General features: G+C 64.0%; 62 protein-coding genes, 1 tRNA gene and 1 pseudogene (2 of these 64 only partly in view). 32 read left to right on the forward strand and 32 right to left on the reverse strand.

What is annotated here, in order from left to right; translation table 11 throughout:
• On the reverse strand, positions 1-240 hold the 5' portion of the coding sequence (locus AC1RNN_RS17410) for an FMN-binding glutamate synthase family protein (protein ID WP_493090571.1). Its footprint begins 1,389 nt before the window's first position; the window shows 240 of its 1,629 coding nt (coding positions 1-240); the start codon lies at positions 238-240; the stop codon falls past the left edge of the window.
• A 55-nt stretch (positions 241-295) separates the two neighbouring features.
• Between AC1RNN_RS17410 and AC1RNN_RS17415 the strand changes: the two genes are divergently transcribed.
• A complete protein-coding gene (locus AC1RNN_RS17415) occupies positions 296-1,105 on the forward strand; it encodes a UPF0149 family protein (protein WP_493090572.1) in 810 nt (269 codons plus the stop codon).
• A 59-nt stretch (positions 1,106-1,164) separates the two neighbouring features.
• Here AC1RNN_RS17415 and AC1RNN_RS17420 read toward each other — a convergent pair whose 3' ends face one another.
• Positions 1,165-1,722, reverse strand: a complete 558-nt coding sequence (locus AC1RNN_RS17420; protein WP_493090573.1) for an outer membrane protein — start codon at positions 1,720-1,722, stop codon at positions 1,165-1,167.
• A 121-nt stretch (positions 1,723-1,843) separates the two neighbouring features.
• Here AC1RNN_RS17420 and AC1RNN_RS17425 point away from each other — a divergent pair, with 121 nt between their 5' ends.
• From AC1RNN_RS17425 to AC1RNN_RS17435, 3 genes are all read left to right on the forward strand, one after another.
• Entirely contained in the window at positions 1,844-2,194 is a 351-nt protein-coding gene (locus AC1RNN_RS17425; RefSeq protein WP_493090574.1) for a hypothetical protein, read from the forward strand.
• Between the two features lie 216 nt (positions 2,195-2,410).
• Entirely contained in the window at positions 2,411-2,941 is a 531-nt protein-coding gene (locus AC1RNN_RS17430; RefSeq protein WP_493090575.1) for an Rrf2 family transcriptional regulator, read from the forward strand.
• 99 nt (positions 2,942-3,040) lie between these two features.
• On the forward strand, positions 3,041-4,015 hold the full coding sequence (locus AC1RNN_RS17435) for a chemotaxis protein (protein WP_493090576.1): 975 nt from the start codon (positions 3,041-3,043) through the stop codon (positions 4,013-4,015).
• 59 nt (positions 4,016-4,074) lie between these two features.
• On the opposite strand, the gene AC1RNN_RS17440 is transcribed toward AC1RNN_RS17435, so the two are convergent.
• Positions 4,075-4,150: transfer RNA gene (locus AC1RNN_RS17440), tRNA-Gly, on the reverse strand.
• Positions 4,151-4,275: 125 nt separating this feature from the next.
• On the opposite strand from AC1RNN_RS17440, the gene AC1RNN_RS17445 reads away from it, so the two are divergent.
• From AC1RNN_RS17445 to AC1RNN_RS17485, 9 genes are all read left to right on the forward strand, one after another.
• Complete coding sequence (locus AC1RNN_RS17445; protein ID WP_493090577.1) at positions 4,276-5,064, forward strand: ParB N-terminal domain-containing protein; 789 nt, start codon at positions 4,276-4,278, stop codon at positions 5,062-5,064.
• A 238-nt stretch (positions 5,065-5,302) separates the two neighbouring features.
• Positions 5,303-6,475 (forward strand): ABC transporter substrate-binding protein, encoded by a 1,173-nt coding sequence (locus AC1RNN_RS17450; RefSeq protein WP_493090578.1) that lies wholly within the window; start codon positions 5,303-5,305, stop codon positions 6,473-6,475.
• 123 nt (positions 6,476-6,598) lie between these two features.
• Positions 6,599-7,474, forward strand: a complete 876-nt coding sequence (locus AC1RNN_RS17455; RefSeq protein ID WP_493090579.1) for a branched-chain amino acid ABC transporter permease — start codon at positions 6,599-6,601, stop codon at positions 7,472-7,474.
• A complete protein-coding gene (locus tag AC1RNN_RS17460) occupies positions 7,471-8,454 on the forward strand; it encodes a branched-chain amino acid ABC transporter permease (protein ID WP_493090581.1) in 984 nt (327 codons plus the stop codon). The genes AC1RNN_RS17455 and AC1RNN_RS17460 overlap by 4 nt, the downstream gene beginning before the upstream one ends.
• Positions 8,451-9,233, forward strand: a complete 783-nt coding sequence (locus AC1RNN_RS17465) for an ABC transporter ATP-binding protein (RefSeq protein WP_493090582.1) — start codon at positions 8,451-8,453, stop codon at positions 9,231-9,233. The genes AC1RNN_RS17460 and AC1RNN_RS17465 overlap by 4 nt, the downstream gene beginning before the upstream one ends.
• Positions 9,230-9,955, forward strand: a complete 726-nt coding sequence (locus AC1RNN_RS17470) for an ABC transporter ATP-binding protein (RefSeq protein ID WP_493090583.1) — start codon at positions 9,230-9,232, stop codon at positions 9,953-9,955. Before AC1RNN_RS17465 ends, AC1RNN_RS17470 begins: the two co-directional genes overlap by 4 nt.
• A gap of 69 nt (positions 9,956-10,024) precedes the next feature.
• A complete protein-coding gene (locus tag AC1RNN_RS17475; protein ID WP_493090684.1) occupies positions 10,025-10,996 on the forward strand; it encodes a Bug family tripartite tricarboxylate transporter substrate binding protein in 972 nt (323 codons plus the stop codon).
• A gap of 12 nt (positions 10,997-11,008) precedes the next feature.
• Positions 11,009-11,902: an NAD(P)-dependent oxidoreductase gene (locus AC1RNN_RS17480; protein WP_493090584.1), complete on the forward strand. Its 894-nt coding sequence runs from the start codon at positions 11,009-11,011 to the stop codon at positions 11,900-11,902.
• Positions 11,903-11,943: 41 nt separating this feature from the next.
• The gene (locus AC1RNN_RS17485) at positions 11,944-12,891 is read left to right on the forward strand and encodes an AEC family transporter (protein ID WP_493090586.1); all 948 of its coding nucleotides are present in this window, start codon (positions 11,944-11,946) and stop codon (positions 12,889-12,891) included.
• 117 nt (positions 12,892-13,008) lie between these two features.
• On the opposite strand, the gene AC1RNN_RS17490 is transcribed toward AC1RNN_RS17485, so the two are convergent.
• From AC1RNN_RS17490 to msuE, 3 genes are read right to left on the reverse strand one after another with little or no spacing between them, the layout of a single operon-like run.
• Positions 13,009-14,034 (reverse strand): methionine synthase, encoded by a 1,026-nt coding sequence (locus AC1RNN_RS17490; protein ID WP_493090587.1) that lies wholly within the window; start codon positions 14,032-14,034, stop codon positions 13,009-13,011.
• 40 nt (positions 14,035-14,074) lie between these two features.
• Positions 14,075-15,058, reverse strand: coding sequence for a DUF1852 domain-containing protein (locus tag AC1RNN_RS17495; protein ID WP_493090588.1), 984 nt, complete (start codon positions 15,056-15,058; stop codon positions 14,075-14,077).
• A gap of 42 nt (positions 15,059-15,100) precedes the next feature.
• Positions 15,101-15,682, reverse strand: a complete 582-nt coding sequence (gene msuE, locus AC1RNN_RS17500; RefSeq protein WP_493090589.1) for an FMN reductase — start codon at positions 15,680-15,682, stop codon at positions 15,101-15,103.
• A gap of 109 nt (positions 15,683-15,791) precedes the next feature.
• Between msuE and AC1RNN_RS17505 the strand changes: the two genes are divergently transcribed.
• On the forward strand, positions 15,792-16,676 hold the full coding sequence (locus AC1RNN_RS17505; RefSeq protein ID WP_493090590.1) for a LysR family transcriptional regulator: 885 nt from the start codon (positions 15,792-15,794) through the stop codon (positions 16,674-16,676).
• A gap of 21 nt (positions 16,677-16,697) precedes the next feature.
• Here AC1RNN_RS17505 and AC1RNN_RS17510 read toward each other — a convergent pair whose 3' ends face one another.
• From AC1RNN_RS17510 to AC1RNN_RS17520, 3 genes are all read right to left on the reverse strand, one after another.
• Positions 16,698-17,201 carry a DUF7482 domain-containing protein gene (locus AC1RNN_RS17510; protein WP_493090591.1) on the reverse strand — a complete coding sequence of 168 codons (504 nt, stop codon included), beginning with the start codon at positions 17,199-17,201 and terminating at the stop codon, positions 16,698-16,700.
• 22 nt (positions 17,202-17,223) lie between these two features.
• Positions 17,224-18,222 carry a tripartite tricarboxylate transporter substrate binding protein gene (locus AC1RNN_RS17515; RefSeq protein ID WP_493090592.1) on the reverse strand — a complete coding sequence of 333 codons (999 nt, stop codon included), beginning with the start codon at positions 18,220-18,222 and terminating at the stop codon, positions 17,224-17,226.
• Positions 18,223-18,327: 105 nt separating this feature from the next.
• A complete protein-coding gene (locus AC1RNN_RS17520) occupies positions 18,328-19,245 on the reverse strand; it encodes a LysR family transcriptional regulator (RefSeq protein WP_493090593.1) in 918 nt (305 codons plus the stop codon).
• A 124-nt stretch (positions 19,246-19,369) separates the two neighbouring features.
• Here AC1RNN_RS17520 and AC1RNN_RS17525 point away from each other — a divergent pair, with 124 nt between their 5' ends.
• From AC1RNN_RS17525 to AC1RNN_RS17565, 9 genes are all read left to right on the forward strand, one after another.
• The gene (locus AC1RNN_RS17525; RefSeq protein ID WP_493090594.1) at positions 19,370-20,077 is read left to right on the forward strand and encodes a substrate-binding domain-containing protein; all 708 of its coding nucleotides are present in this window, start codon (positions 19,370-19,372) and stop codon (positions 20,075-20,077) included.
• A gap of 47 nt (positions 20,078-20,124) precedes the next feature.
• Complete coding sequence (locus tag AC1RNN_RS17530) at positions 20,125-21,153, forward strand: amidohydrolase family protein (protein WP_493090685.1); 1,029 nt, start codon at positions 20,125-20,127, stop codon at positions 21,151-21,153.
• A gap of 279 nt (positions 21,154-21,432) precedes the next feature.
• Positions 21,433-22,116 (forward strand): 4-carboxy-4-hydroxy-2-oxoadipate aldolase/oxaloacetate decarboxylase, encoded by a 684-nt coding sequence (gene ligK, locus AC1RNN_RS17535; protein ID WP_493090595.1) that lies wholly within the window; start codon positions 21,433-21,435, stop codon positions 22,114-22,116.
• A 17-nt stretch (positions 22,117-22,133) separates the two neighbouring features.
• A complete protein-coding gene (locus tag AC1RNN_RS17540) occupies positions 22,134-23,387 on the forward strand; it encodes an ABC transporter substrate-binding protein (RefSeq protein ID WP_493090687.1) in 1,254 nt (417 codons plus the stop codon).
• Between the two features lie 4 nt (positions 23,388-23,391).
• Complete coding sequence (locus AC1RNN_RS17545) at positions 23,392-24,312, forward strand: amidohydrolase family protein (RefSeq protein ID WP_493090597.1); 921 nt, start codon at positions 23,392-23,394, stop codon at positions 24,310-24,312.
• Position 24,313: 1 nt separating this feature from the next.
• Entirely contained in the window at positions 24,314-24,757 is a 444-nt protein-coding gene (gene ligA / locus AC1RNN_RS17550) for a protocatechuate 4,5-dioxygenase subunit alpha (protein ID WP_493090599.1), read from the forward strand.
• A 1-nt stretch (position 24,758) separates the two neighbouring features.
• Positions 24,759-25,652, forward strand: a complete 894-nt coding sequence (locus tag AC1RNN_RS17555; protein ID WP_493090601.1) for a class III extradiol dioxygenase subunit beta — start codon at positions 24,759-24,761, stop codon at positions 25,650-25,652.
• Positions 25,652-26,614, forward strand: coding sequence for a Gfo/Idh/MocA family oxidoreductase (locus tag AC1RNN_RS17560; RefSeq protein ID WP_493090603.1), 963 nt, complete (start codon positions 25,652-25,654; stop codon positions 26,612-26,614). Before AC1RNN_RS17555 ends, AC1RNN_RS17560 begins: the two co-directional genes overlap by 1 nt.
• Positions 26,615-26,684: 70 nt before the next feature.
• Positions 26,685-27,134, forward strand: a complete 450-nt coding sequence (locus tag AC1RNN_RS17565) for a DUF2721 domain-containing protein (protein ID WP_493090604.1) — start codon at positions 26,685-26,687, stop codon at positions 27,132-27,134.
• Positions 27,135-27,143: 9 nt separating this feature from the next.
• On the opposite strand, the gene AC1RNN_RS17570 is transcribed toward AC1RNN_RS17565, so the two are convergent.
• The 8 genes from AC1RNN_RS17570 to AC1RNN_RS17605 form a co-directional block, all read right to left on the reverse strand.
• Entirely contained in the window at positions 27,144-27,590 is a 447-nt protein-coding gene (locus AC1RNN_RS17570) for a CinA family protein (protein ID WP_493090605.1), read from the reverse strand.
• A 68-nt stretch (positions 27,591-27,658) separates the two neighbouring features.
• On the reverse strand, positions 27,659-28,240 hold the full coding sequence (locus AC1RNN_RS17575) for a phosphatidylglycerophosphatase A family protein (RefSeq protein ID WP_493090607.1): 582 nt from the start codon (positions 28,238-28,240) through the stop codon (positions 27,659-27,661).
• A gap of 50 nt (positions 28,241-28,290) precedes the next feature.
• Positions 28,291-29,055: an amino acid ABC transporter ATP-binding protein gene (locus AC1RNN_RS17580; RefSeq protein WP_493090609.1), complete on the reverse strand. Its 765-nt coding sequence runs from the start codon at positions 29,053-29,055 to the stop codon at positions 28,291-28,293.
• On the reverse strand, positions 29,042-29,692 hold the full coding sequence (locus AC1RNN_RS17585; protein WP_493090611.1) for an amino acid ABC transporter permease: 651 nt from the start codon (positions 29,690-29,692) through the stop codon (positions 29,042-29,044). Before AC1RNN_RS17585 ends, AC1RNN_RS17580 begins: the two co-directional genes overlap by 14 nt.
• Positions 29,693-29,695: 3 nt before the next feature.
• Positions 29,696-30,379 carry an amino acid ABC transporter permease gene (locus tag AC1RNN_RS17590; protein WP_493090613.1) on the reverse strand — a complete coding sequence of 228 codons (684 nt, stop codon included), beginning with the start codon at positions 30,377-30,379 and terminating at the stop codon, positions 29,696-29,698.
• A gap of 28 nt (positions 30,380-30,407) precedes the next feature.
• Positions 30,408-31,205 carry a transporter substrate-binding domain-containing protein gene (locus tag AC1RNN_RS17595; RefSeq protein WP_493090615.1) on the reverse strand — a complete coding sequence of 266 codons (798 nt, stop codon included), beginning with the start codon at positions 31,203-31,205 and terminating at the stop codon, positions 30,408-30,410.
• Complete coding sequence (locus tag AC1RNN_RS17600) at positions 31,202-31,978, reverse strand: GntR family transcriptional regulator (RefSeq protein ID WP_493090617.1); 777 nt, start codon at positions 31,976-31,978, stop codon at positions 31,202-31,204. The genes AC1RNN_RS17595 and AC1RNN_RS17600 overlap by 4 nt, the downstream gene beginning before the upstream one ends.
• 87 nt (positions 31,979-32,065) lie before the next feature.
• A complete protein-coding gene (locus AC1RNN_RS17605; RefSeq protein ID WP_493090619.1) occupies positions 32,066-32,977 on the reverse strand; it encodes a LysR family transcriptional regulator in 912 nt (303 codons plus the stop codon).
• A 126-nt stretch (positions 32,978-33,103) separates the two neighbouring features.
• Here AC1RNN_RS17605 and AC1RNN_RS17610 point away from each other — a divergent pair, with 126 nt between their 5' ends.
• The 6 genes from AC1RNN_RS17610 to AC1RNN_RS17635 all read left to right on the forward strand — a co-directional run bounded on the left by AC1RNN_RS17610 (position 33,104) and on the right by AC1RNN_RS17635 (position 36,473).
• Positions 33,104-33,313, forward strand: coding sequence for a hypothetical protein (locus AC1RNN_RS17610; protein ID WP_493090620.1), 210 nt, complete (start codon positions 33,104-33,106; stop codon positions 33,311-33,313).
• A gap of 2 nt (positions 33,314-33,315) precedes the next feature.
• A complete protein-coding gene (locus AC1RNN_RS17615) occupies positions 33,316-33,720 on the forward strand; it encodes a tautomerase family protein (RefSeq protein WP_493090622.1) in 405 nt (134 codons plus the stop codon).
• Positions 33,721-33,783: 63 nt separating this feature from the next.
• Positions 33,784-34,161, forward strand: coding sequence for a VOC family protein (locus AC1RNN_RS17620; protein ID WP_493090624.1), 378 nt, complete (start codon positions 33,784-33,786; stop codon positions 34,159-34,161).
• Positions 34,162-34,165: 4 nt separating this feature from the next.
• On the forward strand, positions 34,166-34,663 hold the full coding sequence (locus AC1RNN_RS17625; protein ID WP_493090626.1) for an EVE domain-containing protein: 498 nt from the start codon (positions 34,166-34,168) through the stop codon (positions 34,661-34,663).
• A gap of 52 nt (positions 34,664-34,715) precedes the next feature.
• Positions 34,716-35,438 (forward strand): helix-turn-helix transcriptional regulator, encoded by a 723-nt coding sequence (locus tag AC1RNN_RS17630; protein ID WP_493090628.1) that lies wholly within the window; start codon positions 34,716-34,718, stop codon positions 35,436-35,438.
• Positions 35,439-35,564: 126 nt separating this feature from the next.
• Entirely contained in the window at positions 35,565-36,473 is a 909-nt protein-coding gene (locus AC1RNN_RS17635) for an EAL domain-containing protein (RefSeq protein WP_493090630.1), read from the forward strand.
• Positions 36,474-36,509: 36 nt separating this feature from the next.
• Here AC1RNN_RS17635 and AC1RNN_RS17640 read toward each other — a convergent pair whose 3' ends face one another.
• From AC1RNN_RS17640 to AC1RNN_RS17660, 5 genes are all read right to left on the reverse strand, one after another.
• Positions 36,510-36,944: a VOC family protein gene (locus tag AC1RNN_RS17640; protein ID WP_493090632.1), complete on the reverse strand. Its 435-nt coding sequence runs from the start codon at positions 36,942-36,944 to the stop codon at positions 36,510-36,512.
• A 15-nt stretch (positions 36,945-36,959) separates the two neighbouring features.
• Positions 36,960-37,463, reverse strand: coding sequence for an SRPBCC family protein (locus AC1RNN_RS17645; RefSeq protein ID WP_493090633.1), 504 nt, complete (start codon positions 37,461-37,463; stop codon positions 36,960-36,962).
• A complete protein-coding gene (locus AC1RNN_RS17650; protein WP_493090635.1) occupies positions 37,460-37,801 on the reverse strand; it encodes an ArsR/SmtB family transcription factor in 342 nt (113 codons plus the stop codon). The genes AC1RNN_RS17645 and AC1RNN_RS17650 overlap by 4 nt, the downstream gene beginning before the upstream one ends.
• Before the next feature lie 102 nt (positions 37,802-37,903).
• A complete protein-coding gene (locus tag AC1RNN_RS17655) occupies positions 37,904-38,941 on the reverse strand; it encodes a DMT family transporter (protein WP_493090637.1) in 1,038 nt (345 codons plus the stop codon).
• A 7-nt stretch (positions 38,942-38,948) separates the two neighbouring features.
• Positions 38,949-39,182 carry an HNH endonuclease gene (locus AC1RNN_RS17660; RefSeq protein ID WP_493090639.1) on the reverse strand — a complete coding sequence of 78 codons (234 nt, stop codon included), beginning with the start codon at positions 39,180-39,182 and terminating at the stop codon, positions 38,949-38,951.
• A gap of 105 nt (positions 39,183-39,287) precedes the next feature.
• On the opposite strand from AC1RNN_RS17660, the gene AC1RNN_RS17665 reads away from it, so the two are divergent.
• Positions 39,288-40,109, forward strand: coding sequence for an EAL domain-containing protein (locus AC1RNN_RS17665; protein ID WP_493090640.1), 822 nt, complete (start codon positions 39,288-39,290; stop codon positions 40,107-40,109).
• Positions 40,110-40,122: 13 nt separating this feature from the next.
• Here AC1RNN_RS17665 and AC1RNN_RS17670 read toward each other — a convergent pair whose 3' ends face one another.
• On the reverse strand, positions 40,123-42,192 hold the full coding sequence (locus AC1RNN_RS17670) for a molybdopterin-containing oxidoreductase family protein (RefSeq protein ID WP_493090641.1): 2,070 nt from the start codon (positions 42,190-42,192) through the stop codon (positions 40,123-40,125).
• Between the two features lie 77 nt (positions 42,193-42,269).
• Between AC1RNN_RS17670 and AC1RNN_RS17675 the strand changes: the two genes are divergently transcribed.
• Positions 42,270-43,463: a M20 aminoacylase family protein gene (locus AC1RNN_RS17675; RefSeq protein ID WP_493090642.1), complete on the forward strand. Its 1,194-nt coding sequence runs from the start codon at positions 42,270-42,272 to the stop codon at positions 43,461-43,463.
• Positions 43,464-43,502: 39 nt separating this feature from the next.
• Positions 43,503-44,111 (forward strand): hypothetical protein, encoded by a 609-nt coding sequence (locus AC1RNN_RS17680; protein ID WP_493090643.1) that lies wholly within the window; start codon positions 43,503-43,505, stop codon positions 44,109-44,111.
• A gap of 11 nt (positions 44,112-44,122) precedes the next feature.
• Here the strand turns inward: AC1RNN_RS17680 and AC1RNN_RS17685 are convergent, their stop codons facing one another.
• From AC1RNN_RS17685 to AC1RNN_RS17725, 9 genes and pseudogenes are all read right to left on the reverse strand, one after another.
• Entirely contained in the window at positions 44,123-44,902 is a 780-nt protein-coding gene (locus AC1RNN_RS17685; protein WP_493090644.1) for a type III pantothenate kinase, read from the reverse strand.
• A 54-nt stretch (positions 44,903-44,956) separates the two neighbouring features.
• Positions 44,957-45,406, reverse strand: a complete 450-nt coding sequence (locus AC1RNN_RS17690; RefSeq protein WP_493090689.1) for a rhodanese-like domain-containing protein — start codon at positions 45,404-45,406, stop codon at positions 44,957-44,959.
• Between the two features lie 162 nt (positions 45,407-45,568).
• Positions 45,569-46,069: pseudogene (locus AC1RNN_RS17695) on the reverse strand (MBL fold metallo-hydrolase); the annotation flags it as partial.
• A gap of 87 nt (positions 46,070-46,156) precedes the next feature.
• Complete coding sequence (locus AC1RNN_RS17700; RefSeq protein WP_493090645.1) at positions 46,157-47,341, reverse strand: Gfo/Idh/MocA family protein; 1,185 nt, start codon at positions 47,339-47,341, stop codon at positions 46,157-46,159.
• Positions 47,338-48,351 carry a sugar phosphate isomerase/epimerase family protein gene (locus tag AC1RNN_RS17705; RefSeq protein WP_493090647.1) on the reverse strand — a complete coding sequence of 338 codons (1,014 nt, stop codon included), beginning with the start codon at positions 48,349-48,351 and terminating at the stop codon, positions 47,338-47,340. The genes AC1RNN_RS17700 and AC1RNN_RS17705 overlap by 4 nt, the downstream gene beginning before the upstream one ends.
• Before the next feature lie 117 nt (positions 48,352-48,468).
• Complete coding sequence (locus AC1RNN_RS17710; protein WP_493090649.1) at positions 48,469-49,431, reverse strand: substrate-binding domain-containing protein; 963 nt, start codon at positions 49,429-49,431, stop codon at positions 48,469-48,471.
• 146 nt (positions 49,432-49,577) lie between these two features.
• Complete coding sequence (locus tag AC1RNN_RS17715; RefSeq protein WP_493090651.1) at positions 49,578-50,567, reverse strand: ABC transporter permease; 990 nt, start codon at positions 50,565-50,567, stop codon at positions 49,578-49,580.
• Entirely contained in the window at positions 50,548-52,044 is a 1,497-nt protein-coding gene (locus AC1RNN_RS17720) for a sugar ABC transporter ATP-binding protein (RefSeq protein ID WP_493090652.1), read from the reverse strand. Before AC1RNN_RS17720 ends, AC1RNN_RS17715 begins: the two co-directional genes overlap by 20 nt.
• Positions 52,041-53,193, reverse strand: partial view of an ROK family protein gene (locus AC1RNN_RS17725; RefSeq protein ID WP_493090654.1) — the 3' portion only. 50 nt of this gene lie beyond the right edge of the window; only the last 1,153 of its 1,203 coding nucleotides appear in the window; its start codon lies off the right edge, out of view; the stop codon is at positions 52,041-52,043. Before AC1RNN_RS17725 ends, AC1RNN_RS17720 begins: the two co-directional genes overlap by 4 nt.

Here is a 53,193-nt window from a genome sequence, read left to right on the forward strand (position 1 = left end):
TGGGCGCACAAACTCCAGCATGAAACGCATGTGACCGATGATGGGGTAGTTGCGCAGAATGGAGCGCTTGCTCTGGCGCAGGTCGTACACGCCAATGCCCACGAGAAGGGCGCACAGCACAAAAGGACCACCGCCTACGCCTAGCGCTACCAGGCTGAAGACGCTGAGCAACAGGCCGAATACGCACACGCCCATGACGGTGTAGCGCACGGGGAAGATGGAATTGAGCGTATGGAGCATGAAAGTCCTTTCTGAGCGGAGACAATAGCGCTCTGCCCTCTTCTTCGCACAGCTTATGCCAAACCCCAGCTCCCCAGCCACCGACGGCGCCCCGGTAGATACCCTGAGCCCGGAGGATTTTGACGCTCTGGACACGATTCTGGACGCGCTGCGCGCGCGCCACGACGAGGTGCCCCAGTGGGAGTTCTGTGAAGGCTTCATGGCCGCGCTGGCGGTGTGCCGCCGCCCCATCCCGCCGGCAGAATACTTCCCGGCCCTGCTGGATTTCGAGGTGCCCGCGCCCGGCGAAGTGGGCGGTTTTGACAGTGTCGAGCAGGCCCAGCAGTTCCTGGCGCTGTGGACGCGACGCTGGAACGATGTGGTGCGCAGTCTGAGCACCGAGGTCAAGAGCCTGGACGAAGACCTGGCCTACCACCCCGAGGTGATGGACGTGCGCGGCGCCGTGGCGGCCCTGCCCGAGGAGGACCGAGCCGCCATGGAGGGGCAGGACCTGCCCTCCTTTGCCCAAGTCTGGGCGCTGGGCTTTATGTTTGCCGTGGAAACCTGGCCCGAGGAATGGGCCGCTCCGCGCGACCGCGAGGCCGAGAAATGGCTGGACGCCGCCCTGCAGTCCATCGTCGCCCTGACCGAGGACGACGAGGGCGAGCCCACCGTCTCCGTGTTTGACGACGACGGCCCGGCCAGCGTCAGCGAGCAGCGCATCAACGACTTTGCCGACGCCGTTTGGGCCGTTTACGACCTGCGCGAACTATGGGCCAATTTTGGTCCCCGGGTGGAGACTGTGCGCAAGGAAGCTGAACCCGGCCGCAACGACCCCTGCCCTTGCGGAAGCGGCAAGAAATACAAGAAATGCCACGGGGCCTGAGCCGCGTGGGGACGTAAAAAAGGCCTAGTCAGAGGCCTTTTTCTTGGACGGAGCGAAGCTTAGAACTTGTACCCGATGCCTAGGGATAGTACACCGGTCTGATTCTTGGCGGTAATGGCAGGCGTCAGCTTCTTGTCGTCGTACTTGTTGAATACGTATTCCGTCTGGACGTACACATTCTTGCTAGTAAAGAAGCGTGCGCCAAATCCGTATCCGATACCTGACAAATCGGCACCACCAACGGTGGTGTCAAGTTTGGCGGAAACGGCGGCAATCTTTCCGTAGAGCAGCACGTTGTTGCTGATGGCAACGCCCGGAGCGACATAGAAGCTCGCCACATTCTTCAGTGTGGCATCGCTGGCGACAGTGATGTCGCTGAGTCCAAGACTGGCGCCGAAGCCCAGGACAAAAGACTCGCCGAGTGCCAAGTCGTAACCTGCTTGGACACCGACATTGGTTTCTGTCCGGTCGACAACCGTCGTACCTTCCACTTTGTTGTTATTGATATTGGCGGAAGCAGACAGGCTGAAACCTTCAAAGTTTTTGGCTTGTGCGAAAGCGTTTGGGGCAATAAAAGAAGAAGCGGCGATGGCCGATGCAATCAGTAGTTTTTTCATGTGTGACTAGTCGTTGAGGTTGAAGCCCAGTTCCTCCCGAAAAAGGGCTCGCTCATTCTAAGGGGGCTGGAAATACCCTACTGCTCGTCTTGGATGTAGCGTATGGGGCGGAGCGTCTAGAATGACACGCGTGACCAGAAGTCTCCACGCATTCATCCTCCTGACAGTCCTCCTTTGGCAGTCTTGGGTTACTGTGGGGGTGGTCAGTGTGGGTGTGCACGCGGATGCACCTGTACTGGCGGCGATTCTGGTTGATGATTCGAATGCTGCCGTGGATCTGACTTTGCACATGGATGCCGACGAGGCGCCGGTGCAGCATGTGGATGGCGGCGTGGGTGGCAATGAGTTGTTGTCTGCCCCCTGGCCCAGGTTCTTCCTGGCTCGCTCCATGAATATCCCGGAATTTGTCGCCAGACATTGGCACTCTGTTCCAGCCGAAGGCCTGCTGCGCCCACCTCGGCTTGCTGGCTGACGCCGGTCCACGGTCTTTTGGCCCGTCAAATCCGGTTCTGAGTTGTTCCTCCGGCGTTCGCCAGAGCTTGAACAGCAAGGCACCTGTGCGAAGCCTGATTCCGCTGACCCTACCGACAACGGCCAGGGCATCTTCCTGAACTTCAAAACGGGCCTACGCCCTGCGCCGAAATAGCACCCGCTGCAGTCCTGTGCAGCCATATTTCGAGGAGTTTCCATGCGCTTGAGTACACGCGGCAGATTTGCCATCACAGCATTGATTGATCTGGCCCTGCGAGAAAACAATACCCCTGTTCCTTTGGCAGACCTCGCGCTGCGACACAGCATTTCCCTGTCCTACCTGGAGCAGGTGTTTGCGAAGCTGCGCCGTGGCGGACTGGTGGAAAGCACCCGGGGCCCTGGCGGTGGCTACACATTGGGGTTTCGCGGAGACCAGATCTCTGTGGCCGACATATTCACGGCCATTGAAGAAAACGGCACTGACGAATCCGATTCCCAGGACCAGGGCAGTGCGTACGAGCTTACGCAAGACCTCTGGAGGAGTCTGCATTCCGCCCTGCTGGTGCATATGAAGACGATTACCTTGCGCAGTCTGGCGCAAGAGCAAAAGGCCAAAGGGTTCAGCGCAGCAGAAAAGAAAGTTCCCAAGAAAAAGGGTGTCGCAGCGCAGGTCTTGCATCGGCCCATTGAGACGAATGCGCCCAACTCCGTATTCACTTGGAATGGTGTGCTGCCCGCGAGCCATTGACGGAGTACAACGATGGACGGTTCGGGCGGGAGTTCTCGGGCGTGGTTTCAGGCGCAATAATGGACGGTCCGTCCCTTACCGCCCCATGCAGGAGTTGTCATGACCACATCCTTTGCCCCCAGTACGGCGCAAGCGTCTCATACAGGCGGCAGTGACCGTCTGGAGCTATTGCTGTTCCGCCTGGGAAGGACCAGGAACTCCGGTCACAGCGAGTTGTTTGGTATCAATGTTTTTAAGGTGCGCGAAATTGTGGTGGCGCCGCACATCACAACCATTGTCAATGCGCCCATGCATGCCCTGGGGCTGGCCAATGTGCGCGGGCAACTGATTCCCGTGGTGGACCTGCCAAGCATGGCAGGTTGCGAAAGGCAGACCAACGCGAACATCGTGCTGGTAACTGAGTTTGCCCGGAGCACGCAGGCGTTTCTGGTGGATGAGGTGGTAGAGATCGTCCACCTGGAATGGAAGCACCTGTTGGCAGCTGACAGTGGCGGGTCGCTTTTGCTGTCGGGTGTTGCCCGCATAGATGGGGATGCTCCGGATTCCCGACTGGCCCAGGTGCTGGATGTAGAGCAGATCCTGCGCGATGTGCTGCCTGCCGCACACGGAGCCACCGACAAGCACGTTGGTTTGGAGCGGCTGCACTTGCCGCCGGGTTCCGTGGTGTTGGTGGCTGAGGATTCGGCGGTCGCCCGTCTTCTGGTGGAAGAGAGTCTCAAGGCCATGGGCGTGCAGTACGTGGCGATGAAGAATGGCCGCGAGGTGTGGGATCGTCTGGCCGCACTGCACCGCGAGGCTACTGCGCAGGGGCAGCGCGCACGCGACAAGGTCGCGTTAGTGCTGACGGACCTGGAAATGCCTGAAATGGATGGTTTCACCCTCACGCGTAGCATAAAGCAGGATGCTCGCTTCACCGGAATTCCGGTGGTGGTGTATTCGTCGCTTACGGGAACTGCGAGCGAGAAACACGCAAGCAGCGTGGGCGCAGATGCCTATGTGGCAAAGTTTGAGCCGCGCGAGCTTGGGGACTCGATTGCCAATGTGCTGATGGAGCGCAAGGCCATGGCTTCCTGAGCTCGGAAGTCGCCGACCCCAAAAGAAAATGGCCCGCTAGGGGCCATTTGTCTGAAATGTGGAGCGGGAAAAGAGTCTCGAACTCTCGACCTCAACCTTGGCAAGGTTGCGCTCTACCAACTGAGCTATTCCCGCATTTCTGAGAGCCGAATTATAGCCTGACTTGAATGGGTTTTGGACGAGGCGTGGAAAAAATGCGTTTGTCCCCATGCACAGAAGTGCGCTCTCTACAATGCGGCCCTTTGCCTGTGCCTGCCGCCATGGACATTGTTGTCAACGAAGCCCTCAAAGCCTATATCGATCCTCTCACCCCAGAGGAATACGCCGCACTGGAGCGCAGTCTGCTGGCCGAGGGCTGCCGCGATGCACTGGTGCTTTGGGGCGATGTGCTGGTCGATGGCCACAACCGCTATGGCATTTGCCAGAAGCACGGCCTGCCGTTCCGCACGCTGCAGAGCACCCTGTTCCAGTCCATGGACGATGTGCACCTCTGGATGATTGAGCAGCATCTGGGGCGACGCAGTGTTTCGGATTTTCAGCGGGGTGTGCTAGCGCTGCGCAAGCGCGAAATCCTGGCCCAGCGCCGGGCGCAGCCCGATTCACCGGCAGCCGGAGTGGATGCCTCGCCTGCTCCTGAGGCCTCGCCCCCACCGCTACCCAACAGGGAAGAGCTTGCAAAGGCCGCCCGCCTGAGCAGCAATCAGGTAGGCATGATCGAGAAGATCCAGAAGCAGGCGGCCCCGGAGCTGGTTGCGGCCGTCAAGTCGGGTGCCATCTCCATCAATGCGGCGGCAGCCGTGGCCACCTTGCCTGCGCAGGAGCAGGTGGAGGCGGCCACGGGCGGAACGGACCAGCTCAAGCAAGCTGCCAAGCGGGTCCGCGAAGCCAAACGCGCGGCCCGCGAGGCCATGGCGAGTCAGTCGGTGGCGCCTGAGGTCGTGGAGCCCGGGGCTACCAACCCGCTGGACGCCTTGCAGCAGCGGGTGCGGGAGCTGGAGGCTGAAAACGCCGAATTGCGCCGGCAACTGGCGCAGTTGCAGCCAGTCTAAAGTGGGGCACCTGCCGGCTCGCCAGGGGCAGGGCCGGGGCGTTGCTAAAGCGGTTTTGCGTTATGCGCTTTGTGTGCAGTGAGCCAGCGCCTACCGAGAAAGTTGCAAAAGATTAGGGTTTTACGCCTCGGATATCTCAAATTGATATATCAAAGTGAGCGGTTTCGCGATTGCACGCAGACGGGTTCCGGGCGATATTCGCGCAGTGTGATGTAAAACACCCTACAGGAGATAACACATGAACAAGCGGATTTTCGTGCGCGCCACCGTGTTGGCGGCTCTGGCTGCCGCAGGCGGCGCGGTACTGGCCCAGGACAATGTTTTCAAGATCGGCCTTGTGCTGCCGATGACCGGCCAGCAAGCCACCACCGGCCGCCAGATTGAAGCCGCCGCCAAGCTGTACATGGCGCAAAACGGTGACACTGTTGCCGGCAAGAAGATCCAGCTCATCATCAAGGATGACACCAGCATTCCCGACGTGACCAAGCGCATGGCCCAGGAACTGATCGTCAATGACAAGGTCAACGTGCTGGCCGGCATGGGCATCACGCCTTCTGCCCTGGCGACTGCACCCCTGGCCACCCAGTCCAAGACCCCGCTGGTGGTGATGGCGGCTGCAACCTCCAGCATCACCGAAGCATCCCCCTACATCGTGCGCACCAGCTTCACGCTGCCCCAGGCGGCTGTGGCAATCGCCGACTGGGCGCCCAAGAACGGCATCAAGAAGGTCGTGACCCTGGTGTCCGACTATGGCCCCGGTATCGACGCCGAGAAGTACTTCAAGGACCGTTTGACCTTCAACGGCGGCACCATCGTCGAATCCTTGCGGGTGCCCATGCGCAACCCCGATTTCGCGCCCTTCCTGCAGAAAGTGCGTGACCTCAAGCCCGACGCGTTGTTCGTGTTCGTGCCCTCTGGCGCTGGTGCAGCCGTCATGAAGCAGTTCCTCGAGCGTGGCATGGACAAGGCCGGCATCAAGCTCATCGGCCCTGGTGACATCACTGACGACGACCAGTTGAACGACATGGGCGACGGCGCCCTGGGCGTGGTGACCTCGCACCACTACTCGGCGGCCCACCCCTCGGCCCTGAACAAGAAGTTTGTGGAAGCCTTCCAGAAGGCCAACAACAAGCTGCGCCCCAACTTCATGGCCGTGGGCGGCTATGACGGCATGCGCGTGATCTACGAAGCGCTCAAGGCCACCAAGGGCCAGGGCGGCGGCGACGCACTGCTGGGCGCGATGAAAGGGCAGATCTTCGAGAGCCCGCGTGGCCCCATCTTCATTGATGCGCAGACCCGCGACATCGTGCAGAACATCTACCTGCGCAAGGTCGAGAAGAAAGACGGCCAGCTCTACAACATCGAGTTTGATGTGATCAAGGATGTGAAGGACCCCGGCAAGAACCGCTAACCCGGAACTTGACCGCAGACCCTGGCGGTATGCAAAGCAGGCAAAAAAGCGATGGCGAGTCCCTCGCTTTTTTGTTGCCCAAAATAGCGCCCCGAGACTGCAAAACCCTGTGATTGGCGAATTATGTTGACCATACTTTTTGACGGTGTTGCCTACGGCATGCTGCTCTTCATCCTGGCCGTAGGCTTGGCCGTGACCATGGGCTTGATGAACTTCATCAACCTCGCGCACGGCGCCTTTGCCATGGTGGGCGGCTACATCACGGTGCTGCTCATGCAGCGTCTGGGCGTGCCCTTTCTGCTGTGTTTGCCAGCAGCCTTTATTGGTGCGGCGCTGCTGGGCGGTGTGTTGGAGCGCACGCTCTATCGCCCGCTGTACCACAAGCCCCACCTGGACCAAGTGCTGTTCTCCATCGGCCTGACCTTCATGGCCGTGGCTGCGGTGGACTACTTTGTGGGTTCCACCCAGCAGATCATGCAGTTGCCCGAATGGCTCAAAGGCCGCACCGAGATCGGTGACGGCGCCTGGATGCTGGGCATGGGCCACTACCGCCTGTTCATCATTGCCGTCTGCGCCGCACTCACGGTGGGCCTGCAGTTCATCCTCACCAAAACCCGCTTCGGCAGCCGTCTGCGTGCCTCGGTGGACGATCAGCGTGTGGCCGCCGGCCTGGGCATCAATGTGAACGCCGTGTTCCTCTCCACCTTCGCCGTGGGCTCCGGCCTAGCCGGTCTGGGTGGCGCACTGGGGGCGGATGTGCTGGGCATGGACCCGACCTTTCCCCTCAAGTTCATGATTTACTTTCTGATCGTGGTTGCCGTGGGCGGCACGGCCAGCATCACCGGCCCGCTCTTGGCGGCCCTGCTGCTGGGCATTGCCGACGTGGCCGGCAAGTACTACATCCCCAAGCTGGGCGCCTTCATCGTCTACAGCCTGATGATCCTGATTCTGGTCTGGCGCCCGCAAGGCCTGTTTGTGCGCAAGGGAGGCAAGGCATGAGCGCCACCAATACCGATTCCAAGACCAACATCCTGCTGGCCGCACGCCGCTGGCACTGGTGGGAGCTGGTGCTGTGGGCCCTGGCCCTGGCCTCGCCCTGGGCGCTGTCCAGCCATGCGCTCATCATCAACGAGATCGCCATCGTCGCGCTGTTTGCGCTCTCGCTGGACCTGATCCTGGGCTACACCGGCATCGTCTCGCTGGGCCATGCCGCCTTCTTCGGCATGGGCGCCTACACGGCGGCCCTGTTTGCCAAGCATGTCATGCCCGATCCCCTGGTCGGTCTGGTCGTGGGCATTGCCACTTCCACCGTGCTGGGCGCCATCTGCAGCGTGACCATCCAGCGCGGTACCGACCTGACTCGCCTCATGGTGACCCTGGGCGTGGGCCTGATTCTCATGGAGCTGGCCAACAAGCTCGACTGGCTGACCGGCGGTGCAGACGGTTTGCAGGGCGTGATGATGGGGCCGGTGCTGGGCCGCTTCGAGTTTGACCTGTATGGCCAGGTGGCCGCGTGGTACTCCATCTGCGTGCTGCTGGTGATGTTTGTGCTGGCGCGCCGCTTTGTGGGGTCGCCCTTTGGCGCCACGCTCAAGGCCATTCGGGACAACCGCCTGCGTGCCATGGCCATCGGCATTCCGGTCTCCAGCCGCCTGGCGGTGGCCTATACGGTGGCAGCCGGTGCAGCCGGTGCGGCCGGCGCACTGTTGGCGCAGACCACGGGCTTTGCCTCGCTGGATGTGTTCGAGTTCCACCGCTCGGCCGACGTGATGCTGATGCTGGTCATCGGCGGTGTGGGCTGGCTCTACGGCGGTGTGGCCGGCGCGCTGGTTTTCAAGCTGATGCAGGATTTCATTTCCAGCGTCACCCCCCAATACTGGACCTTCTGGATTGGCCTCTTCCTCGTGGTGCTGGTGCTGGTCGGGCGTGAGCGCCTGGTCCGCCCCTGGACCTGGTTCAAGCGTGGAGGCCGGGCATGAGCAACCCTATGCAAGACAACACTGTTCTGTCGGCCCAGGGCCTGGTGATGAAGTTCGGCGGCATCACTGCCACCAACAACGTCACCCTGAACCTGCAAAAGGGCGCGCGCCATGCGCTCATCGGACCCAACGGCGCGGGCAAGACCACGCTGATCAACCTGCTGACCGGCGTGCTGCAGCCCACCGAAGGCCGCATCGTGCTCGAAGGCCAGGACATTACCCACCTGGCGCCGCACCAGCGCGTGCGCCGCGGCATGGTGCGTACCTTCCAGATCAACCAGCTGTTTGACACCCTGAGCCCGATGGAGACATTGGCCATGGTGGTGAGCCAGCACCAGGGCCTGGGTGCCAAGTGGTGGCAGGCGCTGGGCGCCAACCGCCGCGTGACCGAGCGCTGCGAGCAGCTGCTGGAGCAGTTCCACCTGACTGAGGTGAGCGCGCAGGAAACCCGTGTGCTGGCCTATGGCAAGCGCCGCCTGCTGGAGATTGCCATTGCGCTGGCCTGCGAGCCGCGCGTGCTGCTGCTTGACGAACCCGTGGCCGGCGTGCCGGCGGGTGAGCGCGAGGAGCTGTTGCAAACCGTGGCGGCCCTGCCGGCAGATGTGTCCATCCTTTTGATTGAACATGACATGGATCTGGTCTTCAGCTTTGCAAACCGAATGACGGTGCTAGTCAACGGCACCATGCTGACCGAGGGCAACCCCAAGGAAATCGCCAACGACCCGCAGGTCAAGGCGGTCTACCTGGGCCATGCTGAAGGCGAGGAGGCCCACGCATGACCGAGCTGCTCAAGGTTGAGAACCTGTCCGCCGGTTACGGCGAGGCCGTGGTGCTGCATGGTGTGTCCGTCAGCATCAACGAAGGCGAGACGCTGGCGCTGCTGGGCCGCAATGGCACCGGCAAGACCACCTTCATGAACACCCTGGCCGGTGCCACGCGCCAGCACGGTGGAACGATTTCCCTGGGCGGCGCGGCCTTGCACAAGCTGCCACAGCACGAACGCGCGGCCGCCGGCATTGGCTGGGTGCCGCAGGAACGCAACATCTTCAAGTCGCTCACGGTGGACGAGAACCTGACCGCCGTGGCCCGCCCCGCACGCGCTGGGCGCAAGGCAGCGATGTGGACGCCCGCACGCGTGTACGAGCTGTTCCCGCGCCTGGCCGAGCGCAAGACCAATCTGGGCACCCAGCTCTCCGGTGGCGAACAACAGATGCTGGCCGTGGGCCGTGCGCTGGTGCTCAACCCTACTATTCTGCTGCTGGACGAGCCCTGCGAAGGGCTGGCGCCCATCATCGTGCAGGAGCTGCTGCGCGCCATCCGCCGCATCACACGCGAAGAGGGCCTCAGCGCCATCATCGTGGAGCAGCATCCGCAGGCCATCTTGGCCATCAGCGATACGGCCGCCGTGCTGGACCGCGGCACGGTGGTGCACAGCGGTACGGCGCAAAGCCTGCGTGAGCAGCCTGCCTTGCTGGACAAGTTGCTCGGTGTGGCACGGTAATTTGCTATTGGTTTGGTAGCTGCTCGCGCACACTCTGCGCGGTCTTTAGGAATATTTCTCATGAAACATCTGAATCGTCGTAGCGTGACGCTGGCCCTAGGTATCGTGGCCAGCTCGGTACTGGCTCTGCCGGCGTGGGCCGACGGCTTCCCGTCCAAACCCATCCGCATCGTCGTGCCCTTCGGGGCTGGCGGCGTGGCCGACCTGACCGCGCGCACCGTGGCGCAGAAGATGTCTGAATCGCTGGGCCAGCCCATCGTGATTGACAACAAGCCCGGTGCCGGCGGCGTGGGCGCCGGCGAGGCGGTGGCCAAGGCCGAACCCGATGGCTACACCCTGCTGCTCATGTCCAACGGCACGGCGGTGAGCGCCAGCCTGTTCAAGAGCCTGCCTTTTGACGCGCAGCGCGATTTCGCGCCGGTGTCGACCCTAGGCTACTTCGACCTGGCCGTGCTGGCCGCCCCCAACGCGCCCTACAAGACCATGGCCGACCTGCTGGCCTACGCCAAGGCCAACCCCGGCAAGCTCAATGTGGGCACGGTCAATATCGGCAGCACGCAAAATCTGGCGGCCGAGCTGCTCAAGACGCGTGCTGGCGTGGACTTCCTCATCGTCCCCTTCAACGGCACACCGGCTGTCACCACTGCGTTGCGCGGCGGCCAGATTGACGTGGCCGTGGAAATCCTCGGACCCATGATGGGCCAAGTCACTTCCAAGGCGGTGCGCCCGCTGGCCGTGCTGAGCGACACCCGTGCCAGCCAGATCCCGGACGTGCCCACGCTCATGCAAAGCGGTGTGAAGGACTTCGATGTGTCCTCGTGGAACGCCCTCGCGGCCCCGGCCAAGACGCCCAAGGACGTGATCGCCCGGCTGAACAAGGAAGTGCAGGCCGCGCTCAACCATCCCGACGTAAAGAAGAAGCTCTACGAGCTGAACGTGGAGGCCCGCGCTTCCACCCCCGAAAAACTGGCCGAGCTGCTGGCCACCGAAACCAAGCGCTGGGCCGAGGTGATTGCCAAGGCCGGCGTCCCCAAGCTCTGAGGAACCCGCGCCATGGCCTTGCCACTGCAACATCTGGGACTGGTGGGCTATGGCGAGGTGGGGCGCATCTTCAGCGCCGGCCTGCGCAGCCACTTTGCCGCCTGCTCCGCCTGGGACCTCAAGTTCGCTGCCGCCACCACCGGCGCTGCCGCCCAGGCTACGCAAGCCGGTGTGCAGGCCATGCCGTCCATGGCGGCGCTGTGCGCGCAGAGCGACCTCATCCTCTCCGCCGTCACGGCGTCCAACACCCTGGCCGTGGCCCAGGCCGCCGCGCCGTACCTGCGGCCCGGCACCGTGTTTCTGGACCTCAACTCCGCGTCTCCTGGCACCAAACAACAGGCGGCGGCCGCGATCGAGGCGGCAGGTGGTCGCTATGTGGAAGCCGGCGTCATGACCTCAGTGCCGCCCTATGGCATCAAGGTACCCATGCTGCTGGGCGGCGCATTGGCAACCGAGTTGGCAGACCAACTGAACGCCCTGGGCATGGATGCCAAGGCGGTGGCGCCGGAGATCGGTGTCGCCTCTGCCATCAAGATGTGCCGCAGCGTGATGATCAAGGGTCTGGAGGCGCTGGTGATTGAAAGCTACGCCACGGCCCGTGCCTATGGCGTGGAAGACCATGTGCTGCCCACGCTGGCCGAGACCTTTCCCAGCATCGACTGGGAGAAGCAGGGCGCCTACTTCTTCAGCCGCGTGGTGCAACACGGCCAGCGCCGCGCCGAAGAAATGCGTGAGTCTGCCCGCACGGTCGCCGAAGCCGGCTTCGCCCCCACCATGGCCAGCGCCATTGCCGACAAGCAGCAATGGGTGGCCGATCAGGCGCGTGCTGGCGTGTTTGCCCATGTGGGCAGGACTTCGCCCTGGCAGGTCTACGCTGATGCCCTGCTGGCCGCACCGAAGGCCTGACACTTGCTTGTTTCCGCTCTCCCTTTCACCGCCTAGTTCCGATGCTCGATATCCTGGCCATCACCGGCCCCATCTACCTTTGCATTGCCGCCGGCTACCTTGCCACCCGCATGGGCGTGTTCAGCAAACCGGACCTGCGAGTGTTCGGCAAATTTGTCCTCAACTTCGCCTTGCCTGCGCTGCTCTTCAACGCCATTGCCCAGCGCCCGCTGCGCGATGTGATGCACGTTGACTACCTGCTGGCCTATGGCATCGGCTCCCTGACCGTGCTGGCCGGTGGCTACTTGTGGGCCCGCTATGTGAACCGCAGTGTGCCCAGCTACCGCGCTTACTTTGCCATGGGCATGTCCTGCTCCAACAGCGGCTACATGGGCTACCCCGTGGCGGCCTTGGTGCTGGGGCCCATCGCGGCGGTCGCATTGGCGCTGAACATGGTGTTTGAAAACCTGATCAAGCTGCCGCTACTGCTGACCCTGGCTGAGAAGGGTGATGGGCGCGAGCGGCGCCATTGGCTGGTCGCGGTGCGCGGCACCGTCATGGGCTGGGTGCGTACGCCCATGCTCATGGTCATCCCGCTGGCGCTGCTGGTGTCCGTCATGGGCTGGACCTTGCCGGGCCCGATCGCCCGCACCGTGACCCTGTTTGCGCAGGTGACCACGGGGCTGGCGCTGTTCGTTATTGGTGGCGCGCTGGTGGGCCTGCAGCTCAAGGGCATGCGCCGGCTGGTGGCGCAGATTGCCATTGGCAAGCTGCTGTTGCACCCTTTGTGCGTGTTCCTGGCTTTCACGTTTCTGGTCCCCATTGCCGACCCGCAACTGCGCACCGCGGCCCTGCTGTTCTCGGCCATGCCCATGCTGGGCATCTATCCCATTCTGGCGCTCAAGCACGGCCATGAAGAGGTGAGCGCAGCGGCCTTGCTGGCGACCACCATAGGCTCCTTCTTCTCGCTCAACGCCTTGCTGTGGGCGTTGAAGCACTACCCCCTGTAGGCGACGAGTGTCGCGGGATTTACAGGCTGCCGGCCTGAAATCGCGACCACGCAATCACCGGCACCGCAGCGGCACTGAGTGGGCATTCGCAAGCGCGCTTGGATGGCTGCCTGACGGTCACGCCTTGGCAAGTCGCTCCTTTGCCAGTCTGGTGCCCTCTGCCAGCGCCTCCAGCTTGCGCCACGCCACATCCCGCGCCATGGGTACCAGGCCGCAATTTGTGCACGGAAACAAGCGCTCCTTCGGCACGAAGGCCAGCGCCCGACCTATGGTGTCAGCCACTTCCTCGGGTGTCTCCACCACGTCGCTGGCCACATCAATCACGCCGACCAGCACGTCCTTGCCAAACAGCAGTTGCATCAGGTCGGGCGGCACATGGGAGTGGATGCATTCCAGGCTCACCTGGTCGATGCTGCTCCTGGCCAGCGCAGGGAAGACCGCCTCGTACTGGCGCCATTCGTCGCCCAGGGTGCTCTTCCAGTCGGTATTGGCCTTGATGCCGTAGCCGTAGCAGATGTGGACCGCCGTCGTACAGGTCAGGCCCTGCGCCGCACGCTCCAGCGCCTGAACACCCCAGTCGGCGGCGTCCTTCATGTAGACGTTGAAGGCGGGCTCGTCGAACTGGATGATGTCCACGCCATCGGCCTGCAGCGCCAAGGCCTCCTGGTTGAGCAACTCGGCGAAGGCAAAAGCCATCTTGGTCTTGTCACCGTAGAAGCGGTCGGCCACGGTGTCGACAATGGTCATCGGACCGGGCAAGGTGAACTTCAGCTTCTTCTTGGTGTGTGCGCGCGCCAGTTGTGCTTCGAAGGCATGTACTCGGCCCTTCAGGCGCAGGCTTGAGACCACCTGCGGCACCATCGCGTCGTAGCGGTTGTCGCGAATGCCCATCTTCACCTTGTGCTCGAAGTCGATGCCTTCGACTTGCTCCAGAAAGCCATGCACGAAGTGCTGACGCGATTGCTCGCCGTCGCACACGATGTCAAGGCCCGCATCTTCCTGGGCCTTGATCCATAGCAGGGTTGCATCGGCCTTGGCCTGGCGGAGCGCATCGCCTTCAACCGTCCACTGCGGCCAGAGTTTGTTGGTTTCAGCCAGCCAGGCGGGCTTGGGCAGGCTGCCGGCGATAGAGGTTTCAAACATCAGAGAATTCCTTGTGAACAGGGATAGGCGGCGAGCGCGGTCAGCGTGTGAAGTTGGCAGACCATTGGTCAAGAACGTTCTTGTACGGTTTGATGAAGTGCTCCTCTGCAAACCGCCCTTGCTGGACGGCCAGTTGGCTGCGTTCTTCCCGGTCATAGACGATCTGCGTCAACGAGTAGTCCTGGTTTTTCAGGCTCGGTTGGTAGAGTTTTCCGGCTGCAGAATTCGCGTTGTAAATCTCGGGGCGATAGATCCGCTGAAAGGTTTCCATGGTGCTGATGGTGCCGATCAGCTCCAGATTCGTGTAGTCACCCAGCAGGTCGCCTTGAAAGTAAAAAGCCAGTGGCGCAACGCCATTTGGGGGCAGAAAGAAGCGAACCTGTAGCCCCATTTTTGCGAAGTACTGGTCGGTCGAGGACAGTTCATTCTGTTGGTACTCCATTCCCAGCACGGGGTGTCGGTTTTCGGTCCGCTGATAGGTCTTGCTGGTCGAGGCGCTGATGCAGATGACCGGCGGTTTGTGGAAATGCTTCTTGTACGTGCTCGAGTTGGCAAACAGCCTGAACAGCTTTCCATGCAAGTCGCCAAAATCGTCTGGCGTGCTGAATCCCGGCCGGTTGAGGTTGTACTTTGGAAGCAAGACGCTGAAGTCGTAATCGCGCACATAGGAGGAGAAATTGTTCCCCGCGATGCCGTCAATGCGTTTGTTCAGCTTCTTGTCGAGAATGCTGGTTTTCAGTATCTCGATCAACGGAAAACCACCATGGCTGCTGTCGGCATCCAGGCTCATCTCGACAGAGATGATCTCGAGTTCGACAGCGTAGCGATCGCCCGTCGGATTGTCCCAATGCGCCAAGGCATTGAAGCGGTTGTCAATCATCCTCAGCGTGTTGCGCAAATTCTGTTGCCGGCTCGTCCCCCGTGCCAGGTTGGCAAAGTTGGTGGTGATGCGCGTGCTGTCCGATGGGTGGTAGTTTTCATCGAAGCAGATGCTCTTGAGCTTGAATGTGAATTCTTGGTTCATGGTGATCTGGTGGGTCAATTTCAAAGATAAAAGCTGTGCCTTTTAGGCCGCAACCATGTCCTCATTCAGGGAATACCTTTCAAGGCATATCAACTCGACGAACGGAAATGCCCGTTGGACCGCCAGCCGGGCTCTCGCGATCAAGGCCTCGTCCTGCAGGCGGTAATCGACGAAATCCTTGTCGGTCGCGTACACGCCCAGCGGCAATGTGCGGGCCTGGAAGAAGCTGAACAATGGCCGCAGTTGGTGGTCGATGACCAAGGCATGGCGCTCGCTGCCACCGGTGGCAGCCAACAACACGGGCTTGTCGATCAGGGCGTCCTGGTCAATGAAGTCGAAGAAGTGCTTGAACAATCCCGCGTAGGAACCGCGGTAGACCGGCGTTGCCACCACCAGCACGTCAGCTTGCTCCACTGCTGCCAGTTCCCGCTCCACCGCATCAGGCAGTTGGGCGCGCCGGACCGCACCCGCAAACTGCGGTGCGAGCTGGCCCAATTCGACCAGGCGCTGTTCGCATGGGACTTCTTCGGCCATCAGGTCCAGCAAGTGCTCAGCCAGGGCTGCAGCTTTGGAGGGGCGTTGCAGCCCGCCGGAAACTGCGACTACTCGGAGTGGACGTGTCATTGGTGCTTTCCCAAATAATGCAAAGAAGCGATGGGAGCGGATGGTATGGAAGGACATCCATGAAGTAAAATGGTCTTATTTCATAAATTCATGAAATTGGGTCATTTGAATGCTTGAGCGCATCCACCTCAACATCGTTCAACAGGTCGAGAAACAGGGGTCATTGACGGCCGCTGCGGGCGTTCTGAACCTCACCCAGTCGGCACTGAGTCACAGCATGAAAAAGCTGGAGCAGCAATTGGGCACCGACATCTGGCTGCGCGAGGGCCGCAGCTTGCGGCTCACGCAAGCGGGTGAATACCTGCTGGCCGTGGCCAATCGTGTGTTGCCCCAGCTCGCCCTGGCTGAAGAGCGCATTGGGCAGTACGCACAAGGTGAGCGCGGCACCCTGCGCATCGGCATGGAATGCCACCCCTGCTACCAGTGGCTGCTCAAGGTCGTGTCACCTTATCTGGCGCAATGGCCCGACGTGGATGTGGACGTGAAGCAGAAGTTCCAGTTCGGCGGCATCGGTGCGCTGTTTGGCTATGAGATTGATTTGCTGGTGACGCCCGACCCGCTCCACAAGCCCGGCCTGCGCTTCGAGCCGGTGTTCGACTATGAGCAGGTGTTGGTCGTGAGCCGACAGCATGCGCTGGCGGCAGAGGAACACATCAAACCCGCACAGCTGACGAATGAGGTGCTGATCACCTACCCGGTGCCCACCGACCGGCTCGACATCTACAACCAGTTCCTCATGCCTGCCGGCATCTCACCGCGCAGCCACAAGGCCATAGAGACCACCGACATCATGCTGCAGATGGTCGCCAGCGGCCGCGGCGTGGCCGCGTTGCCGCGCTGGCTGGCGGAGGAATACGCCGAGAAGATGGACGTGACCCCGGTGCGCCTGGGCAAAAAAGGCATCGCCAAACAGATCTTTCTGGGGGCGCGCGAGGCGGATGTGGGGATCGACTATCTGCAGGCGTTTGTGGAGCTGGCCCGCCAGTCGGATTGATTGCGCGGCGCTACGCCAGCATTAGCGCACCCCGGCCAGGCCTTCTGCACCTACGGTTCGTGTGACCGGGCAGTTGACGACGATATCGGTGATGTCCAGCGCAAGCTGCCCCGCCTCTTCTGCGGCAAGAAGGGCCTCTTCCGATTTCAACTCCCGATGGGCGTGCGGTGCGCGCCATGTCACCAGCACGAGTCGCCACAGTGGGCTGTAGGCGCGGTCCGCATTGTTGGCACCCACCGGACGTGGCGCGGACGGGAAGATGCTGATCTGTTCACCGGCCGGAAATTTGTAGACCCGCTCCAGCACCGAGCGCGGCGCGCCTATAGCATCGCGCAGGCGGGGCACATAGTTCACACCAGCAGCCTGCGCCATGGCGGCGTCGGAAATGTCCGTGGTGATGTACTCGACCTGCCGGCCCTCCACCCATGCGCGATTGAGCGGAAGCACGGTTTCCGTGCGCGTAGCCGTGAGGTTCGCGCAACCAGAGAAAAGCACCAGCAACAGTGAGCAAGCCCAGCGGTTCATGGGCGGATTCTAGGCGCGGGCTTCAATCCGCCTTGACCCGCCCCCCGCTGATCACCGGCTTCCACCGTGCAATCTCGGTGGCAATCAGCTTGCCAAAGGCGGCTGGTGTCTCCGGCGTCGCAATGGCGCCTTCGGTGTTGAGCCGCGTTTTGAGTTCGGGGCTGTTCAGCGCCAGGTTGATCTGGGTGTTGAGCTTGGCGACGATGTCGGCCGGTGTGCCGGCCGGGGCCACCACGCCGTACCACTGGTCGGCCTCGAAGCCGGGGTAGCCGGTTTCTGCCACGGTCGGCAGGTCGGGCAGGGCGTCCAGGCGCTTGGGGCTGGAGACGGCAAGGGCGCGCAGCTGGCCGGCCTTGACCTGATTGATGACGGCGGGCGCGCCGGTGAACAGCAGCTGGATCTGGCCGCCCACCAGGTCGGTCACTGCGGGCGCGGTGCCGCGGTAGGGGATGTGCAGCAGCGAGCTGCCGGTTTGCAGCTTGAAGTACTCGGTGGCCAGGTTGGCCGCACTGCCGTTGCCACCCGATCCATAGTTGAGCTGGCCGGGCTTGGCTTTGGCCAGGGCCACCAGTTCCTTCACGCCCTTGGCGGGCACGCTGGGGTGCACCACCAGCACATTGGGCACCCGTGCCACCCAGGCCACGGGGGCAAAGCTCTTGACCGGGTCGTAGGGCAGGGCGGGGTAGAGAGAGGGGTTGACCGCCAGCGTGCCGATGTGGCCCATGAGCAGGGTGTAGCCATCGGCTGGCGCCTTGGCTACCTTGTCGGCGCCAATGGAGCCGCCCGCGCCTGGCACGTTGTCAATCACCACCGGCTGGCCCCAGGCCTCGTTGAGCTTCTGCCCGATGGCGCGCGCCAGGATGTCGGTGGAGCCGCCGGGGGTGAAGGGCACGACCAGGCGGATGGCCTTGGTGGGGTAGGCCGCTGCGCCCTGTGCATGGGCGGTTTGAGCATAAAAAGTGCCGCCGGCCCCCATGAATAATGCGCAAGCAGCTATCAATTTGTGAGTATTTCCCGCCATGAACCTGTCTCCATCCTTGTTGTATGGATGCCAGTGTGCGGGCGACAGTGGGCGTGGGCAAGCGTGCCCTAGCATAGCAGCTATGCCGGAAAACGCTGTCCTGCGCTAGCGGTGAATCGCCTTGAGCACCACCTGGCTCACCACGTCCATGGCCTTTCGCTGGGTCTGTGTGGTGGGGCGGCGTGCGGACCAGACCAGCATGAGCTGGCTCATGATGCGAGGGCTGTGGATGGCCTGCACGGTGAATGTGTCTGGGTTGTCGAAGTTGCTCAGCGTGTAGCTGGGCAACACGGCGTGGCCCATGCCTTCCTTCACCAAATTCAGGATGGCGTTGAGGCCGTCCACCTCCAGCATGATCTCGGGGCGCCGGCCAATGGCCATCATCTCGCCCTCGATGAGGATGCGGAAGGCGTTGGGCCGGCTCGGCAGGATCAGCGGCAGCTCGGCCACGTCCTTCAGGCTGATGGCGGGCGCCGGCTTGCTGGGTTTGCTCTTGCCACTGCTCTGCGGGTTGTGCGAGATGAGGGAGAGCTCGTCTTCGTCCAGCGTGCTCATCTCCAGTTCGGTGCTCTGACCGGGGTTGTAGAGCACGGCCATGTCCAGATTGCCCAAGCGCAAGCCCTCATGCATCTGGACGGAGAAACCCTCGGTCAGCGTGAGCTGGGCCTGTGGCAGGTGTTCGCGGAAGGCGAGCACCAGCGGCACGGTGATGAGCTTGGACAGGCTGGGCGGCAGGCCGATGGAGACGCGCCCGGCCAGCGCGCCGCGCGCCGCGCCCAGCTCCTCGCGTGTGAGCTGCACCTGGTGCAGGATGCCGCGGCCGTGCTCCAGCAGCAGCTTGCCGGCCTCGGTGGGCACGGCGCCGCGGCCATTACGCGTCAGCAGGTTCTGCCGCAGCTCCACTTCCAGCAGGCGGATTTGGCGGCTCAGCGCGGGCTGGGCCACGTCCAGCGAGATGGAGGCGCGGGTAAAACTGCCCATTTCGGCCACGCGCACAAAGTATTCAAGCTGTTTCAGGTCCATGGGCTGGCTCCAGATGGGGAAGTCGCATCAGCGAATAGCTGCGGCTGAATTATGCCAATTTGAGATAGCTGCTAGTGCCACCCTCGGCTTATCAAATGGCAGCCCGCCGACCAGAATACCGAGCATGTCCAACACCGTCCCCACTGCTCCCGTGGCCCTGAAGTGCATCTCGTCCATGGCCACGCGCCTGCTGCTCAATGCGATGGCGGCGGACTTCACGGCCCAGACTGGCCAGGCCGTCGTCATTGAGTCCGTGGGCGGCGTGGATGCAGCCAAGCGCGTGCAGGCCAATGAGGTGTTTGACGCGGTGTTTCTGGCCGCCGACGCCATCGACAAACTGATCGCCTCCAGCCATCTGCAACGCGGTCGTGTGGACCTGGTGCATTCAGGCGTAGCCGTAGCCGTACCAGCCGGTGCGCCGCAGCCCGATATTTCCTCGGAAGACGCCGTGCGCGCTGCCGTGCTGGCCGCGCCCACGCTTGGTTATTCCACCGGCCCCAGCGGCGTGGCCCTGGTCAAGCTGTTTGAGCGCTGGGGCATTGCCGAATCCGTACAAAGCCGCATCGTGCAGGCGCCGCCCGGCGTGCCCGTGGGCGCGCTGGTGGCGCGCGGCGAGGTGGCGCTGGGCTTCCAGCAGCTCAGCGAGCTCATCCATGTGGAGGGCATCACCATCGTCGGCCCGCTGCCCCCCGCCATCCAGATCACCACCACCTTCTCGGCCGGTGTGGGCAGCCAGTCCGCCCAGCCCGAGGCGGTGCGTGCGCTGCTGGCCTTCATGGCCTCGCCCCAGGCCGCTGCGGCCAAGCAGCGCGAGGGCATGCAGCCCGCCTGAGCCATCCCATTTGAAAAGAACCCCAGGAGACACCCGTGAAAAAGCCCCTGATCATTGACTGCCACGGCCACTACACCACCGCGCCCAAGGCGCTGGAAAACTGGCGCAACGCCCAGATCGCCAACCTGGCCACACCCGAGCTGGGCCCCAAGGTGGCCGACCTCAAGATCAGCGACGATGAGCTGATCGAGACCATTGAGCAGAACCAGCTGCGCCTGATGAAGGAGCGCGGCTCGGACCTCACCATCTTCAGCCCGCGCGCCAGCTTCATGGCCCACCACATCGGCGACTTCAACACCAGTGCCACCTGGGCCGCCATCTGCAACGAGCTGTGCTACCGCGTGAGCCAGCTCTTCCCCGACAACTTCATCCCCGCCGCCATGCTGCCGCAAAGCCCCGGTGTGGATCCGGCCACCTGCATTCCCGAACTCGTGAAGTGCGTGGAGCAGTACGGCAACGTGGGCATCAACCTCAACCCCGACCCCAGCGGCGGCCACTGGAATTCGCCCCCGCTCTCCGACAAGCACTGGTTTCCCATCTACGAGAAGATGGTGGAGTACGACATCCCCGCGATGATCCACGTCAGCACCAGCTGCAACGCCTGCTTCCACACCACGGGCGCCCACTACCTGAATGCCGACACCACGGCCTTCATGCAGTGCCTGACCAGCGACCTGTTCAAGCAGTTCCCCACACTCAAGTTCCTCATCCCCCATGGCGGCGGCGCCGTGCCCTACCACTGGGGCCGTTTCCGCGGCCTGGCGCAGGAGCTGAAGAAGCCGCTGCTGGAAGAGCATCTACTCAACAACATCTACTTCGACACCTGCGTCTACCACCAGCCCGGCATTGATTTGCTCAATACCGTGATCCCGGTCAAGAACGTTTTGTTTGCGTCCGAGATGATTGGCGCGGTGCGCGGCATCGACCCGCAGACCGGCAACTTCTACGACGACACCAAGCGCTATATCGAGGCGTCCAAGATTTTGAGCAATGAGGACCGGTTTGAGATTTACGAGGGGAATGCGCGGCGGGTGTTTCCGCGCTTGGATGCGGTTTTGAAAGCGAAAGGCCGCTAACTTTGTTTTGTGGGGGGGATCGGGGTGGCCATGCGTTTTGCTGCGTGTCCCCCGCCCGCTTTGCGGGCTCCTCCTTTACCTCCGCAAAACGCATAGCCACCCCGCTCCTTGGCGGCGTGCTTGAAGCGGGGAGTAAAGAATTTTGTTCGCAGCGGTGGAGTAGGGGTGAGTGCCGCAGCGAAGTCAAGGAGGAGCCCGCGTAGCGGGCGGGGGACATGAGCGGAGGCACTCTCCCCTGATCCGCCGCGGGTCCAGCAACAACAGTGAGGAGAAATGAATATGTACGAACTAGGCGTTGTCTACAGAAACATCCAACGGGCAGACCGCATAGCCACTGACGGCCTGGCCGCACTCGGCTCCGCCACTGTGCACGAAGCCATGGGCCGCGTGGGTCTGCTCAAGCCCTATATGCGCCCCATCTACAGCGGTCAGCAGGTCTCCGGCACCGCCGTCACCGTGCTGCTGCACCCTGGTGACAACTGGATGATGCACGTGGTGGCTGAGCAGATCCAGCCCGGTGACATCGTGGTCGCGGCCATCACCGCCGAGTGCACCGACGGCTACTTTGGCGACCTGCTCGCCACCAGCTTCCAGGCACGCGGCGCGCGCGCCCTCATCATCGACGCCGGTGTGCGCGATGTGAAGGAGCTGCAGCGTATGGGCTTCCCCGTGTGGAGCAAGTGCATCAGCAGCAAGGGCACCATCAAGGCCACCATCGGCTCGGTGAATATTCCCGTGGTCTGCGCCGGCATGCTGGTCACGCCCGGCGACGTGATCGTGGCCGACGACGACGGTGTGGTCTGTGTGCCTGCCGCCCGTGCGGCCGAAACCCTGGCCGCTGCGCAAAAGCGCGAGAGCTTTGAAGGCGAAAAGCGCGAGAAACTGGCCTCCGGCGTGCTGGGGCTGGACATGTACAAGATGCGCGAGCCTCTGGCCGCCGCAGGCTTGAAGTACATCGACTGAACGCCACCGTGCGCGCCATGACTATGCGTGCGACGCTGCGCATCCTCTGTCTGCTGGCGGGCTGCGCGGCTGTGGCTGCCCAGGCCCAGATTCCGCTGGCCGGTGTGACCGAGGCCCAGGGGCCCGGTGCGCTGGCGGGCGGCAGTTTCAAGAGTGGCTACCGCATGGCGATCGACGAGATCAATGCCAGTGGCGGCGTGCTGGGCCAGAAACTGGTGCTGGCGCAGTTCGACATCGATACCAAACCCGATGCCGCCAAGGAAGCCGTGGCCCAGGCAGTGGCCGGCAAGCCCTTTGCCATTCTGGGGCCCGTGTTCTCGGGGCTCACGCTGGCCTCCATGCCCCTGACGGTCGGCACCGGCATTCCGCATTTCACGGGCGGCGAGGCAGCCTCGCTCACGCGCAAGTTCCACCCCACGCTGTTGCGCAGCTCGCTGTCGCAATCGGCCTCGGCACCGCGCCTGGCCTCACTGGTGAGTTACGGCCTGGAGCCCAAGAACCTGGCGCTCATGGCCATCGACAACGAGTTTGGCCGCGACGGCAAGGCCGCGCTGGGCGAGGTGCTCAAGCGGCGCAATGTGAACGTGGGCTTTGAGCGTGCGCTCAAGCCCGGCCAGACAGATTTCAGCAAGGACGTGGCCGATCTCATCGCGGCCCAGCCCGACGCGCTGTTGTTCTACAGCACCGAGACCGAGGCCATCGGCCTGCTTAAGGAGCTGCACAAGCAGGGCTTCAGCAAGCCCGTCTTCACCGACGGCCTGGTGGCGGCCCCCAATGTGGTCGAAGGTGCGGCCGGCGGGGCCGAGGGCGTGTTCGCCCACATGATCGCCTCGGGCGACGCGCCATCGCCCTCGGTGCAATCCTTCAGCGCGCGCTACATGGCGCGCTACAACGCGCGGCCGGACCACAACGCCATCAAGGGTTTCTTCGCGGTGCAGCTCATCAAGGCCGGGCTGGAGCTGGCGGGCAAGGCCGATCAGGCCCTGTTCATCAAGACCGTGAAAGACACGCGCTTTGACGTACGCAAGTACCCGGAGCTACTGAGCTCCACGGGCTACGATTTTTTTGGCGAACTCAACCGCGAGAGCTATTTTGTAGTCATACGCGACGGTCGGCCCCGCGTGCTGGCCACAGTGCGTTCCATCGAAGGCGGGCAGGTGGAGTTACCCAACCGCAGCCAGATCGCCATGAACTCCGTCGAGTTCCGCCGCACCATTGCCGCCGCACTGCCCGGTGCGGCCCCTGTTCCTCCCATTAGCAAAGGCAAGTGACCCCATGAGCTTCGAAAAAACCCCCGGCTGGCTGGACTGGTATGCCGGCCCCGCCAAGCCCCGCTTCCAGCTGCCCGCAGGCGCGGTGGACGCGCACTGCCATGTGTTCGGCCCCGGGGATGAATTCCCCTATGCGCCCGAGCGCAAATACACGCCCTGCGATGCCTCCAAGCACCAGCTCTTCGCGCTGCGCGACCACCTGGGCTTCGAGAAGAACGTGATCGTGCAAGCCACCTGCCACGGTGCGGACAACCGCGCCATGGTGGATGCGCTGATCGCCAGCAAGGGCAAGGCGCGCGGCGTCGCCACCGTCAAGCGCAGCGTGACGGACGCCGAAGTCCAGGCCATGCACGATGCCGGTGTGCGCGGCGTGCGCTTCAACTTTGTCAAGCGCCTGGTGGACTTCACGCCCAAGGACGAGCTGATGGAAATTGCCGGCCGCATTGCGAAGTGGGGCTGGCATGTGGTGATCTATTTCGAGGCGGTGGACCTGCCCGAGCTGTGGGACTTCTTCACCGCGCTGCCCACCACGGTAGTGGTGGACCACATGGGCCGCCCTGACGTGTCGCTGCCCGTGGACGGCCCGCAATTCGCGCTGTTCGAGAAGTTCATGCGCGAGCACCAGAACGTCTGGAGCAAGGTGAGCTGCCCCGAACGCCTGAGCGTTAGTGGCCCCAAGGCCTTGAATGGCGAACAGCACGCCTACCGCGATGTGATTCCGTTTGCCAAGCGCATCGTGGAGCAGTTTCCTGACCGTGTGCTCTGGGGCACCGACTGGCCGCACCCGAACCTGAAAGACCATATGCCCGACGACGGCCTGCTGGTGGATTTCATCCCCCACATTGCGCCCACCGCCGAGCTGCAGCAGAAGCTGCTGGTGGACAACCCCACCCGCCTCTATTGGCCTGAAACTCTGAAAGACTGATATGGCACTCGACAAACCCTACCAGGACATCCCCGGCACGATCATTTTTGATGCCGAGCAAAGTCGCAAGGGCTACTGGCTCAACCAGTTCTGCATGAGCCTCATGAAGGCCGAGAACCGCGTCCGCTTCAAGGCCGACCAGCGCGCCTACCTCAACGAATGGCCCATGAGCGAAGATCAGCGCCAGGCCGTGATCGACATGGACCTGAACCGCGCCATGCAGCTGGGCGGCAACATCTACTTCCTCGCCAAGATCGGTGCCACCCATGGTCTGAGCTTTCAGCAGATGGCGGGCAGCATGACCGGCATGACCGAGGTGGAATACCGCGCCATGATGCTGGCCGGCGGCCGCTCGGCCGAAGGCAACCGCCACCTGGGCGAAGACGGCGACGCCCAACCCCACCGACAACCCCAAGGCCAAGCTGGCAAGAAAGAGAGCGCCTGAGATGGCCCGCATTACCGCCTCCGTTTACACCTCCCACGTGCCGGCCATTGGCGCCGCCATGGACCTGGGCAAGACCCAGGAGGACTACTGGAAGCCACTGTTCGCGGGTTACGACTTCTCCAAGCAATGGATGAAGGACAACAAGCCCGACGTGATCTTTCTGGTCTACAACGACCACGCCACCGCTTTCAGTCTGGATCTGATTCCTACCTTCGCCATCGGCACCGCAGCCGAGTACACCCCGGCGGATGAGGGCTTCGGTCCCCGCCCGGTGCCCAAGGTGCAAGGCCACCCCGACCTGGCCTCGCACATTGCCCACTCGGTGATCCAGCAGGACTTTGACCTCACCATCGTCAACAAGATGGATGTGGACCACGGCCTGACCGTGCCCCTGAGCCTGATGTGCGGTGAGAAAGACCCGGTCAAGGACGCCTGGCCCTGCCCGGTGATTCCGTTTGCGGTGAACGTGGTGCAGTACCCCGTGCCCAGTGGCCAGCGCTGCTTCAACCTGGGCAAGGCCATCCGCAAGGCCATCGAGAGTTATGACGAAGACCTCAACGTGCAGATTTGGGGCACGGGTGGCATGAGCCACCAATTGCAGGGCGCGCGCGCCGGCCTCATCAACCGCGAGTGGGACAACGCCTGGCTGGACAAGATGATTGCCGACCCCGCCGCCTGCGCCGCCACGCCGCACATCGACTACGTGCGCGAAGCGGGCAGTGAGGGCATCGAGCTGGTGATGTGGCTGATCGCCCGCGGTGCCATGTCCGACGTACCCTGCGATGCTACAGATTTGGAAGCTGCTCGCGCACATTCCGTGAGGGTTGCACACCGTTTTTACCATGTACCTGCAAGCAACACGGCAGTGGGCCATTTGATCCTGGAGAACAACTAATGTCTAAAACTATCAAAGTTGCGCTGGCTGGCGCAGGCGCCTTTGGCGTCAAGCATCTGGACGGCATCAAGAACATCGATGGCGTGGAGGTCATCTCCCTCATCGGCCGCGAGCTGGACAAGACCAAGGAAGTGGCCGCCAAGTACGGCGTGGGCCATGTGACCACCGAACTGTCCGAGAGCCTGGCGCTGCCCGAGCTGGACGCCGTCATCCTCTGCACGCCGACCCAGATGCACGCCGAGCAAACCCTGGCCTGCCTGAAGGCCGGCAAGCACGTGCAGGTGGAAATCCCCCTGGCGGACAGCTGGGCCGGTGCCGATGCCGTGGTGGCCGAGCAGAAGAAGACGGGCCTGGTCGCCATGTGCGGCCACACGCGCCGCTTCAACCCCAGCCACCAGTACGTCAACCAGCAGATCACGGCTGGCAAGTTCAACATCCAGCAGATGGATGTGCAGACCTACTTCTTCCGCCGCACCAACACCAACGCCCTGGGCCAGGCGCGCAGCTGGACCGACCACCTGCTGTGGCACCACGCTGCGCACACCGTGGACCTGTTTGCCTACCAAGCCAACAGCCCCATCGTGCAGGCCAACGCCATCCAGGGGCCCATCCACCCCGTGCTGGGTATTGCCATGGACATGAGCATCCAGCTGCGTGCCGCCAGCGGCGCCATCTGCACGCTCTCCTTGAGCTTCAACAACGACGGCCCTCTGGGCACCTATTTCCGCTACATCGGCGACACGGCCACCTACATCGCCCGCTACGACGACCTGTTCACCGGCAAGGAAGAAAAGATCGACGTGAGCCAGGTGGCCGTGAGCATGAACGGCATCGAGTTGCAAGACCGCGAATTCTTCGCCGCCATCAAGGAAGGCCGCGAACCCAACTCCAGCGTGGGCCGCGTGCTGGACTGCTACCGCGTGCTGCACCAACTGGAGCAACAGTTGGCGCAACAGAAGTAAAGCGCAGACCTACAATGCAACGCCATGCGGGTGCCTGCCTGCATGGCGTTTTTCATTGAGGTGCTTGCGTATGGCTTTTCCCCTGGAACCCGACACTGTTTCCCATGGCATTCAGCTGGCGGTGGCGCCGGTGTTTCTGCTGACGGCGGTGTCCGGCATGATTGCTGCCGTGGCCGGGCGGCTGGCGCGCATCATCGATCGGGCGCGGAATGTGGAGACACGCATCAAGCAAGGCAACCACCCGGCGGAGGATGAAGACGGCTACGCCGAACTGGCGGAACTGCGCACCCGTGGCCTGCTGGCCAATTCGAGCATTGCGCTGCTGACCTCCTGCGCCTTCCTCATCGGCGTGACCATCGTGGTGCTGTTCCTGGGCGAGACGATTGATTTCCCCGGCCTGCGCATTTCCATCTTCACGTTTCTAGGCGGGGTGGTGTGCTTTCTGAGTGCGCTGATCTGCTTCATGGTGGAGACCTTCATCGCGACCCGCCTGCTCAACTTTGGTCGCAAGCGCGGCTAGGGGGCAGTTTCAGCCCGCAGCTTGTAGTCGCAGGGCCAACTGGCTGAGCGCGTGTTGCACCGTAGCGCTGCGCACGGCGGTCCGGTCGCCGTCAAAGTGCTGCACTTCGGTATGCACGCCCGCAGGGGTGGCCCAGCCAAACCAGACTGTGCCCACCGGCTTGTCGGGGCTGCCTCCTGTGGGGCCGGCTACGCCGGTGACAGCCACCGCCACCTGGGCGCGCGAATGCTGCAGGGCGCCCAGCACCATGGCGCGAACCACCGGTTCGCTCACTGCACCATGGGTGGCAATCAGCGCGGCGTCCACCCCCAGCAACTCGGTTTTGGCCTCGTTGGAGTAAGTGATAAAGCCGCGCTCAAACCAGGCGCTGGAGCCGGCCAGGTCGGTGCAGGCGCCGGCAATCAGGCCGCCCGTGCAGCTCTCGGCCGTCGCCAGCATCCACAGGCGTTTGAGCATCAAATCGGCCACTAGCCCGCGTGAATATTGCGCGAGCAGCTCCTGATTTGATAGTGAATCGGCGGCGTTCAGATGAACCTCCAGATCGCCACCACCAGCACGGTGCAGGCTGCGGCCACCAGGTCGTCGAGCATGATGCCCCAGCCGGCCTTGGCCCAGGCGTGGCGGTCGTTCTGCGGGTCCACGTGGTGGAAGAGGGCATCGGCCCAGCCCACGGGGTCGGGTTTGACGGCATCGAAAAAGCGGAACAGACCAAAGGCCATGACCTGGCCGACCAACGAGGTCGGCGTGACCAGCCACAGCACCAGCCAGAAGGCGACGATTTCGTCGATGACTACGTTGCCGGGGTCCAGCACGCCCAAGTGGCGCGCGGTGACGGTGCTGGCCCACCAGCCCAGCAGGGTGCCGCCGCCAATCAGCCAGGCCCAGCCCATATCTGTCATCCAGGGGCTGAGTGCAAGGAAGGCAACCCAGGCCCACAGCGTGCCCGAAGTGCCCGGTGCAATGCGTGAGAGGCCCGAGCCAAAGCCCAGCGCCAGTACGTGCGCCGGGTGGGAGAACATGAATTTGGCTGTGGGCCGGGTGGAAGGCGGGGTCAAGGGGGCGCCGCTGACGGTATCCAGCGGAATCAGGGTCACGGGGTCACTCATGCCCCCGATTATCGAAGACAGCGGCGACCCCCGGCGTCGCCGGCGGGGATTCAGCCGTGCAGCGAAGACAGGAACTGCTGCAGCTCGGGCGTTTGCGGGTTGCCAAACAGCTGCTCCGGTGGCCCCATCTCGTGCACGCGGCCCTGGTGCATGAAGATCACGCGGTTGGACACGCGGCGCGCAAAGTTCATCTCGTGCGTCACCATCAGCAGGGTCATGCCCTCCTGCGCCAGCCCTTCGACCACACGCAGCACTTCGCCCACGAGTTCGGGGTCCAGCGCGCTGGTGATCTCGTCGCACAGCAGCACGGCCGGCTCCATGGCCAGCGCACGGGCGATGGCCACGCGCTGCTGCTGGCCGCCCGAGAGCTGGTCGGCGTAGGCGTCAAACTTTTCGGCCAGGCCCACGCGCGCCAGCAGGGCGCGGGCATGGGTTTCGCCGGCTTGCGGGTCTTTCTGTTTGACCAGGCTGGGGGCCAGCATGATGTTCTTGCCCACAGTCAGGTGGGGAAAGAGGTTGAAGCCCTGGAAGATCATGCCCACATGCTGGCGCAGCGCGCGCATGGCGGTGGCGTCCTTGTAGAGCAGGGGCTTGCCATCCACGGCCAGGGTGCCGCTCTGGAACTCTTCGAGCCCGTTGATGCAGCGCAGTAGCGTGCTCTTGCCCGAGCCGCTCTTGCCGATGATGGCTATCACCTCACCGGGCTGCACCTGCAGGTCGATGCCCTTGAGCACCTCGTTGGCGCCATAGGACTTGCGCAGGCCGCGGATGTCGACGATGGACTGGCCCGCGGGGGATGTTTCAGCGCTGCTCATGCAATTTCCTCTCCAACGATTTGGCGTACAGGCTCACGGGGTAGCACAGCACGAAGTACATCAGCGCCACGCAGCTGAACACGAGAAACGGGCTGAAGGTGGCGTTGGCGATGGTCTTGCTGACCTTGGTCAGCTCCATGAAGCCGATGACCGAGGCCAGCGCCGTGCCCTTGATGACCTGCACCAAAAATCCTACCGTGGGCGCCACGGCGATCTTGAAGGCCTGGGGCAGGATGATGTGGCGCAGCTGCTCGCGAAAGTTCAGCGCCAGGCTTTGCGATGCCTCCCACTGGCCGCGCGGAATCGCCTCTACACAGCCGCGCCAGATTTCGGTGAGGAAGGCGCTGGCATAGAACGTGAGGCCCATGCCTGCTGCCACCCAGGGCGAGGTGTTGATGCCAAACAGCCCCAGGCCGTAGTAGGCAAGGAACAGTTGCACCAGCAACGGAACGCCCTGGAACAGCTGCACATAGCCGCTGACAAATGCCGTCGCGCCGGGCAGTTTGCTTAGCCGCAGCATCAACAGCGCCAAGCCCACCAGGCCGCCGCCCACAAAGGCGATGACTGAGAGGCCAATCGTCCAGCGCCCGGCCAACAGCAGGTTGCGCAGGATGTCCCACAAGGAAAAGTCCACCATGGCCTAGCGCCTCCCGAACAGAAAGGTGGCGCCCAGCCAGTTCAGCAGATGGCGCAGCACAAAGGACAGCAGCAGGTACAGCGCACCCACGACGATGAAAGACTCGAAGGAGCGGAAGTTGCGGCTCTGGATCAGGTCCGCCGCGTAACTCAGTTCCTGCGTGGAGATCTGACCGCAGACCGAGGAGCCCAGCATCACGATGACGATCTGGCTCACCAGGCTCGGCCAGATCTTCTTGAAGGCGGGCGGCAGCACAACGCGGGTGAAGGTCTGCCAGCGGGTCAGCGCCAGGCTCACCGCCGCTTCGATCTGGCCCTTGGGCGTGGCCTCCAGCCCGGCGCGCAGGATCTCGGTGGCATACGCCCCGAGGTTGATCACCATGGCGATGAAGGAGGCCGTTTCGGCAGAGAGCTTGAAGCCCGCGGCCGGCAGGCCGAAGAAGATGAAGAACAGCTGCACGATGAAGGGCGTGTTGCGGACCAGCTCCACATAGCCGCCCACCAGGGCCTGCAGCCAGCGCGGTGCCAGCGCGGCACCGAAGCCGCGCGCCCGCACCCAGGCGCAGGCAATCCCCAGGCTGGTGCCCACGACCACGGCCGCCGCCGTGAGCGCCAGGGTCCAGCCCACGCCGGTGAGCAGCAGCGGCCATTCGGCCAGTACCGCGCCAAAGTCCAGCTGTATGCGCATGGTGTGCTCTTCCGGGCAGGGTCAGGGATTACAGGGGCAGGTCACCAGCGCCGCGGCCCAGCCACTTCTTGGCCATGGCTTCGAGCTCACCGCTCTTCTTGGCTTCGGCAATGATTTCGTTGACCTTGGCCTTGAGCTTGTCTTCACCCTTGGCAATGCCGATGAAGTTGGGGCTGTCTTTCAGCAGCAGCTTGTATTCGCTGGAGAGCTGCGGGTTCTTGGTCATCATGTTGCCGGCCACCGAGGCACCCAGCGCGACGAACTGCACTTGGCCCGCAGTGAAGGCGGCGATGGTGGCGTTGTTGTCTTCAAAGCGCTTGATGTCGGTATTGGCGGGGGCCACCTTGCCCAGTTCCTGGTCTTCCATGGCGCCACGGGTCACGCCGACGGACTTGCCACCCAGATCGCTGAAGGCCTTGACGCTGACATTCTTGGGGCCGAACACGGCCTGGAAGAAGGGGGAGTAGGCGGAGGAGAAGTCGATCACTTTTTCGCGGTCGGGGTTCTTGCCCAGGGTTGCAATCACCAGGTCGGCTTTCTTGGTCTGCAGCGCTGGAATGCGGCTGGCGCTCACCACCACCACCAGCTCCACGGGCACGCCCAGCTTCTTGCCAATGAGGTTGGCCATGTCCACATCCAGACCGATGGGTTTGAGGTCAGTACCCACAAAGCCGTAGGGCGCGGAGTCTGTCTGCACGGCCACCTTCAGCACCTTGTTTTTGAGGATGTCGTCCAGCGCGGTCTGTGCCTGGGCGCCAGTAGCGGCCAGCAGGGCGCCGGCGGCCAGCGCGAGGGAGAAAGTGCGTTTGTTCAGTGAGAAGGTCATAGCAGGGCTCCTAGGTAGGTTGAGGGGTCTTTGGAAGCAGGTTTGTCGGCAGAACTTGTATGCAAGCCTTGTGCCAAACGGCGCGGTGCCGTGGCGGGCGCTTCGGTCAGCGGGCTCAGTGCCTGGCGCAGCTCGGCCAGCGGATCACCGCTGGGCGTCTGCAGGCGCAGGGCGTCCTGCACATGGCCGATGTGGGCCTGCATGAGTTGCTCAGCCAGCACCCAGTCGGAGGCTTCAAGCGCTTCGACGATGCGCCCGTGCTCTGCACAGGAATGGGCTGCATCATGGGTGGACTGGTAAAGCATGGCGATCAGCGTGGTGCGCGCCGTGTAGTCGCGCAACGTGTCGGCCAGCAGGCTGTTGCCCAGGCATTCGGCCAGGCAGACATGGAAGTCGCCCAGCAGGTAGCTGCGCAGGCCCACGTCGTTGCCCTTGACGGCAGCCTGCTCGGTCTTGATATGTGCCTTGAGCTTCTTGATGGCGGCCTTGCTCACCTCGGTGGTGCAGCGGATCAGGCCCATCTCGATCACGCGGCGCGCCTCGAAGGCCTCGCGGGCTTCACTCAAAGAGGGTTCGATCACATACCAGCCGCGCCGGCTGCTGACGGTCACGATGCCACGTGCGGCCAGGCGGTTCAGGGCTTCCCGCACGATGGTGCGGCTGCAGTCGAACAGCATGGCCAGTTGCTGCTCGCCCAGGCGGGCGCCAGGCGCGAGCTTCTGCGCCATGACGGCTTCAATGATGCGGGTGCTGATGTCGGATGCGTTGGCCATACGGCATCCTGTGCAGCACGAAGCGTGCCACTGGTATACAAGATATGCGCACCAGTGTGGTGAGCTGGTGCGCTGCCAAGGGCCGGTTTACGCCCTCGGCTGGGGCGCGGGTTGCGCCAACTTGGACAGGCACTCGGCCCAGTAGTCAATACAGGCACGAATTTTGGGCAGGCGGTGGCGCTCTTGCAGCATCACAGCAAAGATGGGCACGCGCGGGCTGGCAAAGTGGTCTTGCAAGATGGGCACCAGGGCACCACTGCGCACCCAAGGGGCGGCCATGAGATCGTGCAGGCGCGAGATGCCCACGCCCTGCACCACCAGGCTCAGCAGCAGGGCGGTGTTGTCGGTACGTGTATGGCCCTGGATCTGCAGGTCGGGCTGGCCGATGCGGCTCCAGTGGTTGAGGTTGGGGCTGGCGCTGTTGGCAATCAGGTGGTGGCGGGCCAGGTCGTCCGGATGCTGGGGCGTGCCGCAGCGCGCCAGGTAGCTAGGCGCGGCATACAGGGTACGGCCGTACTCGCCGATCTGCCGCGCCACCAGCGTGTCGCTGGCCAGCGTGCCGGTGCGGATGGCAATGTCGATGCCGTCGCGCGCCATGTCGGCGATACGGTCATCGGCGTTGATGTCCAGATGCAGCAGCGGCCAGCGCTGGTACAGGCCCTGGATGTTGGGCGCAATCACGCACTCGGCCATCAAGGGGCTCACGCTGATGCGTACCCAGCCACTGGGCCCGCTGAGCTTGCCGCTCAGTTCGCTGTCGAGCTCGGCCGTGGTGTCGAGCAGGCGCCGGCCATAGGACAGCAGGGTGTCGCCCTCGTCGGTGAGGCTCAGGCCGTGCGTCGAGCGGTGCAGCAGGCGCACGCCGCAGGCGGCTTCCAGCCGGGTCAGCGCGCGGGTGACCTGGCTGACCGGTACATCGCGCTCGCGCGCTGCGGCCGAGAGGGTGCCCAGCTCGGCGATGCGGGCGAACAGGGCGATGTCGTCGAGGTGGAATTGCATGCTCCATTGTGTGGCGCAGCGGCTTGGTTTTGCAATAAGTGCAAAACCAATATGGATTTTTTGCGGTTTCCGAGTGATGGATGTGTCAATAAAGTTCGTTCCATGCCAACCACCCAGGAGCCCACCATGCACTACAGCACCGAAGAACTGAGCCGCCTCCATGCGCTGGCCCAGCAGCAGGCGCACGCCCTGCGCAGCCAGGCCGAGGCCGATATTTGGCGCGGCGCCAATGCCCAGCTCCGCGAAGCCGGCCACAGCGCCTTGCGCAGCGCCCAGCGTCTGGCCTACCGCCTCGCGCGCCGCCAGGCGGCGATGGCCCAAAGCCGGGGAGAGTAAGCATGCCCACCTTGCAACTCCAGGTCTCGCCCCTGCAAAACCCCTCGCGCTACCGCGCCCTGGCCAGCGCGCTCACCCGCATCACCGCCGGCACCCTGGGCAAGCGCCCGGAGGTAACGGCGGTGGTGATTGACGACATCCCCGCCGCGCGCTGGCATGTCGGCGGCACGGATGTGCAGGGCCCCACGGCCTTGCTGGAAATCAGCATTACTCAGGGCACCAACACGGCGCAGGAGAAAGCCGCCTTCATCGCCGCCGCCTTTGCCGAACTGCAGGAGCAACTGGGTGCGGGCCAGCCGCTGGAGCCCGCCAGTTACGTCATCGTGCGCGAGCTGCCGGGCAGCGATTGGGGTTATGGCGGGCAGACCCAGGCGGCACGGCGAATGGCACTGCCGCAAGCCTACTGACACAGCGCTGTCAGGAGGGTGCCAGCACCATGCGGACTTCTTTAACGCAAACGGAGTTTCCGCATGAAAAACGCCATCAGCTGGTTTGAAATCCCCACCACCCAACTCGAAGCCGCCCAGGCCTTTTATGAAACCGTGCTGGGCCGCCCCATGCGCCGCGAGGCCATGGGCCCCAGCCAGGGAGCGGTGTTTGCCTACGACCCCGAGGCCGACGGCACCGGCGGTGCGCTGATGATGGGCCCCAGTGCGCCCAAGGTCTCGCGCGCTGGCACGCTGGTCTATCTGGACGCCACGCCCTCTCTGGATGCCGCGCTGCAACGCGCCGTGGCCCAGGGCGGCAGCATCGCCCAGCCGCGCACCGCGCTGCCCCCGGGCATGGGCTTCTTTGCTCACATCACCGATCTGGATGGTAACCGCGTCGGCCTGCACGCGCTGGCCTGAGACCATGGCCACGCGCAAGAACTGGATTGCCGTGGCCTGCGCCGCGCATGCCCGCAACGGCTGCGCGGTGCCCGAGCAGGGCTATATGCAGGTCTGCCACGGCAAGTCCGCCCCCCTGCAACGCATGGCGCCCGGTGACCGCGTGGCCTACTACAGCCCCACGCTCACCATGGGTGGCAAGGACCGGCTGCAGGCTTTTGTGTCCATCGGCATCGTGCAGCCGGGCGCGCCCTACGCATTCGACGCGGGTGGCGGCTTTGTGCCTTTCCGGCGCGACGTGGCCTATGTGCCGGCGCAGGAAGCGCCCATCCTGCCGCTGCTGGACGCGCTGGAGTTTGTGGAAGACCGCATGCGCTGGGGCTACAAGTTCCGCTTCGGCCTGTTCAGCGTCAGTGACCACGATATGGCACTGATCGCCACGGCCATGCAGGCAGATGTGCAGGCGCTGGGCCTGGATCTGGTGGCGCCAGAAGAATCTGTGCAATCGCTATTATTTTCATAGCTGCTTGCGCACGTATCATGAGGGCTAGAGGCCAAAAATATTCTGAATACCCATGCGCCGCGCCGACCGCCTTTTCCAGATCGTCCAGCTCATCCGGGGCCGGCGTCTCACCACGGCCGCCTTTCTGGCGCAGCGCTTGGAGGTGTCCGAGCGCACTGTGTATCGCGATGTGGCCGATCTGCAGCACCAGGGGGTGCCCATCGAGGGCGAGGCTGGCGTGGGCTACCGTTTGGGCCAGGGCTTTGACTTGCCGCCGCTGATGTTCACCGAAGACGAGGCCCGCGCCCTGGTGGCCTCGGTGCGCATGGCCCAGGTCTGGCAAGACCCGGTGCTGGCGCAGAACTCGCAGGTCGCGCTGGGCAAGATCCTCTCGGTATTGCCGGTGGCGGCCCGGGTGGCTGCGCAGAGCATGGCGGTGTATGCGCCGCCTGCGGGAATGGAGCCGGCGGTACAGGCAGCGCTGCAAACCCTGCGCGAGGCGGCCCAGGCCCATTGCAAGGTGCGCGTGGACTACCGCGATGCGGGCGACCAGCCCAGCCAGCGTGTGCTCCGCCCGCTGGGCTGTTTTTACTGGGGCAAGGTCTGGACGCTGGCGGCCTGGTGCGAGGTGCGGCAAGACTTCCGCACCTTCCGGCTGGACCGCATGGAATACATCGAATTGTTACAAAGTGCAGCGGGCCGCTTTGCCGATGAGCCCGGCAAAACCCTGGCCGATTACCTCCGTCTGGTGGCTCCGCCAGAGGCAATCACCCGCCTGCAGGGCGAGGGACATTGAATTAGCGGCAGCGTACGCCCCGGGGCGCCGCAACAATTTGACGCAGGCTCCGCCGGCGTTTGGCCGTAAATTGGAAGGCAGCTCTGTGAGCTTTCTCCAACCCCGAACCGCCCGTCCGAGGTGCCCATGCCGACGCCCCTGATTCAGCGCCTTTTGCCGCGCTGGCCCGCCAAAACCGTTCCCCACCCCTTGCAGGCCGTGCTCGAACAAGGGGCCTTGCAAGTGCTTTATCAGCCCATTGTCGCGCTGCAGAGCGGCACCATCGACGGCCACGAAGCCCTGGTGATGCAGCAGAAGCCACAAGGTGCAGAGGTGCCGCAGGCCGTGCTGGACGCCGGCCAGCTGGCGCAGCTGCAAACCGAGCTGGAACTGGCGGGCATGGGCCGTGGCCTGCAGGGCTGGGGTTACCCCCTGGCCAACGGGCGTCTGCAGGTCAACCTCAGCGCCCACACCCTGGTTGCGCTGAGCGAGCCCAAACCCTTCCAGCGGCTGGAGGGCCTGTTCTTTGCCCACCGCGTCCCCCCGAAGCGGGTGGTGGTGGCGATTGGCCAGCACCGCAAGCTGCAGGAACTGGAGGCCTTGGAGCGTTGCACCACAGCGCTGCAGGCCCTGGGCTGCACCATTGCGCTGGACGACGTGAAGGCATCGCAGCGTAGCCTGGATCTGTGGCTGCGGCTCAAGCCTGCACTGGTGAAGCTCGATGGTCGGATGACCGCAGGCCTGAAGGAAGACCCGGAGAAAGCCAAGGTGCTGCGCACGCTGTCACAGCTGGCGTTCAAGACCGGAGCCAGTCTGGTGGCCAAGGGCGTGGACGATGCCGAGGACCTGCGCATCGTGCGCGATGCTGGCGTGCATCTGGCGCAGGGCCAGTTCCTGGGCTTTGCTGCGCCGGCCATCGTGGAGACGCTGAACCTGCGGGCCCGCAATGTGCTGGCAGAGCGCTGGTCTGCGCCCGAGCCGCAATCCCAACCCGGCGAGCTCGTCGCCGCCGAATCCGGCTTGCAAAACCTAGTGGGTATGCGCTGGTTCGATTGACGGGCAGCGACCCGCGCGGCGGCGGAGCGTGGGGCTTTACTTGGCGTTGCAGTTCACCATCCACTGCGTGCCGAATTTGTCGCGGAAGCTGCCGAAGTAGGCACCCCAGAACATGTCCTGCAGTGGCATCTCCACCTTGCCACCCGCAGACAGGCCGTTGAACAGACGTTCGGCCTCCGCCCGGGTGTCGGGCTCCAGATTGATATGGGCGTTGTTGCCCTGCACCAGCTTGAAACCCATGGACTCGGGCGCATCGGTTCCCATCAGCACATGGTCGCCCAGCAGCGCCAGTTCGACGTGGATGACCATGTTGCCGGTGGCTGCGTCCAGCGGCGGCTGCCCCGGTGCGGGGGGCGCGTCCTTGAAGCGGTGGATGCCACCGGTGAACTCGCCACCGAACACAGAGCGGTAGAACACAAAAGCTTCTTCGGTCTTGCCGTTGAAGTTGAGGTAGGTGCTGACGCGGGCCATGGCGGTCTCCTTGGGTTATGGGGTTTGCAGCAGCGAGAGGTAGTCCTCCAGCACATCGATATTGCCGCTCCAGCCTTGGCGCATGCTGTCGTGGCTGGCGGCAAACAGGGCTTCTTCCTCGGGCGTAGCCTCGTGTGGTGCCCAGACCAGGGTCATCAGCGTGCCGCCGTCTTGCTCGGTCAGCGTGGTGCTGGAGTGGGTGTACATGGGCCAGCCAGCTGCCCAGGGGTTGCGCGTGGCGCCGCCCTGCGGGTCGGAGAAGCACTGGATCAGCACCAGCTTCTCGGGCGGCTGCAGTTCCAGGAACAGCCACTTGCCCCATAGCTCCATGCCGCCTTCCACCTTCATTGCGTAGTGGTAGGTGCCGCCCACGCGGAAATCGAGCTGGCTGTGCGTTACGGTGCTGCCCTTGGGGCCCAGCCAGTGCTGCAGGTGCTCGGGGCTGGAGTACACCTCCCAGACCAGGGCGCGTGGTGCCTTGAGCAGGCGGGAAATGGTGAAGGGGGCATGGGTGCTCATTGGGTCTCCTCGGAGGATGGGGGTTGTAGGGTTGCCAAATAGCCTTCCAGCCGGGCAAGGCTGTCCTCCCAGTGCTGGCGGTACTGGGCCACCCAGTCGGCCGCTTCCCGCAGGGGCTGGGCTTCGAGCTTGCAGGGGCGCCACTGGGCCTGGCGGCTCTGGCTGATGAGCCCGGCACGCTGCAAAACCTTGAGGTGCTTGGTCACGGCCGGGGCACTCATGGCAAAGGGCTTGGCCAGGTCACTCACCGAACTCTCCCCCAGCGCCAGCCGCGCCAGGATGGCCCGACGGGTCGGGTCTGCCAGGGCGGCGAAGGTGGAGCTCAGGGCATCAGACATGGTGGCAAAAATATTTATTTAACCTTTTGGTAAATTAAAGGGTAAAAAAAGGACCGCGTCAAGCGGTCCGGGTGATGGATGTTGCCTGGCGCGACCCGGTGGTCAATGCCCATGCCGGTGGTGGATGTCGGGGAAATGCGGATGCCGGTGCCGCAGCGGTGCATGTTCATGCCAGTGGCTGTGGGGCCGGCCAGCCTCCCAGGCAAAGGCGTGGGCGTGCTGGTGGTGTGCGTCGTGGGTATGCGAATGGGTGTGACCCAGGGGCTCGTGCACATGGTCGTGCTCGTGGCGTTCCGTCAGGTGCAGCCACACACCCAGCGCCATCAGGGCGGTGGCCAGCCAGAACAGGGGCGTGGCGCTTTCTCCCATAGCGAGTGCCAGGGCGGCACCCGCAAAGGGTGCCACGGAAAAATAAGCCCCAGTGCGTGCGGTGCCCAGCCCGCGCAATGCCAATACAAACAGCACCAGACTCACGCCGTAACCCAGCAGGCCCAGCACCATGGTGGCCAGTGCAATGGGAACCGGCGGCAACGCCGCTCCCAAGGCCAGTGCCAACCCGGTATTCACACTGCCCGCCGCCAGACCTTTGACGGAGGCGATGAAGAGGGCGTCCGAGGCGGATACCTTGCGTGTGAGGTTGTTGTCGATGGCCCAGCACAGGCAGGCCAGGGCCACTGCACCCAAGCCCAGACCGCCCGCCAGCGGGTTGCCACCGCTGGGCCAGGACAGGACCACACTGCCCGCCACGATGGCCACCATGCCGGCAACCACACGCCGGTCTGCGTTTTCGCGGAAGGCCAGCCACGCCAATACGGCGGTGAGCACGGCCTCCAGATTGAGCAGCAAGGAGGCCGTGGCTGCTGGCGTGCTGCTCAGCCCCCAGAAAAGGGCGAGCGGACCGAATATGCCGCCGAACACGATGGCGACGAGCAGCCAACGCCATTCACCTAGCGCCAATTCGGGCGACTGCCAACGGCCATCACGCAGAAGGCGGGCTGCCGCGAGCCCGATGCCACTACCGAGGTAGAGCAGGCCGCCCAAGAGTTGGTGAGATACCTGGTCCAGCAGCAGTTTGGCCAGCGGGGTACTTGCACCAAACAGGGTGGCTGCGAGCAGGGCGTAGGCAATGTGGCGTTGCATGGTTAGCTCAGGGTTTGGCGGATCCAGGGGGCTGGATGTGACGCTGGTTGTTGCAGCGGTCATGGCTGATGGCCAGATTCTCCTGGTGGCTGCTGCCGCCCTCGCTGCGCGGGGTGATGTGCTCCAGCGTGGCGTCTGCGGGCTCCACATGCTGCCCGCACACCCAGCAGGGCACCTGCCCATGCAGCTGGCGGGCCACGGTTTTGTAAATCTTGTCGCGGGTCAGGGCAAGGCGGCTCATACAGGCAAGCTAGTTTCCAAGTCGCCAGCGTACGCCAATTTGACAATTGTTCAGCGGTGGACGGTTCGGTTTGCGCCGTCTTGGACGAGGCGGTGCAATGCGGCCATGTCCCTGCACCACACCTTGCGCACCTGGTGGAGCCGACGGCGCAACACGCCGGCGCCCCGCGTCATGCCCTTGCTGGCGCAGCGTTCCCTGCGGGTGGTGTTCCAGCCGCTGGTCGATGTGCGCAGCGGAGTCATCGTGGGCCATGAGGCCTTGGCCCGTGCGCCGCTGACGCAGCCCGACTTCTCGGTGGAGCACATGCTGCAGGCCTCGCAGGAGGAGCACTGCCAGAAGAACTTTGAGCTGGCCTGTCTGGAGCAGGCGCTGACGGGCTGGACGCGCGGCGAGGGACGGGGCCAGCTGTTTGTGAATGTGAGTGCCGCCACGCTGGTGCAACTGCATGGCGCAGACTTGGGCGGCCTGTTGCTGGAACGCATGCGCCAGTGCGGTGTGCCGGCGCGCCGTGTGGGGCTGGATGTGACCGACTATGGCCTTCTGACGGACTTGGCTCCCCTGGTGGCGGCGCTCAAGCCGCTGCGCGCGGCTGGCGTGCTGGTGGCGCTGGACGACTTCAAACCTTCGGACCGCGGCATGCAAGCCTGGGCCAGGGTCTTGCCCAATGTGGTGAAGCTGGCACCGCGCTGGACGCACAACCTCGCGACCGAACCCCAGCAAGCCAAGACGGTGGAGAGCATGGTGCGCCTGACCCGCAAGCACGACAGCCTGCTCGTGGCCAAGGCGGTGGAGTCGGAAGACACCTTGCGCGCGGTGGCCAGTCTTGGTGTGCACTGGGCGCAGGGCTATTTTCTGGGTAGCCCCGACAGTACGCCCTGTCGCCAGCTCAACTTGCGCGCCAGCCAAGTGCTGGGCCGCGCGGGCTGATTCGCCGCTGCTCTCAGATCTTGCTGACTTCCACTGCGCAGTCGTAGAAGGTGGGCGCGCGGCCCATGTCCGTGAGGCGCTGGCTGGTGAGTTCGTTCACATTGGTTCCATCGCGGCCAAGCTTGCGCCACCAGATGCCCAGGCCGTTGACCACGCCGGGGCGGGCGCGCTCCGACACGCGGGCCACGCATTCGTGGGCGCCGCGGCCATTGAAGACACGCACCACGTCACCATCGGCAATCTGCCGCGCAGCGGCGTCGCTGGCGTGGATTTCCACCAGCGGCTCCCCTTCGATGTTGCGCAGGCTTTGCACGTTGACAAAGGTGGAGTTGAGAAAGTTGCGCGCGGGTGGCGAAATCATGGCCAGCGGGTAGCGCGGGTCAGCCCCGGCCGGCTCGAAGTTGGGCACATGGTTGGGCAGGCCATCCTCGCCGCGCGCGGCCAGGCGCGCACTGAAGAACTCACACTTCCCGCTGGGCGTGGGGAAGCCGCCCTCGGCAAACGGCGTCTCGGGCACGGGCAGCGGCGCAAAGCCCTGTGCCAGCATCGCTTCAAAGTCCACCTTGTCGCCAAAAGCCGTGCGACACAGCGCCTCATCGCTCTCGGCAAACACCGGGTCGGTGTAGCCCATATGGCGCGCCAGGTCCCGAAAGATCTGCGCGTTGCTGCGCGCCTGGCCCAACGGTGCGATGGAGGGGCGGTTGAGCAGCACATCGGTATGGCCGTAGCTGCTGTGCACATCCCAGTGCTCCAGCTGGGTGGTGGCTGGCAATATGTAGTCGGCGTAGTCGGCCGTGTCGGTTTGGAAGTGCTCCAGCACCACGGTGAACAGGTCCTCGCGCGAAAAGCCCTGCACGACCTTGGCCGATTCGGGCGCCACGGCCACGGGGTTGCTGTTGTAGACGATGAGGGCTTCGATGGCCGGGCCGAATTCCGGGCTGGCGGGGCGCAGCAGATCGTTCCCAATGGTGCTCATATTGATCGTGCGGGGGCTGCGGCCGGCCAGCAATTCTGGGCGCTCCAGCGCCGCTGTTTGCGCCGGCACATAGCCGGAACTGGACAACAGCACGCCGCCGGCGCGCTGGCGCCAGGCACCCACCAGCGCGGGCAGGCAGGCAATCGCGCGTACCGCATTGCCACCACCGCGCACGCGCTGCAGCCCATAGTTCATGCGGATGGCCACGGGCTCGCCCGCGCGGGCCGCCTGGCCGTAGTCGCGGGCCAAGCCCTTTACTTCATCTACCGTGATCCCGCAGACTGCCGCCGTGCGTTCGGGTGTCCATTCCAGCGCGCGTGCGCGCAACGCTTCCCAGCCCAGGGTGTGGCGCGCGATGTAGTCGTGGTCCAGCCAGTCGTTGACGATCAGCTCATGCACGAGGCCCAGCGCCAGCGCGGCATCGGTGCCGGGCAGCAGGGCGATGTGCTGGTGGCATTTCTCCGCAGTCTCGGAGCGACGCGGGTCTATGCAGATGATTTTTGCACCATTGCGCTTGGCGCTCTGCACATGGCGCCAGAAGTGCACGCTGCTGGCAATCGCGTTGCTGCCCCAGATAAGGATGAGCTTGGACTCAGCGAAGAACTCCACGCGCATGCCCACCTTGTGGCCCAGCGTCAGCGTCAGGGCTTCGGCGCCGGCCGAGGCGCAGATGGTGCGGTCCAGCCGGGCAGCGCCCAATTGGTTGAAAAAGCGCGCGGCCATGCTCTCGCCCTGGACCCGGCCCATGGTGCCGGCGTAGCTATAGGGTTGGACGGCTTGCGGGTCGCGTGCGGCAATGGCTTGCAGGCGTTGGGCAATGTCGGCCAGGGCTTCGTCCCAGCCCACAGGTGCAAACTGGCCACTGCCCTTGGGGCCGCTGCGTTTGAGTGGTCGCAGCAGGCGGTCGGGGTGGTAGGTGCGCTCGGTGTAGCGCGATACCTTGGTGCACAGCGCGCCACCAGTGGCAGGGTGATCGGCATTGCCCTGTACCTTGACGGCGATGCCCTCGCGCACAGTGACGACCATGGAGCAGGTGTCGGGGCAATCGTGGGGGCAGGCACCCAGCACCTTGTGCTCGGCTGCAGAAGCGGAAATCTCTGGGGTCATGGCTCTACTTTAGCGAGTCTGGCCCTGGCACGTCGCCATAGGGGTGCACAATCCATGTCCCTGCTGGAGTTCTCACCATGAAACTGCTAGATCCCATTGTTGCCAATACCCCGCAGATTGCCGCCTTGCGCCGTGATTTGCACGCCCATCCCGAGCTGTGTTTTGAAGAGGTCCGCACTGCCGATCTGGTGGCCGCCAAGCTGACCGAATGGGGCATTCCCATCCACCGGGGGCTCGGCACCACGGGCGTGGTGGGCATTGTCAAGGCCGGCAGCTCGGACCGCGCGATTGCGCTGCGCGCGGATATGGATGCATTGCCCATGCAGGAATTCAACACCTTTGCCCATGCCAGCCAACACCCGGGGAAGATGCACGCCTGCGGCCACGACGGCCACACCGCCATGCTGCTGGGCGCGGCCCAGTACCTGGCCCAGCACCGCAACTTTGACGGTACGGTGTACCTGGTGTTCCAGCCGGCCGAGGAGGGCGGTGGTGGCGCACGCGAAATGATCAAGGACGGCCTGTTCGAGCAGTTCCCCGTGGAGGCCGTTTTCGGCATGCACAACTGGCCCAACATGCCCGCTGGAACCATGGCCGCCAGCGCGGGGCCGGTCATGGCGTCCAGCAACGAATTCAAGATCACCATCACCGGCAAAGGCGGCCATGCGGCCATGCCGCACAACGCTATCGACCCCGTGGTGGTGGCTTGCCAGATGGTGCAGGGTTTTCAGACCATCATCAGCCGCAACAAGAAGCCCATCGATGCGGGTGTCATCTCGGTCACCATGATCCACACCGGGGAGGCCACCAATGTCATTCCTGACCACTGCGAGATTCAGGGCACGGTGCGCACCTTCACCATCGAGGTGCTGGACATGATTGAGCAGCGCATGCGCGATCTGGCCCAGCACACCAGTGCCGCCTTTGGCACGCAGTGCGAATTCGAGTTTGTGCGCAACTACCCGCCCACCATCAACAGCGCGAAAGAGGCCGACTTTGCCAGCAAGGTGATGGCCGATATCGTGGGCGAGGACAAGGTGTTGGCGCAGGAGCCCACCATGGGGGCCGAGGACTTTGCCTACATGCTGCAGGCCAAGCCGGGCTGCTACAGCTTCATTGCCAATGGCGACGGTAACCATCGCGACATGGGTCATGGCGGCGGGCCTTGCATGTTGCACAACCCGAGCTACGATTTCAATGACGCCCTGCTCCCGCTGGGCGCCACTTACTGGGTGCGGCTGGCCGAACAGTGGCTCGCGCCGCAGGCCTGAAAAACGTATGATCCAGACAGAATGTAACGGGAGGTAACCATGACCAATTGGAGTGAGTTGAACTCCCGCGAACGCCCCGTGGGGCTACCCAGTGCGACCCGCCGCCAGATCGGCCCGGGCCAGTACCGCTACACCTTTGTCCACGAGGATCTGGAGGTCGACGATCCCTCGCTGGACGCATCGGGCCGGCACTTTGTGTCGCCCCGCGAGTACGGCTTCAGCATCCGTGGCTTCCACGGAGGCAAGACGGCTTGGGCGCGTGACTTTGCCAACGGCACCATGCTGGTAGTCAATGCCGACGCACAGTCTCATGTGTTGTCACCGCGGGTGCCGGCACGCGTGCTGTTTGTCGCGCCTGACGGATCCCTGTTGCAGGACAGTGCGCTGGCGGTGCGCGCAGCCCAGCGTGCTCCCGATCTGGTGAGCATCCGGCTCACGCTCACGGCCACGGTGGACTTGCAGGGGGAGTCTCCCGAAGCGGCCCGTGCCTTGCTGATGCGCATGGTGGACCGGGGCATTGTGGGCGGGGCCCAACCCGGCGAGCCCGAAGCCCTGGTGATGGACTACGCGTTTGAAGGTGCGGCCGTGCTGCCGCCCGAGAGCCCCAGCTCCACCCACACCGACTTTTCGCAGTTGCTGGACCTTTAGTCCGCGCCGCTTCAGGCCTGTGCCACGGGGGCGTAGCGCCCTTGTGCCATCTGCAGTAGCCCGTCAAAAATCAGGTTGTCCACCAGTTCGAAGGGGCGTGTCATGCTGGGTGCCATCTTCCAGCCTGCTCCACCCGTCATGATGCATTTGGGCTCGGTGCCGCATTGGGCGGTCACATGCTGCACCATGCGCTCCACTGCACCGGCAATGGCATAGGTGCCGCCGCTGGTCAGCGCATCGCTGGTGTTGGTGGGGAAGTGGCGTACTTCCCCCGTGGGGACGTGCAGGCCGGCCGTGCCGGATTCGAGCGCGCGCAGCATGATGCCGTGGCCCGGCAGGATCAACCCGCCCAGAAACTTGCCTTCGGCGTCGATGGCTTCTACGGTCACTGCCGTGCCCACCATCACCACCACCATGGGCCGCGCGGGGCCTTGGGCGCGCATGCGGTGGTAGGCGCCAATCATGGCAACCCAGCGGTCCGCGCCCAAGCGGGTGGGGTGGTCGTAGCCATTGCGCAGGCCTGCTTCCCCTTCGCTAGAGACCACCCATTGCGGCACCACATCCCAGGCGTCCATCTGCTCTTGGACACGGCGTTTGACTGCGTCCCCGGCCACCACGCAGCCCAGCACATGACGGGGCGCGCGCAGGCCACGCCAAGCACCATCGCCCAGCTTGTCGATGTTTTCCAGAAACTCGGCGCCCTGGGCCAGCAGGGCGGCGCCAGGGGTAGGGCTGGCGTACTGCGCCCACTTGAGGCGCGTGTTGCCAATGTCCAGGGCAAGAAAAGTCATATCGCTTTTTTCGGGATGTCTCTGCGCCTATTGTGCAGCCTCTGACCTGTCTGCTTAGCCTTGTCTCCAGGGCAGGCCGCGCAGGCGCCAGCCGCCGCGGTGGCCGCGCTGGGCGTTGGCGTCAGGGTCACCCTCAAAGCCTTCAAGGATGTTGTAAGCCTCCAGACCCAGCTCGGTGGCGCGCTTGGCGGCGGCAATGGAGCGCACGCCGCTGCGGCACAGCAGCAACACCTTCTTTCCCGCCGGCACGGCGGCCTGCAAGCCCGCATCAAACTGCGGATTCATCGCCATGCCGGGCCATTGCTTCCAGGCCAGTGCCACAGCGCCGGGCACAAAGCCCACCCACTCGCGTTCTGCATCGGTGCGCACATCCACCAGCACGGCCTCGCCCGCCTGCCACCAGGCGCAGGCCAGTTCGGCGCTCACATCTCCCGCATAACCGGCTGCAGCCTGCGCTGCGGTGGCACCCGCGCTGCCTGCGTCGTGGCGTACACCCGAGCTCAGGTTGGCTGGCACGGCTTCGTCCATGCGGCGGGGGCGTGGCAGGTTCAGACCTTCCATGATGGCCACGAACTCCGCCAGACTCTTGCCTGCCACGCGGGCGTTGCTGGCCTTCTCGGTGCCAATGGTGCTGCGGGTGCGACCCTGGTAGTCATGGCCGGGCCAAACGGTCGTGGCGTCGGGCAGGGCAAACAGCACTTGCGTGATGCTGCGGTACAGGTCTTCGGCATTGCCGGATTGAAAATCGGTGCGGCCGCAGCCACCAATCAGCAGCGTGTCGCCGGTGAATACATGGTCGCGCCAAGTGAAGCTCATGCTGCCGCTGGTGTGGCCGGGCGTGTGGAGCGCACGCAGGGTCTCGGCGCCAAAAGTCAGGGTGTCGCCATCGGCCAGCTGCATGGCTGCAGTGCCGATGCCACAACCGGCTGGCGCGGCCGTCTTGGCCCCTGTGTGCTCGGCCAGCAGGGCCGCGCTGGTGATGTGGTCAGCGTGCGCGTGGGTCTCGACGGCCCACTGAAGCTTGAGTCCGTACTGGCGCAATGTGGCCAGATCGCGCTCCAGCTGCTCATTCACCGGGTCCACGATGAGCGCGTCGCGGCTGGCCTCGTCAAACAGGATGTAGGTGTAGGTGCTGGACGCCGGGTCGAAGAGCTGGATGGGTTGCATGGCGGGGCGGGTCCGTGGACGAGTAACAAAGCGTAAACACGCCTTGCCACTGTACTGGATTTGACCGGTGCCGGGCCCAGTGGCGGGTTACGCACAGGGGGCGTCGTCCAAAGGCGTCCACTTGGCCGTGCTGCGCGACGATTCCAGCACCTTTTCAATGAAATGCACACCGCGGGCACCGTCCTCCACGCGCGGGTAGTCCGCGGCCAGCGGGTCTGCCACCGCGCCCTGCAGGCGTGCGCGGATGTCGGCGGCTACGCCCAGGTAGACGTTGGCAAAGGCCTCGATAAACCCTTCGGGATGGCCTGCGGGCAGGCGTGAGGCGTTCTGGGCGGCTTCACACAAGCCTGCTGATGCGCGCGTGATGGTGTGCGGCGGGCCGTCCAGCGGGGCGTACAGTAGCTGGTTGGGGTTTTCCTGGCACCAGACCAGGCTACCGGCAGTGCCGCTTACACGCAGGCGCAGATCGTTCTCGCTGCCTGTGCAGATCTGTGAGGCGATCAACACACCGCGTGCGCCACCCGAGAGGCGCAGCAGCATGTTCCCGTCATCGTCCAGCGTGCGGCCCGCGCCCATGGCACTGAGGTCGGCGCAGAGGGATTCAATTTTCAGACCGGTCACGGTGCTGAGCAGGTTTTCGGCATGCGAGCCAATGTCGCCCATGGCACCGGCCGCGCCGCTCAGCGCCGGGTCCACGCGCCAGGCGGCCTGCTTGCTGCCGGTGCCTTCCACGGCCGTGGCCAGCCAGCCCTGGTGGTACTCCACTACCACTTTGCGCACGGTGCCGATGGTGCCGCTGGCCACCATATGGCGCATCTGGCGCACCAGCGGGTAGCCCGTGTAGTTGTAGGTCACGCCAAATACCGTGCCTTGTCGCTTGACGGTGGCTACCAGGTCGCGCGCCTGCGTGCCGGTGTGCACCAGCGGTTTGTCGCAGACCACATGGAAACCGGCCTCCACAAAGGCCTGGGCCACGGGGTAATGCAGATGGTTGGGCGTGACGATGGAGACAAAGTCGATGCGTTCTTCCGGGCTGCGGCGCAGCTCGTCGGCCAGCAGCTCTTGCCAGCTGCCGTGGTTGCGATCGTCGGCCAAGAACAAGTCGCGGCCCGAGGCGCGTGCTTTGTCCGGGCTGCTGGAGAGGGCGCCGGCTACCAGTTCGATCTGGCCATCCAGCGCGGCCGCCTTGCGGTGCACGGCGCCGATGAAGGCATCGCGGCCGCCGCCCACCATGGCATAGCGCAGGCGGCGTGGAGTGTGGGCAAGGGTCATGGGGCTTGTTGGTCCTTGGCGAACACGGCGTCAAACGCGCCGGCAGCCGGTTTGAAATCCAGGCGCTTGCAGAAGGCAGCACTCTCGGTGGCGCCATGCACGCGTTCCATGCGGCTGTCTTCCCACTCCACGCTCAGCGGGCCTGCGTAGGCAATGTCGTTGAGCGCAACGATGATGGATTCGAAATCGATCATGCCGCGGCCCACGCTGCGAAAGTCCCAGGTGCGGCGCGCATCGCCAAAGCTGGTGTGGCCGCCAAAGGTGCCCACCGTGCCGTCGCCCTTGCCCCACCAGGCGTCCTTCATGTGGACGTTGAAGACGCGCTCCGGGAAGGTGCGCAGGAAACGGATGTAATCCACGCCCTGGTAGGCCAGGTGGCTGGGGTCGAAGTTGAAGCCAAAGCGGCGGTGCTGGTTCACCGCGGCCAGCGCGCGCTGGCTGGTGGCAATGTCAAACGCGATTTCGGTGGGGTGGACTTCGAGTGCAAAGTTCACGTGCACTGACTCGAACACATCCAGGATGGGTGTGAAGCGCGCACCGAAGTCGGCAAAGCCCTTGTCCCAGTAAGCCTGGCTGGTGGGGGGGAAGGCGTAGATGGAATGCCAGATGGAGGATCCGGTGAACCCGGTCACCGTTTTTACGCCAAACTTGGCGGCGGCACGGGCCGTGTCTTGCAGCTCGGCAGCCGCTCGGCGGCGCACGCCTTCAGGGTTGCCATCGCCCCAGACATGGGCGGGCAGGATGGACTGGTGGCGCTCGTCAATCAGGTCGCACACCGCCTGGCCCACCAGGTGGTTGCCAATGGCCAGGCACTGCAGGCCGTGGCGTGCCAGCAGGTCGCGCTTGTCTTGCACGTAGGTAGGGGAGGCCAGGGCCTCCTGCACATTGAAATGGTCGCCCCAGCAGGCGAGCTCCAGGCCGTCGTAGCCCATGCGCTGGGCCAGCGGGGCCAGTTCGGCCAGGGGCAGGTCGGCCCATTGGCCGGTGAACAAGGTGACAGGTCTTGCCATGGAGATGCTCCAGAAAAGGGGGAGGAGGCCTGTGGCTGATCGCTATGCTTTTAATAGCTGCTTGCGCAATGTTAGAGGGGGCTACAGGCCTGTTTCTTCAATAAAACGCCTGAAAGCTTAGAACGGCGAGTCCGGGAAGTAGAAGTTCTTGGCGGTTTCCTTGGTGATCAGCACCGACGGAATGATGGTGGTGGCCGGCAGCTTGGCACCCTTGAGGCGGGCTTCGGCGGTCATCTTCACGGCGTCGTAGATGAACTTGGGCGAGTAGGACACATTGGCCTGGATGCGGGCATCGCTGCCGTCCATCAGGGTCTTGATGGAGCCCTTGGCACCGGCACCGCCGAATACCAGCTTGATGTCGGTGCGCTTGGCCTGGTCGATGGCCTTGAGCACGCCCACCGACATGTCATCGTCAGCCGCCCAGACGGCGTCGATCTGCGGGAAGCGGGTCAGGTAGTCCTGCATGACCTTGAAGGCGTCGTCACGGTTCCAGTTGCCGTACTTGGCGTCCAGCACCTTGATGCCGGGAAAGGCCTTGAGGCCGGCGTTGAAGGCGTCGTTGCGTTCGTTGTCCACGTTCGACGCAATGCCGCGCAGCACGACCACATTGCCCTTGCCGCCCAGTGCCTTGCCGATATAGGCAGCTGGCACTTCACCGAAGGTGGTGTTGTTGGGGGCAACGTAAGCATCTTGCGCGCTGGTGTCGGTCAGGCCGCGGTCCACCACGGTCACGTATACGCCCTTGCCCTTGAGCTGGGCCACGGGTTTGGTCAGGGCGGCCGATTCGAAGGGCAGCACCACCAGGGCGTTGATCTTGTTCACGGTCAGCAAATCCTGCAGCTGATTGGCCTGTTCGGGCGAGCCGCTGGCGGTCTTGACGATGACTTGCAGGCCGGGGTTGGCTTTTTCGAGTTCGGCCTTGGCCTGGTTGGCCCAGAACACCACGCCCGCCATGAAACTGTGCGTGGCTGCCGGGATGGACACGCCCAGCACCACCTTTTCGGCGGCGAAGCTGGGGGCGCTGCCCAGCGTAGCCAAGGCCACGGCGGTCAGTGCGAGTCTGCGGGTGATTTTTTTCATTTCAGTTGTCTCCGGTTGCAGGTTGAGAAAACAGCGGTTTGCTGTGGTTGGGGGAAAACGTAGGGACGCCCGCCGCCGGGCCGCCCCAAGGCGGGCAGCGCCCCCCTGGGGGGCAGCGACCCGCGTAGCGGTGGAGCGTGGGGGCTTCATCTTTTTGACCTTTGCAAAAAGGCCACGGCGATGATCACGAAGCCCTGCACCGCAGCGTTGAGGTACACGCTGATGATGCTGGTGAGGTTGAGGATGTTGCTGATGACCGAGAGCAGCACGGCGCCCACCACCGTGCCGGTGATGGTGCCCGCGCCACCCTTGAGCGCAGTGCCCCCGACGATGACGGCCGCAATGGCTTCCAGCTCCCACAGCAGGCCGGTGGTGGGTGAGGCGGAGCCCAGGCGCGGCACATAGAGCAGCGTGGCCACACCCACACACACACCCAGCAGCACATAGGTCAGTACCTTCACACGGTCTACGTCCACGGCGGCGTAGCGTGCCACCTGTTCGTTGGAGCCGATGGCCTGTACGTAGCGGCCAAAGGTGGTGCGGTTCAGGATCAGGCTGCCCACCAGCGCGACGGCCAGAAACACCCACACGGGAATCGGTATGCCTGCCACGCTGCCGTAGTACACCGGGCTGTAGATGTCGGTCAGGTCGTTGTCCAGCGTAATGGCGCCGCCATTGGAGAAGTAGGTGAGGTAGGCGCGAAAGATGCCCAGCGTGCCCAGCGTCACGATGAAGGGCTCGATGCGGCCCTTGGTGATCAAAAGGCCATGCGCCAGGCCAAATGCCGCACCCAGTACCAGGGCCAGTACCATCCCCAGAGCCACGGTGCCCACGGGCGAGCCCAGTTTGGGCGCCAGGTAGTTCATCGCCAGGATCACGCTGCCCGCAATCAGCGCGGCCATGGAGCCCACTGACAGGTCAATGCCGCCGGACACGATGACGAAGCACATGCCCACGGCAATGATGCCGATGAAGGCCGTGCGTGTAAGCACGTTGGTGATGTTGTCCAGCGTGGCGAAGTTGCTGTTGAGCAGCGTACCCACCACGCACAGCAGCACCAGGCCGATCACCGGGCCCATGCCCTGTAGTTTGGCAAGCCACTGGCTGGCAGTGGTCTTAGTGAGTTCCTGTGGCATGGGCGATGAGCTCCTCTTCGGTGAGTTGTTGGGATTCCAGAACCGTTTGCAGACGACCCGCACGCATCACCGCCACGCGGTGGCACAGGCCAATCAGCTCCATGAGTTCGCTGGAAATAATGACGACGGCCAGGCCCTGGCTGGCCAGCTTCTGGATGAGCAGATAGATGTCGCGCTTGGCGCCGACGTCCACGCCGCGTGTGGGCTCGTCCAGCACCACGACCTTGGGGCCGGGGTGCAACACCTTGGCCAGCGCCACCTTTTGCTGGTTGCCGCCTGACAGGCTGGAGGCCTTGATCTGCAGACTGCCGGTGCGGATGCCAAACTCGTCCACGGCATGGGCCAGCGCCTGGTCTTCCTGTGCAGGCTGCAGCAGCGGCGTGGCATAGCGCTCCAGCGCCATGAGGGTCAAGTTTTCGCGCAAGCCAAAGTGCACATGCAGGCCCTTGCCTTTGCGGTCTTCGCTCAGGTAGGTCAGGCCCAGACGCACGGCGTCGCGCGGGTTGCGGATGGTCTGAACGCGGCCTTGCAGTTCCACTGTGCCCGCGCTGCAGCTGCGCAGGCCCATGATGCCCTCGAACAGCTCGGTGCGGCCCGCCCCCACCAGACCGGCAAAGCCCAGAATCTCGCCGGGGCGCACTTCAAAGCTCACGTCCTGCGCCCAGCCCGGAACGCTCATGCTCAGCACACGCAGTGCGGGTGTGGTGGTGGCGGGGGCCGAGGCCTTGGGCGGGTACAGGTCGGCCAGTTCGCGTCCCACCATCAGGTTGGCCATTTGCTGGCGCGAGAGGCTGGCCGTGGGCTGCTGAGCCACACAGCGGCCGTCGCGCATCACCACCACTTGGTCGGTCATGCGCTCCACTTCATCCAGCTTGTGCGAGATGTAGACCAGGGCCACGCCCTCGCTTTTCAGCTGGCGCATCAGGCCAAACAGGCGTTCGGTCTCCGTGGGCGTCAGCGTAGCCGTAGGCTCGTCCATGATCAGCAGACGCGCCTTGCGCAACAGCGCTCTGGCAATTTCCACCAGCTGTTTCTCTGCCACGATCAGGTCTTTCACCCGCGTGTTCACGTCGGCGGTCAGGCCCACCTGGGCGATGGCGACCTGCGCCTCTGTGCGCATGGTCTCTTCGTCTAACAGCAGGCCACCCCAGCCACGTTTCTTCTCGTGGCCCAGGAACAGGTTTTGCGCAATCGTCAGGTCTTCGGCCAGGCTGAATTCCTGGTGGATCAGCACAATGCCCTGGGCCTCGGCGTCGCGGGAGCTGGTGAAGCTCTGCACCGCACCGTTGACCAGCAGGCTGCCGCCCGTGGCGGGCTCAAAGCCGGCCAGGATCTTCATCAGCGTGGACTTGCCCGCACCGTTCTCACCCAAGAGGCCCAGCACCTGGCCCGTGGGCAGGACAAAGTCCACCCCATGCAGCACCTGCACCGGGCCAAAGGACTTGGTGGTCCCGCGAAATTCAATTTGCAGGCTCATGCGCCGGCCTTTCGGTGTTTCAAGGTTTCTTGCATGGCCAGCACCCCGGCGCCTACGACGCCAGCCCGTTCGGCCAAGGGCGTGTACTGGATTTCGAGGTGCCGGGTCGAGAGCGCCAGCGAGCGCTGGTAGACGCTTTGCCGCACCGAGGCCAGCAGCTGCGGCCCCGTGCGCGTGAGCCCGCCGCCGATGAATACGTGAGAGGGGTTGAAGAAGTTGACGACCGAAGCGAGCATCTGGCCGATGCGGCTGCCCGACTCCTGGATGATGCGGTTGGCGGCAGCGTCGCCATTGCGGCTGGCCTGGCCCACCAGTTCGGGGGTGATCACACCGTTGGCTTCCAGCGAGGCTGCCAGCAAGGGGCTTTCGCCCGAGGTGGCGGCTTCGGTGGCGGAGCGCACGATGGCTGGGGCCGCCGCCATCACTTCCACGCAGCCCAGCTTGCCGCAGTGGCAGCGGGGGCCGTCCACGTCCACACAGATGTGGCCTACGTCGCCAGCGGAGCCATTGGCGCCACGGTAGACCTCGCCATGGCAGACGATGCCGCAGCCGATGCCGGTGCCTACCTTGATGACCAGGAAGTTCTGCAGGCCGCCTTGCAGGCGCCAGAGCTCGCCCAGCGCCATGAGGTTCACGTCGTTGTCCACAAACACCGGTGCGCTGTACTCCTCGCGCAGGTAGTCGCGGATGGAAAAGCTGTCCCATTCGGGCATCAGGGGCGGGTTGACCAGTTGGGCGCTTTCAAAGTCCACCGGGCCGGGCACGCCCAAGCCAATCGCGATCACCCGCTTGGCGCTCACGCCGCATTGGGTGAGCAGTTGGCGCATCAGCACGCGCAGCCGCGCCAGCACCACGCCGGGGCCGCTGCGCACGTCGGCTACTTCGGTATGGCGAGCCAGCACGGTCAGGTCGGGACGCAGTACGGCCACGTCCAGGCTGGTGGCGCCCAGGTCCACGCCGATGAGCACGCCCAGCTCGGGGCTGAGCTTGATGGTTTCGGGCCGGCGCCCGCCGGTGGAGCCGCGAAGGCCGCTTTCTTCGAGCAGGCCCACGTCCAGCAGGCCCGCAATCAGGCTGTTCGTCTTGCTCTTGGAAAACTCCAAGCGGTCGGACAGGGCGAAGCGCGAGCTTCCCTCTGACCAGAAGATG

Source organism: Rhodoferax sp. GW822-FHT02D07, assembly GCF_058802405.1.

Bases quoted from the DNA above. Each gene is read 5' to 3' on its own strand.
- AC1RNN_RS17415 (WP_493090572.1), top strand. From the start codon at position 296: ATGCCAAACCCCAGCTCCCCAGCCACCGACGGCGCCCCGGTAGATACC.
- AC1RNN_RS17420 (WP_493090573.1), bottom strand. From the start codon at position 1,722: ATGAAAAAACTACTGATTGCATCGGCCATCGCCGCTTCTTCTTTTATT.
- AC1RNN_RS17425 (WP_493090574.1), top strand. From the start codon at position 1,844: ATGACACGCGTGACCAGAAGTCTCCACGCATTCATCCTCCTGACAGTC.
- AC1RNN_RS17430 (WP_493090575.1), top strand. From the start codon at position 2,411: ATGCGCTTGAGTACACGCGGCAGATTTGCCATCACAGCATTGATTGAT.
- AC1RNN_RS17435 (WP_493090576.1), top strand. From the start codon at position 3,041: ATGACCACATCCTTTGCCCCCAGTACGGCGCAAGCGTCTCATACAGGC.
- AC1RNN_RS17445 (WP_493090577.1), top strand. From the start codon at position 4,276: ATGGACATTGTTGTCAACGAAGCCCTCAAAGCCTATATCGATCCTCTC.
- AC1RNN_RS17450 (WP_493090578.1), top strand. From the start codon at position 5,303: ATGAACAAGCGGATTTTCGTGCGCGCCACCGTGTTGGCGGCTCTGGCT.
- AC1RNN_RS17455 (WP_493090579.1), top strand. From the start codon at position 6,599: ATGTTGACCATACTTTTTGACGGTGTTGCCTACGGCATGCTGCTCTTC.
- AC1RNN_RS17460 (WP_493090581.1), top strand. From the start codon at position 7,471: ATGAGCGCCACCAATACCGATTCCAAGACCAACATCCTGCTGGCCGCA.
- AC1RNN_RS17465 (WP_493090582.1), top strand. From the start codon at position 8,451: ATGAGCAACCCTATGCAAGACAACACTGTTCTGTCGGCCCAGGGCCTG.
- AC1RNN_RS17470 (WP_493090583.1), top strand. From the start codon at position 9,230: ATGACCGAGCTGCTCAAGGTTGAGAACCTGTCCGCCGGTTACGGCGAG.
- AC1RNN_RS17480 (WP_493090584.1), top strand. From the start codon at position 11,009: ATGGCCTTGCCACTGCAACATCTGGGACTGGTGGGCTATGGCGAGGTG.
- AC1RNN_RS17485 (WP_493090586.1), top strand. From the start codon at position 11,944: ATGCTCGATATCCTGGCCATCACCGGCCCCATCTACCTTTGCATTGCC.
- AC1RNN_RS17490 (WP_493090587.1), bottom strand. From the start codon at position 14,034: ATGTTTGAAACCTCTATCGCCGGCAGCCTGCCCAAGCCCGCCTGGCTG.
- AC1RNN_RS17495 (WP_493090588.1), bottom strand. From the start codon at position 15,058: ATGAACCAAGAATTCACATTCAAGCTCAAGAGCATCTGCTTCGATGAA.
- msuE (WP_493090589.1), bottom strand. From the start codon at position 15,682: ATGACACGTCCACTCCGAGTAGTCGCAGTTTCCGGCGGGCTGCAACGC.
- AC1RNN_RS17505 (WP_493090590.1), top strand. From the start codon at position 15,792: ATGCTTGAGCGCATCCACCTCAACATCGTTCAACAGGTCGAGAAACAG.
- AC1RNN_RS17510 (WP_493090591.1), bottom strand. From the start codon at position 17,201: ATGAACCGCTGGGCTTGCTCACTGTTGCTGGTGCTTTTCTCTGGTTGC.
- AC1RNN_RS17515 (WP_493090592.1), bottom strand. From the start codon at position 18,222: ATGGCGGGAAATACTCACAAATTGATAGCTGCTTGCGCATTATTCATG.
- AC1RNN_RS17520 (WP_493090593.1), bottom strand. From the start codon at position 19,245: ATGGACCTGAAACAGCTTGAATACTTTGTGCGCGTGGCCGAAATGGGC.
- AC1RNN_RS17525 (WP_493090594.1), top strand. From the start codon at position 19,370: ATGTCCAACACCGTCCCCACTGCTCCCGTGGCCCTGAAGTGCATCTCG.
- ligK (WP_493090595.1), top strand. From the start codon at position 21,433: ATGTACGAACTAGGCGTTGTCTACAGAAACATCCAACGGGCAGACCGC.
- AC1RNN_RS17540 (WP_493090687.1), top strand. From the start codon at position 22,134: ATGACTATGCGTGCGACGCTGCGCATCCTCTGTCTGCTGGCGGGCTGC.
- AC1RNN_RS17545 (WP_493090597.1), top strand. From the start codon at position 23,392: ATGAGCTTCGAAAAAACCCCCGGCTGGCTGGACTGGTATGCCGGCCCC.
- ligA (WP_493090599.1), top strand. From the start codon at position 24,314: ATGGCACTCGACAAACCCTACCAGGACATCCCCGGCACGATCATTTTT.
- AC1RNN_RS17555 (WP_493090601.1), top strand. From the start codon at position 24,759: ATGGCCCGCATTACCGCCTCCGTTTACACCTCCCACGTGCCGGCCATT.
- AC1RNN_RS17560 (WP_493090603.1), top strand. From the start codon at position 25,652: ATGTCTAAAACTATCAAAGTTGCGCTGGCTGGCGCAGGCGCCTTTGGC.
- AC1RNN_RS17565 (WP_493090604.1), top strand. From the start codon at position 26,685: ATGGCTTTTCCCCTGGAACCCGACACTGTTTCCCATGGCATTCAGCTG.
- AC1RNN_RS17570 (WP_493090605.1), bottom strand. From the start codon at position 27,590: ATGCTCAAACGCCTGTGGATGCTGGCGACGGCCGAGAGCTGCACGGGC.
- AC1RNN_RS17575 (WP_493090607.1), bottom strand. From the start codon at position 28,240: ATGAGTGACCCCGTGACCCTGATTCCGCTGGATACCGTCAGCGGCGCC.
- AC1RNN_RS17580 (WP_493090609.1), bottom strand. From the start codon at position 29,055: ATGAGCAGCGCTGAAACATCCCCCGCGGGCCAGTCCATCGTCGACATC.
- AC1RNN_RS17585 (WP_493090611.1), bottom strand. From the start codon at position 29,692: ATGGTGGACTTTTCCTTGTGGGACATCCTGCGCAACCTGCTGTTGGCC.
- AC1RNN_RS17590 (WP_493090613.1), bottom strand. From the start codon at position 30,379: ATGCGCATACAGCTGGACTTTGGCGCGGTACTGGCCGAATGGCCGCTG.
- AC1RNN_RS17595 (WP_493090615.1), bottom strand. From the start codon at position 31,205: ATGACCTTCTCACTGAACAAACGCACTTTCTCCCTCGCGCTGGCCGCC.
- AC1RNN_RS17600 (WP_493090617.1), bottom strand. From the start codon at position 31,978: ATGGCCAACGCATCCGACATCAGCACCCGCATCATTGAAGCCGTCATG.
- AC1RNN_RS17605 (WP_493090619.1), bottom strand. From the start codon at position 32,977: ATGCAATTCCACCTCGACGACATCGCCCTGTTCGCCCGCATCGCCGAG.
- AC1RNN_RS17610 (WP_493090620.1), top strand. From the start codon at position 33,104: ATGCACTACAGCACCGAAGAACTGAGCCGCCTCCATGCGCTGGCCCAG.
- AC1RNN_RS17615 (WP_493090622.1), top strand. From the start codon at position 33,316: ATGCCCACCTTGCAACTCCAGGTCTCGCCCCTGCAAAACCCCTCGCGC.
- AC1RNN_RS17620 (WP_493090624.1), top strand. From the start codon at position 33,784: ATGAAAAACGCCATCAGCTGGTTTGAAATCCCCACCACCCAACTCGAA.
- AC1RNN_RS17625 (WP_493090626.1), top strand. From the start codon at position 34,166: ATGGCCACGCGCAAGAACTGGATTGCCGTGGCCTGCGCCGCGCATGCC.
- AC1RNN_RS17630 (WP_493090628.1), top strand. From the start codon at position 34,716: ATGCGCCGCGCCGACCGCCTTTTCCAGATCGTCCAGCTCATCCGGGGC.
- AC1RNN_RS17635 (WP_493090630.1), top strand. From the start codon at position 35,565: ATGCCGACGCCCCTGATTCAGCGCCTTTTGCCGCGCTGGCCCGCCAAA.
- AC1RNN_RS17640 (WP_493090632.1), bottom strand. From the start codon at position 36,944: ATGGCCCGCGTCAGCACCTACCTCAACTTCAACGGCAAGACCGAAGAA.
- AC1RNN_RS17645 (WP_493090633.1), bottom strand. From the start codon at position 37,463: ATGAGCACCCATGCCCCCTTCACCATTTCCCGCCTGCTCAAGGCACCA.
- AC1RNN_RS17650 (WP_493090635.1), bottom strand. From the start codon at position 37,801: ATGTCTGATGCCCTGAGCTCCACCTTCGCCGCCCTGGCAGACCCGACC.
- AC1RNN_RS17655 (WP_493090637.1), bottom strand. From the start codon at position 38,941: ATGCAACGCCACATTGCCTACGCCCTGCTCGCAGCCACCCTGTTTGGT.
- AC1RNN_RS17660 (WP_493090639.1), bottom strand. From the start codon at position 39,182: ATGAGCCGCCTTGCCCTGACCCGCGACAAGATTTACAAAACCGTGGCC.
- AC1RNN_RS17665 (WP_493090640.1), top strand. From the start codon at position 39,288: ATGTCCCTGCACCACACCTTGCGCACCTGGTGGAGCCGACGGCGCAAC.
- AC1RNN_RS17670 (WP_493090641.1), bottom strand. From the start codon at position 42,192: ATGACCCCAGAGATTTCCGCTTCTGCAGCCGAGCACAAGGTGCTGGGT.
- AC1RNN_RS17675 (WP_493090642.1), top strand. From the start codon at position 42,270: ATGAAACTGCTAGATCCCATTGTTGCCAATACCCCGCAGATTGCCGCC.
- AC1RNN_RS17680 (WP_493090643.1), top strand. From the start codon at position 43,503: ATGACCAATTGGAGTGAGTTGAACTCCCGCGAACGCCCCGTGGGGCTA.
- AC1RNN_RS17685 (WP_493090644.1), bottom strand. From the start codon at position 44,902: ATGACTTTTCTTGCCCTGGACATTGGCAACACGCGCCTCAAGTGGGCG.
- AC1RNN_RS17700 (WP_493090645.1), bottom strand. From the start codon at position 47,341: ATGACCCTTGCCCACACTCCACGCCGCCTGCGCTATGCCATGGTGGGC.
- AC1RNN_RS17705 (WP_493090647.1), bottom strand. From the start codon at position 48,351: ATGGCAAGACCTGTCACCTTGTTCACCGGCCAATGGGCCGACCTGCCC.
- AC1RNN_RS17710 (WP_493090649.1), bottom strand. From the start codon at position 49,431: ATGAAAAAAATCACCCGCAGACTCGCACTGACCGCCGTGGCCTTGGCT.
- AC1RNN_RS17715 (WP_493090651.1), bottom strand. From the start codon at position 50,567: ATGCCACAGGAACTCACTAAGACCACTGCCAGCCAGTGGCTTGCCAAA.
- AC1RNN_RS17720 (WP_493090652.1), bottom strand. From the start codon at position 52,044: ATGAGCCTGCAAATTGAATTTCGCGGGACCACCAAGTCCTTTGGCCCG.